Raw genomic sequence first — 57,671 nt, forward strand, 5'->3', positions numbered from 1 at the left:
CGCGTAGCTGTTCCGCCATCCACGCGGCGTTGTCGTGATCTTCCTGCAGACGGGTAACGTTATTTCGCAGAGCGTACAGACCGGCGGCGGCCAGAATGCCAGCCTGACGCATCCCGCCGCCGACCATTTTACGCCAGCGAATGGCGCGTCGGATGTACGCTTCGCTGCCCAGCAGCAGAGAACCGACCGGCGCGCCGAGCCCTTTTGACAGGCAGATGGTGAACGAATCACAGTATTGCGCGATATCGCGCAGCTCGCAGCCGTACGCTACAACGGCGTTGAAGATACGCGCGCCATCGACGTGTAGCGCCAGATTACGCTGGCGGGTGAACGCCCAGGCCTCTTGCAGATAGCCCCGCGGCAACACCTTACCGTTGTGCGTATTCTCCAGACTTAACAGGCGGGTGGGGGCGAAATGGATATCGTCGGGCTTAATTTTGGCCGCGACTTTATCCAGCGGTAGCGAACCGTCCGCCGCGGCATCGATCGGCTGTGGCTGAATACTGCCCAGCACCGCTGCGCCGCCGGCTTCATACAGATAGTTATGCGCGCCCTGGCCGACGATGTACTCTTCGCCGCGCTGGCAGTGGCTAAGCAGGCCAACGAGGTTGGCCTGGGTGCCGGTAGGCAGAAACAGCGCCGCCTCTTTACCAGCGAGCTCAGCGGCATAGCGCTGGAGTTCATTGACGGTTGGGTCGTCGCCATACACATCGTCCCCGACCGGGGCGGCCATCATGGCCTCCATCATGGCGCGCCCGGGGCGAGTTACGGTATCACTGCGAAGATCTATCACGGCATATCCTTGTTCTGATTCAGGGTGATAGCATTGTTTTACCTGAGCCAGTTGGTTTTCGCCAGTTCGATCACTTCATCGCCGCGTCCGCTGATAATCGCCCGCAGCATATACAGGCTAAATCCTTTGGCCTGCTCCAGCTTAATTTGCGGCGGGATCGCCAGTTCTTCCTTGGCTACCACCACATCGACTAACACCGGGCCGTCGGTGCTAAAGGCCGTTTGCAGCGCCTCATCAACCTCCGAGGCTTTCTCGACGCGTATCCCTTTGATCCCGCAGGCTTCGGCAATGCGGGCGAAGTTGGTGTCGTGCAGCTCGGTACCGTCGGTCAGATAGCCGCCGGCTTTCATCTCCATCGCCACGAAGCCGAGAATGCTGTTATTAAAAATGACGATTTTCACCGGCAGCTTCATCTGCGCCAGCGATAAAAAATCCCCCATTAGCATGCTGAAACCGCCATCGCCGCACATCGCGATGACCTGGCGATTCGGCGCGGTCGCTTTGGCGCCAATAGCCTGCGGCATGGCGTTGGCCATCGAGCCGTGGTTAAACGAACCCAGCAGGCGGCGTTTGCCGTTCATTTTCAGATAGCGCGCCGCCCAGACGGTGGGGGTACCGACGTCGCAGGTAAAGATCGCGTCGTCGTCGGCAAAGCGGCTAATCTGCTGCGCCAGATACTGGGGATGGAGCGCTTTTTCGCTGGGTTTGGCGAGATCGTCAAGCCCTTTACGCGCTTCGCGATAATCCTCCAGCGCTTTATCGAGGAAGCGGCGATCGGTTTTCTCTTCCAGCAGCGGCAGCAGCGCTTTCAGGGTCGATTTGATATCGCCCACCAGCGCCATATCTACCTTACTGTGCGCGCCGATGCTACCGGGGTTGATGTCGATCTGGATAATTTTGGCGTCGGTGGGATAGAACGCGCGATAGGGGAACTGGGTGCCGAGCAGGATCAGCGTGTCGGCGTTCATCATGGTATGGAAACCGGAAGAGAAGCCGATAAGCCCGGTCATGCCAACATCGTAAGGATTGTCGTATTCGACGTGCTCTTTCCCGCGCAGGGCATGGACGATAGGGGCCTTAATTTTCGCCGCAAAATCCACCAGCTCCTGGTGCGCGCCGGCACAGCCGCTGCCGCACATCAGGGCAATATTACTCGAGTAGCGGATAAGCTGCGCCAGCTTGTGCAGCTCTTCGTCCGCCGGAGTGACCGTGGGAAGCGGGGCATGATACCAGTGGCTGCTGGCGCTTTCCGGAGCCGGTTTTAGCGCCACGTCGCCGGGCAGGACCACCACCGACACGCCGCGGTTAATCACCGCCTTACGCATGGCGATAGCCAGCACCTGCGGAATTTGCTCAGGAGTGGAGACCAGCTCGCAGTAGTGGCTACATTCGCGGAACAGCTCCTGCGGATGCGTTTCCTGGAAATAGCCGCTACCGATTTCGCTCGACGGAATATGGGCCGCAATGGCCAGCACCGGTACGTGGTTACGATGGCAATCAAACAGACCGTTAATCAGATGAAGGTTGCCAGGCCCGCAGGAACCGGCGCACACCGCCAGTTCGCCGGTGAGCTGTGCTTCCGCGCCGGCGGCAAAGGCGGCAACCTCTTCATGGCGGGTCGGCATCCATTCGATGGTACCCATGCGGTTTAAACTGTCGCTCAAGCCGTTGAGGGAATCCCCGGTCACTCCCCAAATACGTTTCACGCCCGCTTGTTCAAGCGTTTTTGCAATGTATGACGCCACGGTCTGTTTCATGGTTTTCCATCTCCTTTTTGTGATAACGCTATCAAGCTTAGATGAAACTGCAGGTTGTGTTGCCGATTGCCCCTTATTTTTCGCTGGTTTTATTGATGGAATATTGCGCATACTCTGGGAGCACACAGGGTGTAAAACAGGAAGAACATCAAATGGTTAAGGGATTGTTAAATACAGTAAATAAAACGCTATCGCATGAAGACGCCGGTAAACTCTTGTTACGACTTGCCGTTGGCGGCTTAATGTTATTTCACGGTCTGCATAAGCTAATCGACGGTGTGGATGGCATCAGCGGTATGCTGGTCGCGAAAGGGCTGCCGGGATTTATTGCCTACGGCGTGCTGGTGGGGGAAGTCGTCGCGCCTTGTTTGCTTATTCTTGGCGTATTGACGCGCCCGGCGGCGCTGGTGCTGGCGTTTACCATGGTGGTGGCCTGGCTGATGGTTGGGACAGGTAAGACATTCGAGCTGGATGCCGTCGGCGCATGGGCGATTGAAAGCCTGGTCTATTTCTTTATCGGCGCGCTGGCGATTGCGCTATTAGGGGCAGGGCGTTATTCGTTGGCCGGTCAGTCGGTCTGGCGGTAAAAAAGTGCCGGATGGCGGCATTAATGCCTTATCCGGCCTACGGTCCTGTAGCCCCGGTAAGCGGTAGCGCCACCGGGGATTTTGACCTCAGGCGAGAACCAGATCGCTCTGCGGGTGGCAGGAGCAGGCCAGCACGTAGCCGTCGGCGATTTCCGCATCGGTCAGCGTCATGGTGCTGGTTACGCTGTATTCGCCGGCAACCACTTTGGTTTTGCAGCAGCCACAGACGCCAGCGCGGCAGGCGACGGTCACCGGTACCTTATTGCTCTCCAGCGCGTCCAGCAACGTGGTGCCGACCGGCGCGTAGAACGTTTTCGCCGGCTGCAGCTTGGTAAATTTCAATCCGTCGGTAGCGGCTTCCGCCACCGGGGTAAAGAACTTCTCTTTAAAGAAACGCGTCACGCCAAGCGCCGTCACTTCTTGTTCCACCATCTCCATATAAGGCGCCGGGCCGCAGGTCATCACGGTACGGCTGGAGAGATCCGGCACGCTTTGCAACAGCTCGCGGGTGAGGCGCCCGGCGATAAAGCCCGGCGTCGCGTCGTGTTCCGCCACCAGCGTGACCGGGTATTGACGCCACTCTTCGGCGAAAATGACATCCTTCGGCGAACGCACGTTAAAGATAACCTGCACATCCGCCTGCGGGCGGTACTTCGCCAACCAGCGGCGCATCGACATAATAGGCGTCACGCCGCAGCCTGCGGCCAGCATCAGAAAACGATCGCTTGTTTTATCTTCGCAGGTAAACTCGCCCATCGCATCCGACAGCCAGATATAGTCGCCGCGTTTTACATCGCGGGTTAACCACTGTGAGCCTGCGCCATCGTCAATACGACGAACGGTCAGCGTAATGTACTCACTGACCCCCGGCGTTGAGGAGAGCGTGTAGGCGCGCAGCGTATCCGCCGAATGGCGCACGCTAACCAGCGCGTACTGCCCGGCGCGATAGGGATAGTAGTCGTGGCACAGCAACGAAATCGTCCATACGTCCGGCGTTTCCTGCTGAATATGATGAACCTGCATTCGCCACGGGCACTGTTGAGTTGGCATTGTCATGCGGTGACTCCTTATGCGCTCAGCAACTGCTGCATATCTTGTTCTACGGTAGTGACGGAACGCAGACCGAACTTCTCGTTGAGGACAGCCAGCAGGTCCGGCGTGAAGAAGCCAGGCGCGGTCGGGCCGGTGACGATGTTTTTCACCCCGAGCGACAGCAGCGTCAGCAGGATGACGATGGCTTTTTGTTCGAACCAGGAGAGCACCAACGACAGCGGCAGATCGTTTACGCCACAGCCCAGTTTTTCCGCCAGCGTTACTGCGAGAATAATCGCCGAGTAGGCATCGTTACACTGACCGGCGTCGACCAGACGCGGCAGGCCTTCGATATTGCCGAAATCCAGTTTGTTGAAGCGGTATTTACCGCATGCGAGAGTCAAAATCAGGCAGTCGTCCGGTACGCTGGTAGCGAAATCAGTGAAGTAGTTACGTTCGCCGCGCGCGCCGTCGCAGCCGCCGACGAGGAAGATGTGGCGCAGTTTTTCACGGCTGACCAGATCAATCAGCGTATCCGCCGCGCCTAGCAGCGTCTGGCGGCCGAAACCAACGGTGATCAGATGCGGGATTTCGCTATACGGGAAGCCGGCCATTTGCTGCGCCTGGGTGATAACCGGGGAGAAATCTTCGCCTTCCAGATGATTGACGCCCGGCCAGCCGACGATGCTGCGAGTCCAGATGCGGTCGTCGTAGGCGCCGACGGTTGGGTCGATGATGCAGTTCGAGGTCATCACGATGGGCCCCGGGAAGCGGGCGAATTCAACCTGCTGGTTTTGCCAACCACTGCCGTAGTTACCGATCAGATGTTTAAACTTACGCAGCTCCGGGTAACCGTGAGCCGGTAACATTTCACCGTGGGTATAGACGTTAACGCCGGTGCCTTCAGTCTGCTCTAACAGGTTATACAGATCTTTCAGATCGTGCCCGGAGATCAGGATGCACTTACCTTCGGTCGCTTTAACGTTGACCTGGGTCGGCGTCGGGTGGCCATATTTCGTGGTTTCACCGGCGTCGAGGATGCTCATCACTTTGAAGTTCATCTGGCCGATTTCCATCGAACATTCCAGCAGAGCGTTCATATCGGCAGGCCAGGTACCCAGCCACGCCATGATTTTATGGTACTGGGCGTAAATGTCGTTGTCGTACTGACCGAGCACGTGCGCGTGTTCCATATAGGCCGCGGCGCCTTTCAGGCCGTACAGGCACAGCAGGCGCAGGCCGAGGATATTCTCACCGATCGCGGCCTTGTCTTTATTTGGCGTATAGTCCGCCGCCTGACGTTGCAGCTCGCCCAGATCATCGCTAACCAACTGCAGAGCGGCTACCGGGCTGTCGACCGAGGCCTTGGCATCAATATTCAGGCATTGCGCTTTCAGCGCCTCGCGCATCGCGATGGCCTGACGGGCGTAGCCGACGATACGCGGCGAGTCGAAGTTCACGTTGGTTAGAGTAGAGAAGAACGCCCGCGGGGCGAAATTATCCACCTCATGATCGATGATGCCGTATTCACGTGCCTTAACGGCCCATGCGGATAGGCCCTGCAGCGAAGCAATCAGCAGATCCTGTAAATCGGAGGTTTCAGCGGTTTTACCGCACATACCCTGCGCGTAAGAACAGCCATTTCCTGCCGGCGTACGGATAGTTTGTTCACATTGCACACAAAACATGATCACACCTTTTAAAGTTATATTTTAGATACATGTTTAAGGTTATGCCTGTCGCCGTATGGAGAAAAGGTATTTCTGACACAACTTAAAGGGAGATTGATTTAGCGCAATTTTGGCGGTAGGGAGCCTACCGCCATAGGGGGATCAGGCTGAGAAGAACGCCATCAGCACCGGCACCAGCAGGCTGAGGATAAAACCGTGGACGATGGCTGCAGGCACGATTTCCACGCCGCCGGAGCGCTGTAGCACCGGCAGAGTAAAGTCCATCGAGGTTGCGCCGCACAGCCCAAGCGCGGTAGAGCGGCTGCGCATTACCATGCCGGGGATTAACATTATCGCCAGCAGTTCGCGGGCCAGATCGTTAAAGAATGTCGCGCTGCCAATGACCGGGCCGTAGGATTCGGTCATTAGAATTCCGGAAAGAGAGTACCAGCCGAAGCCGGATGCCATCGCCAGACCGGTTTTAATGGGCAGACCAAGAATAAGGGCATTAATCACTCCGCCAAATAATGAGCTGGCCGCGACCACCACCGCGACAATCATTCCGCGGCGATTAAGCACAATTTGGCGTAAAGTCATTCCATTATTACGTAGCTGAATACCGATGAGGAATAATAAGAAAATTAAAGTATATTCGCTGGCTTCAGTCGCATGCTGTAAAAAAGAGAGGCCGCTTAATCCCAGCAGGAAACCAATTAGCACTACGCCAAGCAGCTGTAGTGACTCGAGAGCCATCGCCAGGCGCGAGGGTAATTTTTCCGGACGATGCTTGACTCGCCACGGCATTTTTTTATCCAGCCATAGCAGTGCTGCAATATTGCACAGAATAATAACCACAATGCTGACCGCGGAGTAATGCAGTATTGATAACAGATTGCTGCTGAGATTATCGAGGAAGGCAAGGCTAATCCCCATGAAAAAGAGGATAACGTAAACAATCCAGCTAAGCAGCCGGGTAATCAGTTTCAGTGCGGAAGGGTGACGCAGAGGAATAAGGTAGCCGACAATCAACGGCAGCAGAATGATTAATAGTCCCGAAAACATGAACGGCAAGGTCCTTGCAAAATAAGAATAGCGCCACTGACACTACCCAATTCGCCAGGCCGAGTAAAGCTGTCGACAAAAAGAAAAAGCCCGGCGTCGCCGGGCTTCTTGCGAGGGTTAGTCGCGTTTTTCGAGCAGGGTGCGGTACAGCACGCCGCCGAGGATACCGCCGATGATTGGCATCACCCAGAACAACCACAGCTGTTGCAGCGCCCAGCCGCCCTGGAAGATAGCGACCGCGGTGCTACGCGCCGGGTTTACGGAGGTGTTGGTGACCGGAATGCTAATCAGGTGAATGAGGGTCAGCGCCAGGCCGATGGCGATCGGCGCAAAGCCCGCCGGGGCGTTTTTATCGGTCGCACCGTGAATAACCAGCAGGAATCCGCAGGTCAGCACGATTTCGATAACGATAGCGGACAGCATGGAGTAGCCACCCGGAGAGTGTTCGCCGAAACCGTTTGAAGCGAAGCCGCTCGCGGCAGCGTCGAAACCGGCTTTACCGCTGGCGACGACGTACAGCACTGCGGCGGCAATAATACCGCCGACAACCTGGGCGATAATATAACCAATGACGTCTTTAGCCGGGAAACGACCGCCAGCCCACAGGCCTAAAGTGACCGCTGGGTTAAAGTGCCCGCCGGAAATATGACCCACGGCAAAAGCCATGGTTAATACGGTTAAACCGAAGGCCAGGGCGACGCCGGCAAAACCAATTCCCAATTCCGGGAAAGCCGCTGCCAGCACTGCGCTGCCGCAGCCGCCGAATACAAGCCAGAATGTGCCAAAGCACTCTGCTGCTAATTTTCTGAACATAACCACCTCAAATAATAATGTAAACGAACACGTTATGACGTGCCGGTCTTTATTTATCGACGCAAAGGATGACGATAAAAATAAAGCGTCGCTATTCTAGGGACGAACGCCACCCTCGGACTAGTTAAATAAATTGATGTAATTTGATTTAGAGCAATGAGATGATTTTCCTTTCACCATGCATGATTTATGCAAGTGTAGAACACAACGCTGAAAAATAAACTACTACCGAAGATGAATTAATTTATTAATTATATGAAATCAAGAGCTGATACCTTACAAACTCATTTGCTTCTGAGTTCAATTGTCGGTGCGGGAAGCAGGGGGTGCCATGTTGTCTGCGCCTCGCTATACTACTGATTACTGAAGGAGAATGTGGGCCAGGCGGAGGGGATATGCATCTTGAGCGTGTAGAGATCGTCGGATTTCGCGGTATCAACCGTTTATCGTTGATGCTCGAGCAAAACAATGTGCTAATCGGCGAAAACGCATGGGGTAAATCCAGCCTGCTGGACGCTCTGACGCTGCTTTTATCGCCTGAGTTTGACCTGTACCATTTCGTACGCGATGACTTCTGGTTTCCCCCCGGCGATATTCAGGGGCGGGAGCATCATCTGCATATCATTTTAACTTTCCGCGAAAATGAACCCGGGCGCCATCGCGTGCGCCGTTTTCGACCGCTTAGCGATTGCTGGGTGCCCTGTGATGACGGCTATCAGCGCATTTTCTATCGCCTTGAGGGGGAGCTGGCGGACGACGGCAGCGTGATGACCCTGCGTAGTTTTATTAACTGCCAGGGAGAGGCGCTGGAGATGCAAGATATCGACGATCTGGCGCGCCATCTGGTGCGCTTAATGCCGGTATTGCGCCTGCGCGACGCCCGCTTTATGCGCCGAATTCACAACGGAACCGTGCCGCATTCGCCGCAAATTGAGATTACCGCCCGGCAGCTGGATTTTCTCTCCCGCGAACTGGTCAATCATCCGCAAAATCTCACCGATGGGCAAATCCGCGAAGGGCTGTCGGCGATGGTGCAACTGCTAGAACATTACTTCGCCGAGCAGAGCAGCGCGCAAAGCCGCAATCGCCTGATGCGCCGACGTTCTCATGATGAACAACGCAGCTGGCGCTATCTCGATATTATTAACCGAATGATTGATAAACCCGGCGGACGCAGTCATCGGGTGATCCTGCTTGGGTTGTTCTCCACTTTATTGCAGGCGAAAGGGACCGTCCGCCTCGATCGCGATGCGCGGCCGCTGCTGCTGATTGAAGATCCAGAAACGCGGTTGCATCCGATCATGCTTTCGGTCGCCTGGCATTTACTGAATCTCCTGCCGCTGCAGCGAGTCACTACAACCAATTCCGGCGAACTTTTGTCGTTGACGCCGGTCGAGCAGGTGTGTCGGCTGGTGCGTGAATCGTCCCGCGTTTCGGCGTGGCGGCTCGGTCCCGGTGGGATGAATGCGGAAGATAGCCGTCGCATTGCGTTTCACATTCGCTTCAACCGCGCGTCATCGCTGTTTGCCCGCTGCTGGTTGCTGGTGGAAGGCGAAACGGAAACCTGGGTTATCAACGAACTGGCGCGCCAGTGCGGGCATCATTTCGACGCTGAAGGGGTGAAGGTGATTGAATTCGCCCAATCCGGGCTCAAGCCGCTGATTAAATTTGCCCGCCGGATGGGGATTGAATGGCATGTGCTGGTTGACGGCGATGAGGCAGGAAAGAAGTACGCCGCTACGGTGCGCGGACTACTCAACAATGATAACGAACTGGAACGCGTACACTTAACCATGCTTCCGGCGATGGACATGGAACACTTTATGTATCGTCAGGGGTTCGATGATGTTTACCATCGGGTGGCGCAGATCCCGGATAATATGCCGATGAACATGCGCCGGGTGATCACCAAAGCCATTCACCGTTCATCGAAACCCGACCTGGCGATAGAGGTCGCGATGGAGGCTGGACGGCGGGGAATCGACGCCGTCCCGACGTTGCTGAAAAAGATGTTTTCCCGGGTGTTGTGGCTGGCGCGCGGGCGCGCTGATTAGCCCAGCAGCGAAAACCGTGCCATGTCTCGCCGCAAGACATCGCGGCAGCCCAACATCAATAAACATTAAGCATTGCTAAAATTCTGGCTTCTGTTCGCCGCCGCTTCCGTTAGAATCATCATCCGAGCTGCGGGGAATAGATCAGGAATTTTTTATGACATTGAATGGAAAACGCAGGAAAGTCTGGTGGCTGTTGGCGCTGGTGGTGGTTATTGCGGCCGTTTGGGGATGGCGCGTTCTGAACGCGCCGTTGCCGCAGTATCAAACGCTGGTGGCGCGTAAAGGCGATCTGCAGCAGAGCGTACTGGCGACGGGCAAGTTAGATGCGCTGCGTAAAGTCGACGTCGGCGCGCAGGTCAGCGGCCAGTTGAAGACGCTGCGCGTCAATATTGGCGATAAAGTACAGAAGGACCAGCTGCTGGGAGTTATCGACCCGGAGCAGGCTGAAAACCAGATTAAAGAAGTCGAAGCGACGCTCATGGAGCTGCGCGCTCAGTTAAAACAGGCGCAGGCCGAACGTAAGCTCGCGCAGGTAACCTTAGCGCGCCAGCAGCAGTTGGCGCAGCGCCAACTGGTCTCACGCCAGGATCTGGATACCGCCGCCACCGATGTGGCGGTGAAAGAGGCGCAAATCGGCACCATCGAGGCGCAGATTAAACGCAACCAGGCGACCCTCGACACCGCGAAAACCAACCTCGACTATACGCGTATCCTGGCGCCGATGTCCGGCGAAGTGACGCAAATCACTACCCTGCAGGGACAGACGGTGATTGCCGCTCAGCAGGCGCCAAACATCCTGACGCTGGCGGACCTCAGTACCATGCTGGTCAAAGCGCAGGTTTCGGAAGCGGACGTGATCCATCTTAAGCCGGGGCAAAAGGCCTGGTTTACGGTACTCGGCGACCCTCTGACCCGTTACGAAGGTACGCTGAAGGATATTCTGCAGACGCCGGAAAAGGTCAATGATGCCATATTTTATTATGCGCGGTTTGAAGTTCCCAACCCGCAGGGGATCCTGCGTCTTGAAATGACGGCGCAGGTGCATATCCAGCTGGCGGAAGTGAAAAACGTGATTACTATTCCGCTCAGCGCGCTGGGCGACGCCATCGGCGATAACCGCTACAACGTGCGCTTGCTGCGCAACGGGGAAGTGAAAGAGCGTGAAATCGTTATCGGTGCGCGTAACGATACCGATGTGGCGGTGGCGAAAGGGCTGGAAGAGGGTGATGAGGTCATTATCAGCGAAAGCACGCCCGGAGCGGCAAAATGACGGCGCTGCTCGAACTGCGTGATATTCGCCGCAGTTACCCCTCGGGCGACGGTGAAGTTGAAGTCCTAAAGGGCATCACCCTCAGTATTGCCGCCGGGGAAATGGTGGCGATCGTTGGGGCTTCAGGTTCCGGCAAATCAACGCTGATGAACATCCTTGGCTGCCTTGATAAACCCACCAGCGGTACCTATCAGGTTGCCGGGGTCGATGTGTCGCATCTGAGCGGCGATGAACTGGCCAGGCTACGCCGTGAGCACTTTGGCTTTATTTTCCAGCGTTACCATCTGTTATCGCACCTGACGGCGGCGCAAAACGTCGAGGTCCCTGCTATCTATGCCGGCAAAGAGCGCCGGATTCGCCTTGAACGGGCGCGGGATTTACTCACCCGATTAGGTTTGGGCGAGCGGGCGGAATACTTCCCGTCGCAGCTATCCGGCGGGCAGCAGCAGCGCGTGAGTATCGCCCGCGCCCTGATGAACGGCGGCGAGGTGATCCTTGCCGATGAACCGACCGGGGCGCTGGATAGCCACTCAGGTGAAGAGGTCATGGCCATCCTGCATCAGCTTAAGGCGCAAGGGCATACGGTGATTATCGTCACCCACGACCCGCAGGTCGCGGCGCAGGCGGAAAGAATCATCGAATTGCGCGACGGTGAAATTGTGCGTAACCCACCGCCGTCATCGCTGGAAAAAGGCGGCGTGCTTCGCGCCGAAGACCGCGCGGAGCCTACCATCTGGCGTCAGTTCAGCAGTGGTTTTCGTGAGGCGCTGGTGATGGCCTGGCGGGCGATGGCGGCGAATAAAATGCGCACGCTGTTAACTATGCTTGGCATCATTATTGGTATCGCTTCGGTCGTCTCTATCGTGGTCGTCGGCGATGCCGCGAAACAGTTGGTTTTAGCCGATATTCGCGCCATTGGCACCAATACCATCGATGTTTACCCCGGCAAAGATTTTGGCGATGACGATCCGCGTTATCAGCAGGCGTTAAAATATGACGATCTGCTGGCGATTCAAAAACAACCATGGGTGAGCTCCGCGACGCCGGCGGTATCGAAAAGCCTGCGCCTGCGCGCTAATAACATCGATGTGGCCGCCAGCGCCGAAGGCGTTGGCGCGCAATATTTCAACGTTTACGGCATGACGTTCAGCGAGGGAAATACGTTCAATGAGCTGCAGCTGAATAGCCGGGCGCAGGTGGTGGTGCTGGATAGCAATGCCCGTCGCCAGCTATTCCCCCACAAGGCGAAAGTGGTTGGCGAGGTGATTTTGGTCGGTAATATGCCGGCGACGATTGTCGGCGTGGCCGATGAGAAACAATCGATGTTCGGCAGCAGCAAAATCCTCCGCGTCTGGCTGCCCTATTCCACGATGGCCGGGCGGGTGATGGGGCAATCGTGGCTTAACTCGATAACCGTCCGCGTGCAGGAGGGCTACGATAGCGCCACCGCTGAGCAGCAGCTGGTGCGGTTGCTGGAGCTCCGCCATGGCAAAAAAGATGTTTTCACCTGGAATATGGACAGTGTCTTGAAAACGGCGGAAAGGACCACACATACTTTACAGCTGTTCCTGACCCTGGTGGCGGTGATCGCGCTGGTCGTCGGCGGAATTGGGGTGATGAATATCATGCTGGTGTCAGTCACGGAGCGCACCCGTGAAATCGGCATCAGAATGGCGGTTGGCGCCCGGGCCCGGGATGTTCTGCAGCAGTTTCTTATTGAAGCGGTGCTGGTTTGTCTGGTGGGCGGCGCCATCGGCGTGAGTTTGTCGTTGATGATCGCGTTCATTTTGCAACTGTTCTTACCCGGTTGGGAAATCGGTTTTTCGCCGCTGGCGCTGTTGACCGCATTTTTGTGTTCGACGTTAACCGGAGTGCTGTTTGGCTGGTTGCCGGCGCGTAATGCCGCGCGATTAGACCCGGTTGATGCGTTGGCGCGTGAGTAAGGAGATAAAAATGCCAGTCAGAAGGACTGGCATTTTATTAGCAGGATGTACACAATGAAGCAAAAGAGTTATGCAGCCGTTTCTGCTTCCACAGGAACAATCACGCTGGCGTGATTGCCTTTCGGCCCCTGGTGAACATCAAACCGAACGGATTGCCCGGCTTTTAGCGTTCTGTAACCATCCATCTGGATGGTGGAGTAATGGGCGAAAATGTCTTCGCCGCCGCCCTCAGGGCAAATAAAACCGAACCCTTTGGCATTGTTGAACCACTTAACAGTACCCATTTCCATACTTCGACATCCTTCGTAAATCTTTATAAGTAAGATGGAATGAACCGGTAGGGGAGTTACGAGTTGTACAATTGCTCGCCAACTCTCGCCAGTACAATTTAGAGAAATACGGAAATGCGTCAAGCAATTGACGAGGGTGGACGGTGAAAAATGCGTCAAAATTTGAAGCAGTTAACGCTATTGCTGGGGAATGTGACAGGCGTCGCGGATGGAAGCAATAGATGATAGTTATCTATGATCTATTGTAGATTTGTAACGTGCATAACCTCAGATCATCGACAGGCCGCGGCCTGTTGGCAACAGCAACCGATGACGAACATTGACGATGAGTAAGAGAGATTGGCTGGACTTCGATCAACTGGTAGAAGATGAAGTTCGTGATGCGCTTAAACCACCATCTATGTATAAAGTGATATTAGTCAATGATGACTACACTCCAATGGAGTTTGTTATTGACGTGTTACAAAAATTCTTTTCTTATGATGTAGAACGTGCAACGCAACTGATGCTCACGGTTCACTATGAAGGTAAGGCGATTTGCGGCGTTTTTACCGCCGAAGTTGCGGAAACCAAAGTCGCTATGGTGAACCAGTACGCCAAGGAGAACGAGCATCCATTGCTGTGTACGCTAGAGAAAGCCTGATTACAGGCATGAAAATTGGGGGAGGTGCCTATGCTCAATCAAGAACTGGAACTCAGTTTAAACATGGCTTTCGCCAGAGCGCGCGAGCACCGTCATGAATTTATGACCGTCGAGCACTTGTTGCTAGCTTTGCTCAGCAACCCCTCGGCACGCGAAGCGCTGGAAGCCTGTTCCGTGGACCTGGTCGCTTTGCGTCAGGAACTTGAAGCCTTCATCGAACAGACCACTCCCGTCCTTCCGGCTACGGAAGAAGAGCGAGACACCCAGCCGACGCTAAGTTTTCAGCGCGTGCTGCAGCGTGCGGTTTTTCACGTCCAATCCTCCGGTCGCAGCGAAGTCACCGGCGCCAACGTCCTGGTCGCGATTTTCAGCGAGCAGGAGTCGCAGGCCGCCTATCTGCTGCGTAAACATGAAGTCAGCCGCCTTGATGTGGTGAATTTCATCTCTCACGGCACGCGCAAAGACGAGCCCAGCCAGCCTTCGGAAAATAACGCGAGCCAGCCGGGTAACGAAGAGCAAGCAGGCGGGGAGGATCGTATGGAAAACTTCACCACCAATCTCAACCAGCTTGCGCGCGTGGGCGGCATCGATCCGCTGATCGGCCGTGATAAAGAGCTGGAGCGTGCTATTCAGGTATTGTGTCGCCGCCGTAAAAACAACCCGCTGCTGGTGGGTGAGTCCGGCGTCGGCAAGACCGCGATTGCGGAAGGGCTCGCCTGGCGTATCGTCCAGGGCGACGTACCGGAAGTGATGGCGGATTGCACCATTTACTCGCTGGATATCGGTTCGCTGCTGGCGGGCACCAAATATCGCGGCGATTTTGAAAAACGCTTTAAAGCGCTGCTGAAACAGCTTGAGCAGGATACCAATAGCATCCTGTTTATCGATGAGATCCATACTATCATCGGCGCAGGCGCGGCCTCCGGCGGTCAGGTTGATGCGGCTAACCTGATTAAACCGCTGCTTTCCGGCGGCAAGATCAGGGTGATTGGCTCCACGACCTACCAGGAGTTCAGCAACATTTTTGAAAAAGATCGCGCGCTGGCGCGTCGTTTCCAGAAAATCGACGTGACCGAGCCTTCTGTCGAAGAGACGGTGCAGATCATCAACGGCCTGAAACCGAAATACGAAGCGCACCACGATGTGCGTTATACCGCCAAAGCGGTTCGTGCGGCGGTCGAGCTGGCGGTGAAATACATCAACGATCGTCATCTGCCGGATAAGGCGATTGACGTGATCGACGAAGCGGGGGCGCGAGCGCGGCTGATGCCGGTCAGTAAGCGCAAGAAAACGGTCAATGTGGCGGATATCGAATCTGTGGTTGCGCGCATTGCGCGTATTCCGGAGAAGAGCGTCTCCCGCAGCGATCGCGATACGCTGAAAAACCTTGGCGACCGTCTGAAAATGTTGGTCTTCGGTCAGGATAAAGCGATTGAAGCGCTGACTGAAGCTATCAAGATGGCGCGTGCCGGGCTTGGACATGAGCATAAGCCGGTTGGGTCTTTCCTGTTTGCCGGGCCGACCGGGGTCGGGAAAACCGAAGTCACCGTGCAGCTGGCGAAAGCGCTGGGCATTGAGCTGCTGCGCTTTGATATGTCCGAGTATATGGAACGTCATACCGTTAGCCGCTTGATTGGCGCGCCTCCGGGATACGTTGGTTTCGATCAGGGCGGGCTGTTGACCGATGCGGTTATCAAACATCCGCACGCGGTGCTGCTGCTTGATGAGATCGAAAAAGCGCATCCGGATGTCTTCAATATCCTGCTGCAGGTAATGGATAACGGTACGCTGACCGATAACAACGGCCGTAAAGCGGACTTCCGCAACGTGGTGCTGGTGATGACCACCAACGCCGGGGTGCGTGAAACCGAGCGTAAATCGATTGGTCTTATCCAGCAGGATAACAGCACCGATGCGATGGAAGAGATCAAAAAGATCTTTACGCCGGAGTTCCGTAACCGTCTCGACAATATCATCTGGTTCGATCACCTCTCTACGACCGTGATCCATCAGGTGGTCGATAAGTTTATCGTCGAGCTGCAGGTACAGCTGGATCAGAAAGGCGTGTCGCTGGAAGTGAGCCAGGAAGCGCGTGACTGGCTGGCAGAGAAGGGATATGACCGGGCAATGGGCGCGCGTCCAATGGCGCGGGTGATTCAGGACAACCTGAAGAAACCGTTGGCGAATGAGCTGCTGTTTGGTTCGCTGGTGGACGGCGGCCAGGTCACCGTTGAGTTGGATAAAGCCAACAACGTGCTGACCTACGGCTTCCACAGCGCGCAAAAGCACAAACCGGAAGCGGCGCATTAAATAAATTCTGAATTGTTCAATGATAAAGACCGGGCTGGTGACAGCCCGGTCTTTTTTTATTAGCGTGGGACGGGACGGATAAAATCACAAGGATGAACCATGAAACCCGGCAAATTTTTGCTCTGCGCCTCGCTGGCGCTGTTCTCCATTGCCGCTCAGGCGCAATGTCCGGATATGACAGGAAGTTATCGGTTTAGCGGCGCTGAAAATCCCTTCTATCTGGTTAAGGCTGCCGGGGGGCCAACCTATAAGGCGTTTTTCCCCACCGGATCAGGTAAGTATGTGAGCACATACACCATTGATATCCCCGAGGAAAAACGGTTAGAGGAGCAAATCCCGCAATGTGCCTTGCTAATCAAAGGCGCTGGGATGTTGGTGAAAACGGAGAAGGGAAAGAAAATTACCACCACGAGTCAGTCGCAAAATTATATGACTGAGAAAACCATTACTACCGATTATGGTTTAATGGTTTATTCCGGCTTCGCTTCAGAGCTTATTGGTATCGACAAATTGAGCGCTCATGTGCCGAAAGAAGCGCTAAATAATACCCTGCCGATAGATAAAGAGATGACAGAGTAAATCAGCGCGGGAAGCGGAAATGAAAAGACCGGGCATGAGCCCGGCCTTCAGCATCTGACGCCTTAGCGGCGGAAACAATTAGCGACTACGGAAGACAATGCGGCCTTTGCTCAGGTCGTACGGGGTCAGCTCAACAGTCACTTTGTCGCCCGTCAGAATGCGGATGTAGTTTTTACGCATTTTACCGGAAATATGCGCAGTTACCACGTGACCGTTTTCCAGTTCTACGCGGAACATAGTGTTAGGCAACGTTTCAAGTACGGTGCCCTGCATTTCAATATTGTCTTCTTTGGCCATCTAGTCCTCTGGGGTATCACTACCGTAGTTTTGAACCGGCAAGATAATGCCGAAGTTCAGCAAGTATGTAAAGTTTTACGTATACCCAAAACAGTTCGCGTCGCAGGCTGGCGATAAATAATTGCGCGCAGCCAGCGCCTGTAGCTTAAAACATGACGGGTATAAATCGCCGAAGTAGTTTTGGCGCATTGCCCGGAATACACGCGGTGAAACCACATGACAGGCGCAAACGTAAAGGGCAGTGACAGAACGATGGGCGTTATCTGACTCTTATTATTCCCAAACGGCGGCGGGGCAACAGGCAGAAGCTACTCTACCGCGCAATTATACCACCACGCTAAGAAATGTGCTGAAAACATTTATCCATTACCGGTAAATAGCACCCTTGGTACCCAAAATCGCTCCGGTAAGCGGTAGGTGCGTAATACGGAAAGGTAATCGAGATAATCGCGGCGCGGGATTTCAATCGCCCCTAAAGAGGCGGTATGCGCGTTGAGAACCTGGCAGTCAATTAATCTGCCGCCATCCTGGGCAAAAGCCTGACAGAAGATCATCAGCGCGGTTTTGGAGGCATTTTCCGCCCGGCTAAACATCGATTCGCCGCAAAACAGCGCTCCCTGCGCCACGCCATACATGCCGCCGACAAGCGTGTCTTCATCCCATACCTCGATTGAATGAGCGTGACCAAGTTCATGTAACTGGTGATAGGCCTGCACGATGCTGGGGGTGATCCAGGTGCCTTCATCACGATGGCTGGCGCAGCCCTCGATAACCTGGCCGAAGGCGTGGTTGAGCGTCACCCGATAGGGAGAGCGCTGATGAAAACGTTTCATGCTGCGGCTAAAGTGGAATTGCTCCGGCCACAGCACGGCACGTGGGTCGGGCGACCACCATAAAATAGGGTCGCCGGGAGAAAACCATGGAAAAATACCGCGCTGATAGGCCATGAGCAGGCGAGCGGGGCTCAGATCGCCGCCCAGCGCCAGCAGGCCATTTGGTTCACGCAGGGCGCCTTCCGGGGAAGGGAAGGCGATAGAGTCACGAGAGAGCTGAACCAGACGCATTTTTGACCTCAATACGCACCAGCAATTGTTGACAATAATAGCTTACAGACGTTGCTTAAACTGGTAATAGCGGCCCTGTTTCGCCAGCAGCTCTGCGTGACTACCTTGCTCAATAATTTGTCCGTTGTCCATGACTATTATCTGATTAAACCGCGCCAGCCCACGCAGGCGGTGGGTGACCATCAGTACGGTTTTTTCGTGCATCACTTCGCTAAGTAAATCAAGGATCTGGCTTTCCGTTGTCGCATCCAGACCTTCGGTGGGCTCATCAAGCAGCATTAGCGGCGCATCGTGCAATAGCGCGCGGGCGATGGCCAGTCGACGTAGCTCGCCGCCGGAAAGCTGACGTCCGCCTTCACCAAGCCAGCTATTCAGACCGCTATCTTCCAGCAGTTTCTCCAGGCCGACGCGCTCCAGGATATTGGCAAGCTCGCCGTCGCTGGCCTGCGGCGCGGCAAGCAGCAGATTATCGCGCAGCGTCGCGCTGAAGAGATGTACCCGCTGCGGCACGACGCTCATCGCCTGGCGCAGGGTCGTTTCAGACAGTGCGCTAAGCGGCTGGCCATTTAGTTGAATCTGACCGTTGGCCGGATCCCAGGCGCGGGTCAATAGCTGTAGCAGAGTTGATTTACCGCAGCCGGTACGGCCAAGAATGGCGATATGCTCGCCTGCCGCGACCTGCAGCGAAATATCTTTCAGCGCCGGGGCCGATTGCTGCGGGTAGCTGAAGGTTACCTCATTCAGGGTAAGCGCTACCTGGGAGAAGCTTTGCGGTGTCTGCTGGCTGAACGTCACCTCGGGCTGCTGCTCGGTAATCTGCGTGATGCGGCGGGCGGACGCGATGACCTGGCCGAGATGCTGGAAGGCGCCGGTGACCGGCGCCAGCGCTTCAAATGCCGCCAAGGCGCAGAAAACGAAGAGAGCGATGAGCGCGCCCGGCTGGCTATTACCGCCAACGCCGTCAGATGCCATCCACAGCATGGCGATCACCGCGATGCCGCCAATCAACAGCATCAGCGCCTGCGACAGGGCGGTAAGCTCTGCCTGACGGCGCTGCGCTTCTTGCCAGCGCTGTTCCGTTTTTTCCATCTGTTCGCGGTAGCGATCGCTGGCATTAAAAAGCATCAACTCGGCCTGCCCCTGTAGCCAGGAGGTGAGTTGCTGGCGATATTGCCCGCGAAGCTGGGTGATATGCTCCCCGGTCGGCTTACCGGCACGGTAAAACAGCGGTGGCAGCAGGAGTAGCGTCGCCAGCATAATACCGCCAAGCGTGAGCGCCAGGGTGACATCGAGTACGCTTAAGCCGATGGTTACCACCAGAATGACCACCAGCGCGCCAACCAGCGGCGAAATCACGCGTAGATAGAGGTGATCCAGCGTGTCGACATCAGCCACGATGCGGTTGAGTAACTCGCCCTGGCGAAAACGCGCCAGCCCGGCGGGGGAGAGCGGCAGCAGTTTGCTAAACGTGGCGACGCGCAGGTGCTGCAATACCCGGAAAGTCGCGTCGTGGCTTACCAGACGCTCAAAATAGCGGCCTGCAGTACGAATAATCGCTGCGCCGCGAACGCCCGCGGCGGGCAGCATGTAGTTAAAACTGTAGATACCGGCGACGCCGACGACCGCCGAGGCGGAAAGGAACCAACCGGAAAGCGTTAACAGCCCGATACTTGCCAGCAGCGTAACGATAGCCAGCACCACGCCGAGGGTCAGCAGCCATTTGTGGCGTTTGTATAGCGCCAGATAGGGTAACAGTGCGCGCATTTAAATTTCCTCCTGGCGATGGGCTAACAGTGAGGCAAACGCGCCTCCAGCGGCAGAAAGCTGCGCATAGTCGCCTTGCTCGACAATCTGACCATCCTGCATTACCCAGATAGCATCCCACTCGGCGAGTCCTGCCAGTTGGTGGGTGACCATCAGGGTGGTCTGCTGGGTGGAGGCGTGAGACAGCGCCTGCATGACGCGCTGTTCGCTATGGGCGTCAAGGCTGGCCGCTGGTTCATCAAGCAGCAACAGACGGCACGGCACCAGCAGCGCGCGCGCTACGGCAATGCGCTGAGCCTGGCCGACAGAGAGGCCAGCAGCCTGATCGCCGACCGGGGTATTAATACCTTGTGGCAGTTGGGAGATAAACTCGCTGACCCAGGCCTTATCCAGAGCTAGCTGCAGTTGCGCTTCCGTGGCTTCTGGCCACGCCAGCAGCACGTTTTCACGCAGAGTGGCTGCGGGCAGCTGCGGGTTCTGACCGACCCAGCTAATTAGCCGACGCCAGCGTTCAGCATCGAGATCGCGCAACTCCACGCCGTTAACCTGTAGCGAACCTTCATAGGGAAGAAAGCCTGTCAGCGTATTCAGCAGCGAGCTTTTACCAGAGCCGCTCTGGCCAACCAGTACCACACGTTCTCCGGCGTTCAGGATAAAACTAAGCGGGCCTGCCAGCGTTTTGCCATCCGGTGATTTGACTATCAGATCGCGGGCTTCGAGGCGAATCAGTTCATGATCGCTTAGCGTTTTCTCGCCCCGTTCGGCCTGCGCCAGCGGAGTTTCCATAAAGGACTTCAGGCTATCCGCTGCGCCAATGGCCTGAGCCTTAGCATGGTAAAATGTGCCTAAATCACGCAGCGGCTGGAAAAACTCCGGCGCCAGTATCAGGGTTAAAAAACCTGACATCAGCGTGACGCCGACGCCGTAGTGGCCGAAGTCGAGCTCGCCGAGGTAGGAAAAACCGAAATAGACCGCCACCAGCGCGATAGAGAGCGAGGTAAAGAATTCCAGTACGCCGGAGGAGAGAAAAGCCAGACGCAGGACTTCCATCGTCCGCTGGCGGAAATCCTGCGACGCGTCGCGGATATTATTGATTTCCGCTTCGCCGCGGTTGAACAGGCGCAGTGTTTCCATGCCGCGTAGGCGGTCGAGGAAGTGGCCGCTAAGGCGACCGAGCGCAAGGAAATTGCGCCGGTTGGCATCGGCGGCGCCCATCCCGACCAGCGCCATAAAGAGCGGGATCAGCGGAGCGGTGCCGAGTAAAATTAGCGCGGCTGCCCAGTTGCTGGGGAAGATAGTGATAACAATCAGCAGCGGCACGCAGGCGGCCAGCGTCATCTGCGGCAGATAGCGCGCGTAGTAATCATGCATATCGTCGATTTGCTCGAGGATGAGCGTCGCCCAACTGCCGGCGGGTTTTCCCTGAATCCAGGCCGGGCCCGCCTGCTGAAGGCGGTCCAGCACCTGGCGGCGAATTTCATAACGGATATGCTGGCCGGCGTGGAAGCCGACGCGTTCGCGTAGCCATACCACCCAGGCGCGCAGGATCAGCACCAGCGCCAGCAAGGTAAATGGCAGCAGCAGCGCCGTCGCCGGGATATTTTCCATAATCATTCGGTGAAGGATACGCGCCAGGAACCACGCCTGAGCGACGATCAACAGACCGCTCACGACGCCCAGCAGGCGAGAAATCATCAACCAGCGACGGGAGATAATGCTTTTTTCTTTTAACCAGCGGGTTAACTCTTGTTGACGGGTTTTATTCATTGCGCGCTTAGCAGGTGTCGTTATGAGATTTTTGGGCACGGCAATGTTACAACGCGGCAAAAATAAAGGCGACTTTTCGTCGCCTTCTTTACCTTTGTTACTGACTTGTAAAGATTATTTGCAAGCGTCAGCTAAACCATCGAGGTAGCGTTCCGCGTCCAGCGCCGCCATGCAGCCGGTGCCGGCGGAGGTAATCGCCTGACGGTAGATATGGTCCATCACGTCGCCTGCCGCGAACACGCCGGGGATACTGGTTTGCGTGGCGTTACCGTGGATGCCGGACTGCACTTTGATATAACCGTTTTCCAGCGCTAACTGACCTTCAAAGATAGCGGTGTTCGGGCTGTGTCCAATGGCGACAAACAGACCGGCGACGTCCAGGGTTTCAACGTTGTCGCTATTTTTGGTATCGCGCAGACGCAGGCCGCTGACGCCCATCTGATCGCCGGTAACTTCTTCCAGGGTGCGATCGGTGTGCAGTACGATATTGCCGCTTTCCACTTTATCCATCAGGCGCTTGATCAGAATTTTTTCCGCACGGAAGGAGTCGCGACGGTGGATCAGATGCACTTCGGCCGCGATGTTGGACAGATACAGCGCTTCTTCAACCGCCGTGTTGCCGCCGCCGATGACCGCGACTTTCTGGTTACGATAGAAGAAACCGTCGCAGGTGGCGCAGGCAGAAACGCCGCGGCCTTTGAAAGCCTCTTCAGAAGGCAGACCCAGGTAACGGGCGGAAGCGCCGGTTGCGATAATCAGCGCGTCACAGGTGTACTCGCCGCTGTCGCCGACCAGGCGGAACGGACGGTTCTGCAGATCGACGCTGCTGATGTGATCGAAAATAATTTCAGTTTCGAACTTGGTGGCATGCTCGTGCATGCGTTCCATGAGCAGCGGACCGGTCAGATCGTTTGGGTCGCCTGGCCAGTTTTCCACTTCAGTGGTGGTGGTCAGCTGACCGCCTTTTTCCATGCCGGTGATCAGCACCGGCTGCAGGTTTGCGCGCGCAGCATAGACCGCCGCGGTATATCCTGCAGGTCCAGAACCTAGAATAAGCAGTTTACTGTGTTTGGCTGTGCCCATGAGATCCCCATATTTTATTGGCATACATTGGGCTGGATTGTAGGGAATTTGCGGGCGTAAAAAAAGAGCGTAGCGATTTTGTTAACGATATGTGCAATAGAACCCGCCGATGGATTGGCGATTTAACGAGCGGAAAATATAATTAATTCTACTGTTAGCGCCCTGATTATAAGATGAAAACATGAGATTCAGAGGGGGTTGATGATGAATATCTGGCATCTTGTACTAAAAATCGATGTTTTGCTTTGACAATCCCCTGTGCTTTTGCGAAAACATTCATGGAAGAAGAAAAGCAGTGTTTCGCGTGTGGCGAATGTTCATGCACGCAAATGCCATTTTTATCCGGGTCAGCGAAATCTACGCATGGTGTGGACAGACGCCATGCGTGATGTCGGTGACTGCCATCAGGCAACGGACTTCTCACGTACCCCTGGGTTACTCAACGTCGTACGGGTAATAACGGGATGGGCTCTGGCAGTGAAGGCGCAGAGTCAGAACAGGAGTAGGGAAGGAATACAGAGAGACAATAATAATGGTAGATAGCAAGAAACGCCCTGGCAAAGATCTCGACCGCATCGATCGTAACATTCTGAATGAACTGCAAAAAGACGGGCGTATTTCCAACGTCGAGCTTTCCAAACGGGTGGGACTTTCTCCGACGCCATGCCTTGAGCGCGTGCGTCGACTGGAAAGACAGGGTTTTATTCAGGGCTATACGGCGCTGCTCAACCCGCATTATCTGGATGCATCACTTCTGGTATTTGTTGAGATTACTCTGAATCGTGGTGCGCCGGATGTGTTTGAGCAATTTAACGCCGCAGTGCAAAAACTTGAAGAAATTCAAGAGTGTCATCTGGTATCCGGTGATTTTGACTATCTGTTGAAAACCCGCGTACCGGACATGTCAGCGTATCGTAAATTGCTGGGCGAAACCCTGCTGCGCCTGCCGGGCGTAAACGACACCCGTACCTACGTGGTTATGGAAGAAGTCAAGCAGAGTAATCGTCTGGTAATCAAGACGCGCTAACACGGAACAGGTGCAAAATCGACGTAGTTTGATTACACTCCTGTTAATCCATACAGCAACAGTGCCGGGGAGACCCGGCGCTGTTGTCCGTTTTAGCAGCAGGCAGGAAATTGCCTGATACCTGGAGAGCCTTTCTTGAGCCAGGAATACACCGAAGACAAAGAAGTCAAACTAACGAAGCTAAGCAGCGGGCGCCGCGTTCTTGAGGCGTTACTCATCCTTTGCTCTCTTTTTGCCATCTGGCTGATGGCGGCATTACTGAGCTTTAATCCATCCGATCCCAGTTGGTCACAGACCGCCTGGCATGAGCCTATCCATAATCTGGGCGGCATGCCCGGAGCGTGGCTGGCGGACACGCTATTTTTCATCTTTGGCGTAATGGCGTACACCATCCCCGTGATTATCATCGGCGGCTGCTGGTTTGCATGGCGTCATCAGGAAAATGACGAGTATGTCGACTACTTCGCCGTTTCGCTGCGCCTGATCGGCGCGCTGGCGCTCATTCTCACTTCCTGCGGTCTGGCGGCAATCAATGCCGACGATATCTGGTACTTTGCCTCCGGCGGCGTCATTGGCAGCCTGCTTAGCACCACCTTACAACCCTTGCTGCACAGCAGCGGCGGCACTATCGCCTTGCTTTGTATCTGGGCTGCAGGTTTAACGCTGTTTACCGGCTGGTCATGGGTCAGCATTGCCGAGAAACTCGGCGGCGCCATCCTTTCTATTTTGACCTTTGCCAGTAATCGTACCCGTCGGGACGATACCTGGGTTGATGAAGGCGAATATGAAGATGATGAATATGAAGATGATGAAGACGACGATAACGCGCAGCCGCGGGAATCGCGTCGCGCCCGCATCTTACGCAGCGCGTTAGCGCGTCGTAAGCGTCTGGCGGAAAAGTTCGCCAACCCGATGGGGCGTAAAACCGATGCCGCGCTGTTCTCCGGTAAACGTATGGATGATGCGGAAGCCGTACAATACAGCGCCAGCGGCGCGCCTGTCGCCGCTGATGATGTCCTGTTCTCAGGCGCCAGCGCCGCACGTCCTGGCGATTTAGACCCTTACGATCCGCTGCTGAATGGCCATACGGTGGCCGACCCAATCGGCGCCGCTTCCGCCGCTGCAGCTGTGCCGCAGGCATGGGCGGAGCAGGGGGCAGGGCAGGCATACCAACCGGAGGCTGCTCACCTGCAACCACCGGTGTATCAGCCTGAATACGCGCCGCAGCAGCCGCCGGTTTACCAGCCGGCAGCCGCGCATCCGCAACAGCCGGTGTATCAGCCTGAATACGCGCCGCAGCAGCCGCCGGTTTACCAGCCGGAAGCCGCGCATCCGCAACAGCCGGTGTACCAGCCTGAGTATGCGCCGCAGCAGCCGCCGGTTTACCAGCCGGAAGCCGCGCACCCGCAGCAGCCGGTGTATCAGCCTGAGTATGCGCCGCAGCAGCCGCCGGTTTATCAGCCGGAAGCCGCGCATCCACAGCAGCCGGCGTATCAGCCTCAGTATGCGCCGCAGCAGCCTGTGTATCAGCCTGAGTATGCGCCGCAGCAGCCGCCGGTTTACCAGCCGGAAGCCGCGCACCCACAGCAGCCGATATACCAGCCTGAACCGGCTGTTCAACAACCTGTTTATCATCAGGAACCGGCGCCAGCCGCTGAGCCTGAGACACCTCAGGAAGAAACTAAACGCCCGCCGATGTACTACTTCGAGGAAGTCGAAGAGAAGCGCGCGCGCGAACGCGAGTTGCTGGAGTCCTGGTATCAGCCAATCCCTGAACCAGCGAGCCCGGTGGCGACCAAACCGATAACCACTCCGACTGCTCCATCCATGCCATCAGTTGAGGCCGCCGCCGTGACAGCCGTCGCCGCTGGCGTTCATCAGGCCACGACTTCTGGAAGCGCAGCCGCGGCCGCCTCAGTGGCGTCAACCGTCGCTGACGCAGCGCCCGTTTTCAGCCCGGCATCCAGCGGCCCGCGGGTACAGGTAAAAGAGGGCATCGGTCCGAAATTGCCGCGTCCGAATCGCGTCCGCGTACCGACTCGTCGGGAACTGGCTTCCTATGGCATTAAGCTGCCGTCTCAGCGTATTGCTGAAGAGCGCGCGCGTCGGGCCGAGCTTGAACATCATTACGATAATGAACCGTTGAGCGACGAAGAAGCCGATGCGCTGGAACAGGACGAGCTGGCTCGTCAGTTTGCCGCAACCCAGCAACAGCGCTATGGCGAGTCCTATGAGTCAGAAAGCGATGAGCAGGACGAAGACGCTGCCGCTGAAGCGGAACTGGCGCGCCAGTTTGCCGCCACTCAGCAACAGCGCTATGCCAGCGAGCAGCCGCCGGGAGCTAATCCCTTCTCACCGGCGGACTATGAGTTCTCGCCGATGAAAACGCTGGTCAATGATGGTCCGAGCGAACCGCTGTTTACGCCGACGCCGGAAGTACAGCCCCAGCAACCGGCTCAGCATTATCAACAACCGGCAGCCGCGCCGCAGCAGGGTTATCAACCTGCGCAGCAGCCCGTACACCATCAGCCGGTAGCGCCGCAGCCGCAGGCTTATCAGACGGCTCAACAGCCAATGCAGCAGCAACAGCCGGTTGCGCCGCAGGGTTATCAGCCGCCCGCGCCGCAGCCGCAGGAGAGCCTTATTCATCCATTGCTGATGCGTAATGGCGACAGCCGTCCGCTACAAAGACCAACAACGCCGTTGCCGTCGCTAGATCTCCTGACGCCGCCGCCGAGCGAAGTTGAACCTGTCGATACCTTTGCGCTTGAGCAGATGGCGCGCCTGGTCGAAGCGCGCCTCGCCGATTTCCGCATTAAAGCGGATGTGGTGAACTACTCGCCGGGCCCGGTGATCACCCGTTTTGAGCTGAATCTTGCGCCGGGGGTGAAGGCCGCGCGTATCTCTAACCTGTCGCGCGACCTTGCGCGTTCGCTGTCGACCGTGGCGGTGCGCGTGGTAGAAGTCATTCCGGGTAAACCTTACGTTGGCCTGGAATTACCGAACAAAAAACGCCAGACCGTATACCTGCGCGAAGTGCTCGATTGTCCGAAATTCCGCGAGAACCCATCGCCGCTTACCGTGGTGCTGGGTAAAGATATCGCCGGCGATCCGGTGGTGGCCGATCTGGCGAAAATGCCGCATCTGCTGGTTGCCGGTACCACCGGTTCTGGTAAATCGGTTGGCGTGAACGCCATGATCCTCAGCATGCTCTACAAGGCGCAGCCGGAAGACGTGCGTTTCATCATGATCGACCCGAAAATGCTTGAGCTGTCGGTGTACGAAGGTATCCCGCATCTGCTGACGGAAGTGGTCACCGACATGAAAGACGCCGCTAATGCGCTGCGCTGGAGCGTCAATGAAATGGAGCGCCGTTATAAGCTGATGTCGGCGCTGGGCGTGCGTAATCTGGCGGGCTACAACGAGAAGATCGCTGAGGCCGCGCGCATGGGACGTCCGATCCCGGATCCGTACTGGAAACCGGGCGACAGCATGGATGCCGTACATCCGGTGCTGGAAAAACTGCCGTATATCGTGGTGCTGGTGGATGAATTCGCCGATCTGATGATGACCGTCGGTAAGAAGGTAGAAGAGCTGATTGCGCGTCTGGCGCAGAAAGCGCGCGCGGCGGGCATTCACCTGGTGCTGGCGACCCAGCGTCCGTCGGTTGACGTGATTACCGGTCTTATCAAGGCCAACATCCCGACGCGTATCGCCTTTACCGTATCAAGCAAGATTGACTCGCGCACCATCCTTGACCAGGGCGGCGCAGAATCGCTGCTGGGCATGGGTGATATGCTCTATTCCGGGCCAAACTCCACGATGCCGGTTCGTGTGCATGGCGCGTTTGTCCGTGACCAGGAAGTACACGCCGTGGTGCAGGACTGGAAAGCGCGCGGTCGTCCGCAGTATGTTGACGGCATTACCTCCGACAGCGAAAGCGAAGGCGGTAGTGGCGGCTTTGATGGCGGCGAAGAGCTGGATCCGCTGTTCGACCAGGCGGTCAACTTCGTGACCGAGAAACGCAAAGCCTCGATCTCCGGAGTACAGCGTCAGTTCCGCATCGGCTATAACCGCGCGGCGCGTATCATTGAGCAGATGGAAGCCCAGGGGATCGTCAGCGAGCAGGGCCATAATGGTAACCGTGAAGTCCTGGCGCCGCCGCCCTTCGAGTAAGTGCAAAGTTCGGTAAATAAGCGCAAAATCAGCCTGTTCTGCTATTCCGTTGCTATCAACGGCTCTACAGTAGAGACAGAACAGGCTCCCGCGTCGGGAGTGACGCACAATAAGGATCAACAATGAAGAAACTTGCCATCACCTGTGCATTATTGTCTGGCTTCGTGGTAAGCCAGGTTTGGGCAGACGCTGCCGGCGACTTAAAAAGCCGTCTGGATAAAGTCAGCAGCTTCCATGCCAGCTTCACTCAGAAAGTGACCGACGCAAGCGGTAATGCCGTGCAGGACGGGCAGGGCGATTTGTGGGTGAAACGCCCGAATCTGTTCAACTGGCATATGACCCAGCCGGATGAAAGCATTCTGGTGTCGGATGGGAAAACGCTGTGGTTCTACAACCCATTTGTCGAGCAGGCAACCGCGACCTGGCTGAAAAACGCGACCAGCAACACGCCGTTCATGCTGATCGCCCGCAACCAGTCAGCGGACTGGCAGCAATATAATATCAAGCAAAACGGCGATGATTTTGTGCTGACGCCAAAAAGCGGTAACGGCAATCTGAAGCAGTTCACAATCAATGTCGGTCGTGACGGTACTATCCATCAGTTCAGCGCCGTTGAGCAGGACGACCAGCGCAGCAGCTATCAGCTGAAGTCGCAGCAGAATGGCGCCGTCGATGCATCTAAGTTCACTTTTACGCCGCCGCAAGGGGTGACGGTGGACGATCAACGTAAGTAGAGGCGAATGTGAGCAACTTTTCGCTCGATTTTTCCGATAATGCATTTCAACCTCTGGCCGCCCGTATGCGGCCAGAAAATTTAGCGCAGTACATTGGCCAGCAGCACCTGCTGGCGCCGGGCAAACCGCTGCCGCGGGCGATTGAGGCCGGGCATCTGCACTCGATGATCCTGTGGGGGCCGCCGGGCACCGGTAAAACTACCCTTGCGGAAGTGATCGCCCGCTATGCTAATGCCGATGTTGAACGTATCTCGGCTGTCACCTCTGGCGTCAAAGAGATCCGCGAAGCTATCGAGCGCGCGCGGCAAAACCGCAACGCCGGCCGACGCACTATCCTGTTTGTTGATGAAGTGCATCGTTTCAATAAAAGTCAGCAGGACGCCTTTCTGCCGCACATCGAAGACGGCACTATTACTTTTATTGGCGCGACGACCGAAAATCCGTCATTTGAACTTAATTCCGCTTTGCTCTCCCGCGCTCGCGTCTATTTGCTCAAATCACTGACCACGGACGATATCGAGCAGGTGCTCAACCAGGCGATGAGCGACAAAGCGCGAGGTTACGGCGGGCAGGATATTGTCCTGCCGGATGAAACCCGCAAGGCGATTGCCGAACTGGTTAACGGCGACGCGCGCCGGGCGTTGAATACGCTGGAAATGATGGCCGATATGGCTGAAAACGATGATTCGGGCAAGCGAGTGCTGAAGGCAGAGTTGCTTACCGAAATTGCCGGCGAGCGTAGCGCGCGTTTTGATAATAAAGGCGACCGTTTTTACGATCTTATCTCCGCGCTACATAAGTCCGTGCGCGGAAGCGCGCCGGATGCGGCGCTGTACTGGTACGCACGGATCATTACCGCGGGCGGCGACCCGCTGTATGTTGCGCGCCGTTGTCTGGCTATCGCGTCTGAGGATGTCGGTAACGCCGATCCTCGCGCCATGCAGGTGGCCATTTCCGCGTGGGATTGTTTTACCCGCGTCGGGCCGGCGGAAGGCGAACGGGCTATCGCTCAGGCGATTGTTTATCTGGCCTGCGCGCCGAAGAGTAATGCTGTGTACACCGCCTTTAAGGCCGCGCTGGCCGACGCCCGCGATCGCCCTGATTACGACGTGCCGGTTCATTTACGCAATGCGCCGACCAAACTCATGAAAGAGATGGGCTATGGTCAGGAATACCGCTACGCGCACGATGAGCCTAACGCCTACGCCGCCGGCGAGCAGTATTTCCCGCAGGAAATGGCGCAAACGCGCTATTATCAGCCAACAAACAGGGGGCTCGAGGGCAAAATCGCTGAAAAGCTCGCCTGGCTTGCCGAACTGGATCAAAATAGCCAGATAAAACGCTACCGCTAATTGTGGCGTTGCGGTAAGGTTATTACCTATATTTCCGTGGCCGTAGTTTGCGGCCACTTTTCCTATTTAAATTCGATAAGCACAGGATAAGCATGCTCGATCCCAATCTGCTGCGTACCGAGCCAGACGCAGTCGCAGAAAAACTGGCACGCCGGGGCTTTAAGCTGGATGTAGATAAACTGCGCGCTCTTGAAGAGCGTCGTAAAGTTCTGCAGGTTCAAACCGAAAACCTGCAGGCGGAGCGTAACTCCCGATCGAAATCCATTGGCCAGGCGAAAGCGCGCGGGGAAGATATCGAGCCATTACGCCTGGAAGTGAACAAACTTGGCGAACAGCTGGATGCCGCAAAGTCCGAGCTGGAAACGCTGCTGGCGGAAATTCGCGATATCGCGCTGGCGATCCCGAATATTCCTCATGATGACGTGCCGGTTGGCCGCGACGAAAACGACAACGTTGAAGTCAGCCGCTGGGGTACGCCGCGCCAGTTCGATTTCGAGGTGCGCGACCACGTTACGCTGGGCGAAATGCATGGCGGGCTGGACTTCGCCGCCGCCGTTAAGCTGACCGGTTCCCGTTTCGTGGTGATGAAAGGCCAACTGGCCCGCCTGCACCGCGCACTGGCGCAGTTCATGCTGGATCTGCACACCGAACAGCACGGCTATAGCGAGAACTATGTTCCGTATCTGGTGAACCAGGACACGCTGTATGGTACTGGCCAGTTGCCGAAATTCGCCGGCGACCTGTTCCATACTCGTCCGCTGGAAGAAGAAGCCGATAGCAGCAACTACGCGTTGATTCCGACCGCCGAAGTGCCGCTGACTAACCTGGTCCGCGACGAAATCATCGACGAAGACGATCTGCCGATCAAAATGACCGCCCATACGCCGTGCTTCCGTTCTGAAGCGGGTTCCTATGGTCGTGATACTCGCGGTCTGATCCGTATGCACCAGTTCGACAAAGTTGAAATGGTGCAGATCGTACGTCCGGAAGACTCCATGGCGGCGCTGGAAGAGATGACCGGCCACGCTGAGAAGGTTCTGCAACTGCTGGGTCTGCCGTACCGTAAGGTAGCGCTGTGCACCGGCGATATGGGCTTCAGCGCCTGTAAAACCTATGACCTCGAAGTGTGGGTTCCGGCGCAGGATACCTATCGCGAAATTTCTTCCTGCTCCAACGTCTGGGATTTCCAGGCGCGTCGTATGCAGGCGCGTTGCCGCAGCAAGTCCGACAAAAAGACTCGTCTCGTTCATACTCTGAATGGTTCTGGTCTGGCGGTTGGCCGTACGCTGGTTGCGGTGATGGAAAACTATCAGCAGGCCGATGGCCGTATCGAGATCCCGGAAGTCCTGCGCCCGTATATGCGCGGCCTCGAATATATCGGTTAATCTTTTCTACTCTTTCCTTAAAAGCGCCTGCGGGCGCTTTTTTTATATCCTTATTGATACCGGGCAATAATCCATTCAGTGAATCCGGTGATACTCCCTTTGGATTAATACAGCATAAAAAGCCAATAAAATCCGATATATATGAAAATATATAACGATTGTCAGCTTATTGTGAGCAACCAAAGCGAGTATCTATGAAAATCAAAGCCCCCGATGCTTTACTGGCTGCCGAAGTTAGCCGACGTGGTTTAATGAAAACCACGGCGATAGGCGGCCTGGCGGTGGCCAGCAACGCATTGACCTTGCCCTTTACGCGTATTGCGCACGCCGCTGATACGTTGGCCCCGGAAAATGAGAAGGTCGTCTGGAGCGCCTGCACCGTAAACTGCGGAAGTCGTTGTCCGCTGCGTATGCACGTGGTTGACGGCGCGATTAAGTACGTAGAAACCGATAATACCGGTGACGATAACTACGACGGCCTGCATCAGGTCCGCGCCTGTCTGCGCGGCCGCTCTATGCGCCGCCGCGTCTATAACCCTGACCGGCTGAAATATCCGATGAAGCGCGTTGGCAAACGCGGTGAAGGAAAATTCGAACAAATTAGCTGGGAAGAGGCGTTCGATACTATCGCCAGCAATATGCAGCGCCTGATTAAAGATTATGGCAACGAATCTATCTATCTGAACTACGGAACCGGGACGCTCGGCGGGACTCTGACTCGTTCCTGGCCGCCGGGTAAAACCCTGATTGCTCGTCTGATGAACTGCTGCGGCGGCTATCTCAATCATTATGGCGACTATTCATCGGCGCAGATTGCGGCGGGGTTGAATTACACCTATGGCGGTTGGGCAGACGGTAACAGTCCGTCAGATATCGAAAACAGTCAGTTGGTGGTGCTGTTCGGCAATAACCCTGGCGAAACGCGAATGAGCGGCGGCGGGGTCACTTACTACCTTGAGCAGGCGCGGCAGAAATCCAACGCCCGCATGATCATTATCGATCCGCGCTATACCGACACCGGCGCCGGGCGTGAAGATGAATGGATCCCGATTCGTCCGGGAACCGACGCGGCGCTCATTTCAGCGCTGGCATGGGTGATGATTACTGAAAATCTGGTCGATCAACCCTTCCTCGATAAATACTGCGTCGGCTACGACGAGAAAACCTTACCTGCCGATGCGCCGGCTAATGGGCATTATAAAGCTTACATTCTTGGTCAGGGCTCCGACGGTATCGCTAAAACGCCGGAGTGGGCATCCACCATTACCGGGATCCCGCGTGAGCGCATTGTGAAGCTGGCCCGTGAGATTGCGACGGCGAAACCGGCGTATATCAGCCAGGGCTGGGGACCTCAGCGTCACGCCAACGGCGAAATCGCCACCCGCGCCATCTCTATGCTCGCCATTCTGACCGGCAACGTTGGCATCAATGGCGGTAATAGCGGCGCGCGTGAAGGTTCATATAGCCTGCCTTTCGAACGCATGCCGACGCTGGAAAACCCGGTAGAGACCAGCATCTCCATGTTTATGTGGACCGACGCGATTGAACGCGGTCCGGAAATGACCGCGCTGCGTGATGGCGTACGCGGCAAAGATAAGCTCGACGTGCCGATCAAAATGATCTGGAACTACGCTGGTAACTGCCTTATCAACCAACACTCTGAGATCAACCGCACCCACGAAATTCTGCAGGACGACAAGAAGTGCGAAATGATCGTGGTCATCGACTGCCACATGACGTCGTCTGCGAAATACGCCGATATTCTGCTACCGGACTGTACCGCCTCGGAGCAGATGGACTTCGCGCTGGATGCCTCCTGCGGCAATATGTCTTACGTCATCTTTGCCGACCAGGCTATTAAACCGCGTTTCGAATGCAAAACTATCTATGAGATGACCACCGAGTTGGCGAAACGTATGGGGGTGGCGGAGAAGTTTACTGAAGGGCGCACTCAGGAAGGCTGGATGCGCTATTTGTATGAGCAGTCGCGTAAAGCGATTCCCGAACTGCCGGATTTTGATACTTTCCGCCAGCAGGGCATCTTCAAGCAGCGTGACCCACAAGGCCATCATGTGGCGTATAAAGCCTTCCGTGACGATCCGCAGGCCAATCCGCTGACCACGCCATCGGGCAAAATCGAAATCTACTCCCAGGAGCTTGCCAAAATCGCCGCGACCTGGGAACTGCCTGAAGGCGATGTGATCGATCCGCTGCCGATCTACACCCCTGGTTTTGAGAACTACAACGATCCGTTGACCGCTAAATATCCGCTACAGCTGACGGGGTTCCACTATAAATCTCGCGTCCACTCAACGTATGGCAACGTTGATGTCCTGCAGGCCGCCTGCCGTCAGGAGATGTGGATTAACCCGATCGATGCGCAGAGGCGCGGCATCGCCAACGGCGATCGCATACGCATTTTCAACGACCGCGGTGAAGTGCATATCGAAGCGAAAGTGACGCCGCGAATGATGCCTGGCGTCGTCGCGCTGGGCGAGGGCGCCTGGTATAACCCGGATGCCTCACGCGTGGATCAGGCCGGCAGCATTAACGTGCTGACCACCCAACGACCGTCGCCGTTGGCGAAAGGCAACCCATCGCATACCAACCTCGTCCAGGTTGAAAAGCTGTAAGGAGTAACCGATGACAACTCAGTATGGATTTTTTATCGATTCCGCCCGTTGCACCGGTTGCAAAACCTGCGAGCTGGCCTGTAAAGACTACAAGAACCTGACGCCGGACGTCAGCTTCCGTCGTATCTACGAGTATGCCGGCGGCGACTGGCAGGAGGACAATGGCGTCTGGAATCAGAACGTTTTTGCCTACTACCTCTCTATCGCCTGTAACCACTGCGAAGACCCGGCGTGCACCAAGGTCTGCCCGAGCGGGGCAATGCACAAGCGCGAAGATGGTTTTGTGGTGGTTAATGAAGAGGTGTGCATTGGCTGTCGCTACTGCCATATGGCCTGCCCGTACGGCGCGCCGCAGTACAACGCCGCTAAAGGGCATATGACCAAATGCGATGGCTGTCACGAGCGTGTGGCACAAGGCAAAAAGCCGATTTGCGTCGAGTCCTGCCCGCTGCGGGCGCTGGACTTCGGGCCGATTGCCGAACTGCGTGAAAAGCACGGCCAACTGGCCGCCGTGGCGCCGCTGCCGTCAGCGCACTTCACCAGGCCGAGCATTGTGATAAAACCAAACGCCAACAGCCGTCCGTGCGGCGATACCACTGGCTATCTGGCCAATCCGAAGGAGGTCTAAAATGGGAAATGGATGGCATGAATGGCCGCTGATGATTTTCACGGTCTTCGGGCAGTGCGTCGCCGGGGGCTTTATCGTTCTCGCGCTGGCGTTGATGAAGGGCGAACTTTCGCGCGAGCGGCAGCAGCGGGTGGTAATGAGCATGTTCGGGCTGTGGGTGCTAATGGGGATCGGTTTTATTGCCTCCACCATGCACCTTGGTTCTCCAATGCGCGCGTTTAATTCGCTGAACCGCGTTGGCGCATCATCGTTAAGCAATGAAATCGCCAGCGGCGCGCTTTTCTTTGCCGTCGGCGGGATTGGCTGGCTGCTGGCGGTGGTAAACAAACTGCCGTCTGTGCTGCGCAATCTGTGGCTGGTCGTCACCATGATCCTCGGCGTCATCTTTGTCTGGATGATGATCCGCGTGTATAACACCATCGATACCGTACCCACCTGGTATACCATCTGGACGCCGCTCAACTTCTTCCTGACCGTGTTTATCGGCGGGCCGCTGTTGGGCTACCTGCTGCTGCGTGTCGCGGGTGTGGACGGTTGGGCAATGCGTTTATTGCCGGTGATTATGCTGGTGGCGTTGGTGATTAGCGTGACCGTCGCGTTGATTCAGGGCAGCGAGTTGGCGACGATCCATAGTTCGATTCAGCAGGCTTCGGCGCTGGTGCCGAATTACGGTTCCTTAATGGCATGGCGGACGGTCGCGTTAGTGCTGGCGTTGGTCTGCTGGATTGTACCGCAGCTTAAAGGTTATCAACCCGCATTGCCGCTGCTGGGGCTGGCATTTGTGCTGGTGCTGGTCGGCGAGATGGTTGGCCGCGGCGTATTCTATGGTCTACATATGACCGTCGGTATGGCTATCGCCAGTTAATAACGTGAAATCACGCCGGAAGCCTATTCCGGCGTGATGAAAAAATGCGGCTGATTGATGAAATTTTTCTACTGATATTTCCTTCCTGGTTTTCCAATAAATTAATAAAAACAATGGAATAATATAATGAATAATTCCATTGCCGCTGCGCTGGATAAAAAACTTCTATCGTTGCTCTGAAAACCGCGTCAGGCCTGAATTCTGGCGGATTGACAATGTTTACAGCAGTGGCATGATGCGCACGAAATCTGAACTTCCTCACGGTTAACACCCATGACCATCTACACTCGCCCAGTGCAAATGTTGCTCTGTGGCCTGCTTCTGTTGACGCTGGCAATCGCGGTTTTAAATACGCTTGTCCCGCTCTGGCTCGCCCATGAAAATATGCCAACCTGGCAGGTTGGGATGGTCGGCTCCTCTTATTTCACCGGTAACCTGGTGGGAACCTTATTTGCCGGTTGGGTCATTAAACGTCTGGGGTTTAATCGTAGCTATTACCTGGCGTCATTGATTTTTGCCGTCGGCTGCGTTGGCCTGGGTATTACACTCGGTTTCTGGACATGGCTGAGCTGGCGTTTTATCGCCGGCGTGGGCTGCGCGATGATCTGGGTGGTGGTGGAAAGCGCGCTGGTGTGCAGCGGTACTTCCCGCAGCCGCGGTAGGCTGCTGGCGGCGTACATGATGGTCTATTACGTCGGTACCGTGTTGGGTCAACTGATGGTAAGTAAATTACCGACCGATTTAATGAGCGTGTTGCCGTGGGTTACCGGCCTGGCGCTGGCGGCGATCCTGCCGCTGCTGTTTACGCGTATCATGAGCCAGGCCGACGAGCCGCATGAAACGGTACGTATCTGGCCGATGCTGAAGCTGCGTCAGGCTCGCCACGGTGTGAATGGCTGCATTATATCCGGTATTGTACTCGGTTCACTATACGGCCTGATGCCGCTGTGGCTGAACCACCAGGGCGTCAGCGATTCCGGTATTGGTTTCTGGATGGCGGTGATGGTCAGCGCCGGGATCCTTGGGCAGTGGCCGGTAGGGCGTTTGGCTGACCGCTATGGCCGCCTTCTGGTGTTGCGCGTTCAGGTCTTTGTGGTGATTCTGGGCTGTCTGGCGATGCTCAGCCAGGCGGCAATGGCGCCGGCGCTTTTTGTGCTCGGCGCATCCGGTTTTACTTTGTATCCGGTGGCGATGGCCTGGGCCTGTGAGAAGGTTGAACACCATCAACTGGTGGCGATGAACCAGGCGCTGCTGATGAGTTATACCATTGGCAGCCTGCTGGGACCGACCCTGACGGCAATGCTGATGCAGAACTTTTCTGATAACCTGCTGTTTATCATGATCGCCAGCGTATCGTTTATCTACCTGCTGACGCTGCTGCGCAAAGCCGGACATCACCCGACGCCGGTGGCACACGCCTGATACCCTCAGGGCATCGATGGGAGGGCCCCATCGATGCGTGCAATCGTGAATATAACAATATGGCTACTGTATTGGGTGTAACTTAGCTGGAACGCGATATTGCTTACCATCGTATTGTAGCGTCCATGTTTTTTGCGTCGGAATATCTTTCGACCTGCACTCGTTATTTTCGTCCAGCCAGGCCGTTGAGGCGACATTCTTTTCGCTGACTTTTATGTCGCTAAAGCCATGATGTTTTGTGGCGCCCATTGCCAGCGTGCGTATGATATTCGTAAATTCCTCGGCGCAGTTGCCATCCAATTCCCCGACGCTATATTTTAGCACTATGCCGTCCAGCACTACGCGAAGCTGGCCGCGATCGAGTGTATAAAGCCATAGCGCCTCTTCACTAATGGGATTAACGCGAGAACTTCCGGTTTTCTGTATGCGCAATCCAAACGCAGTTTGCTCTGGCGCTATCTTCCAGTGCGCGGTATCAATAGCAAGATCGCTAATATAGATCGCGTCATCGTTCATACGTTCGGGAAGATGTAAACGTTGCTTAACTTCAAGAGTTGCAGTATCAAGTACCAGCAGCTCGAGATCGGCATTATGGTTATGGTCGCGCTGTTCTGGCTCCATTAGCGGAACGGCGGCCAGCGTGAGCTCGGGATGAGCAGGCCAGATGCGACAAATAGCGCTAAAAGGCGAGCCATTTTGTGTTTTGATAAATTGCTCTGCCGGTGTGATGACCCCCTGCTCAGTCGGTTGAGCATCAGGCCATACCTGTTTAATGATGGCTTTGATATCACAGCTGCTGGCGGCAAAAATGCACTGCGATGCCAGTAAGAATATTGTTGAAACTAACAGGCGTATAGTCATCTTCCGGATGTCCATTTTCAATGCTTCCATGACGAACTAAGAAAAACGTCAGCTTATTTGGGCGACGTTAATCAAGTAGAGGGGCGAGCTTTTTCGGAATAGGGTAGTGTTTGCCATCAAAGTGCAATAACCATGTCTCTTTGCCGGTTTTTTCCATATCTTCGCAATCGTTCTCTTTGGAAATGGTTCTGGTGGTATGTTCGTTTCTTCCACTTACCCGGATATCGGCATAGCCGCCATTGCCGGATGAGGGAACCATGACCAGAGTACGTTCAATATGATCGAATTCCCCTGCGCACATGCCATCCCATTCGCCATGTGTTCTGTTAACGACAAGGCCATCAAGTACTTTATGAATCTGATTGTTATCATATGAATACAGCCACAACACCTCTTCTCTAAAAGGGGCTACTCTGGAGGGATTCCTCAGAGTAATGCGTAAACCAAAAGCGGTTTGCGTAGGCGTGATTTTCCAGCGGGCGGTATCAAGGGCAATACTATCAATACTAATCGTATCATCATTCATACGGTCGACGAGATGTAACCGCTGTTTCACCTCGAGAGTGGCGGAGTTGAGGACCAGAAGTTCAAGATCGCCAGTATGTTCGTAGTCAGTTTGTTCGTGAGACATCAGCGGAATGGCCGCCAGCGTGATCTCAGGATGAGCCGGCCAGACGCGGCAAATTGCGCTCTGCGGTGAATAACTATCGCTTTCACCGCGAATAATTATTGATTTACCTTGCGGCACGCCTTCTGGCCAGGCCTTTTTGACGATGGTATTGAGATCACACTCGCTAGCAGCAAAGACGCACTGGGCTGATAGCAGGGAAAGAGCGAAGATAAGTAAGCGCATAGATTCCTTTCTAATGCATTGTTAACTGTAATAATAATAACGGCTGCTTAATGGCAACCGTTATTATGGTATAGAGCCGTTAGTACATCACCTTATGACCATACTGCTCAAGGATACCCTTCACCCGCTCCATGGTCTCTTTCTTCGGCGGGTGTACGCCGTCAAGCTTGTACTCTTCGCCCATCGCTACCCATTTGTGTTTACCCAGCTCATGGTAGGGCAGGAGTTCGATTTTCTCGACGTTGCCCATATCGCGGGTAAATTCACCCAGGCGATGCGCGGAATCGTCATCATCGGACCAGCCGGGAACGACAACGTAGCGGATCCATACGTTAATCCCTTTCTTTGACAGATACTGCGCGAATTCCAGCGTACGATGGTTAGAAACGCCGACCAGGTTCTGGTGGATTTCATCGTTCATCTGTTTGAGATCAAGCATCACCAGATCGGTGACCTCCAATAGCTCGTCAATCACCGGATCGTAGCGGCGCACGAATCCGTTGGTATCGAGGCAAGTATGAATGCCTTCTTTTTTACAGGCGCGGAACCAGTCGCGGACAAATTCCGCCTGCAGGATCGCTTCGCCGCCGGATGCGGTGACGCCGCCGCCGGAGGCATTCATAAAGTGGCGATAGGTCACCACTTCTTTCATCAATTCTTCAACGGTGATTTCTTTACCGCCATGGGTATCCCAGGTGTCGCGGTTATGGCAGTAAAGGCAGCGCATCAGGCAGCCCTGGAAGAAGGTAATAAAGCGGATGCCTGGGCCATCGACGGTGCCACAGGATTCAAAGGAGTGAATACGACCAATAGTTGACATTGCGGTGATATCTCCGGGTTCGGCCCTCCAGGGCCTGTGATGCACAGCTCAAACCGGCTGTGTTAAGTCTGTTTTGACAGGTACCCAAAGTATAGATAACTGGCAAAGCAGGCTGGGGCAGGGAATCACTTGTTAAAAAGGCCCCACTGATGTGGGGCCTTTATTGTACGCTTTTTCAGTCAGACAGGGAATTACATGGTCTGAGTGAAGGTACGAGTAATAACGTCCTGCTGCTGTTCTTTAGTCAGGGAGTTAAAACGTACCGCGTAGCCAGATACGCGGATGGTCAGCTGCGGATATTTTTCCGGGTTTTCCATCGCGTCGAGCAGCATTTCGCGGTTCATGACGTTCACGTTCAGATGTTGACCACCTTCGATGGACGCTTCGTGGTGGAAGTAACCATCCATCAGACCGGCCAGGTTAGTCTTACGAACTTCGTCATCTTTACCCAGCGCGTTCGGTACGATAGAGAAGGTGTAAGAGATACCATCTTTAGCGTAAGCAAACGGCAGTTTAGCAACGGAAGTCAGAGAGGCAACAGCACCTTTCTGGTCACGGCCGTGCATCGGGTTAGCACCTGGTCCGAACGGCGCGCCAGCGCGACGACCGTCTGGGGTGTTACCGGTTTTCTTACCATACACGACGTTAGAGGTGATGGTCAGAACAGACTGAGTCGGGATAGCGTTGCGGTAGGTATGCAGTTTCTGAATTTTCTTCATGAAACGTTCAACCAGGTCAACGGCCATGTCATCGACGCGAGCATCGTTGTTACCAAACTGCGGGTATTCGCCTTCGATTTCGAAGTCAACAGCCAGACCGTCTTCGTCACGAATCGGTTTAACTTTCGCATATTTGATAGCAGACAGGGAGTCAGCAGCAACGGACAGACCTGCGATACCACACGCCATGGTGCGGATAACGTCACGGTCGTGCAGCGCCATCAGAGAGGCTTCGTAGCTGTACTTGTCGTGCATGTAATGAATGATGTTCAGCGCGGTGACATACTGTTTAGCCAGCCAGTCCATGAAGTGGTCCATGCGCTCCATGACTTCGTCATAGTTCAGCACGTCGCCTTTGATCGGCTCAGATTTCGGACCAACCTGCATTTTCAGTTTTTCATCAACGCCGCCGTTGATGGCATACAGCATGGTTTTCGCGAGGTTAGCGCGAGCGCCGAAGAACTGCATTTGCTTACCAACAACCATCGGGCTTACGCAGCATGCGATAGCGTAGTCGTCGTTGTTGAAGTCCGGACGCATCAGGTCATCGTTCTCGTACTGCAGAGAAGAGGTATCGATGGATACTTTAGCGGCGAATTTCTTGAAGCTCAGCGGCAGTTTTTCAGACCACAGGATGGTGATGTTCGGCTCCGGAGACGGCCCCATGGTGTACAGGGTGTTCAGGAAGCGGAAGCTGTTTTTGGTTACCAGCGTACGGCCGTCAACGCCCATACCACCGATAGATTCAGTTGCCCAAATCGGGTCGCCGGAGAACAGCTCATCATATTCCGGGGTACGCAGGAAGCGAACCATACGCAGTTTCATGACCAGGTGGTCAACCATTTCCTGCGCGTCTTGCTCGGTGATTTTACCCGCCTGCAGGTCACGTTCGATGTAGATATCCAGGAAGCTGGAAGTACGACCGAAGGACATTGCCGCGCCGTTCTGAGATTTAACGGCGGCCAGGTAACCGAAGTAGGTCCACTGGATAGCTTCCTGAGCGGTAGTCGCCGGACCAGAGATATCGCAGCCGTATTTCGCTGCCATTTCTTTGATCTGACCCAGAGCGCGATGCTGTTCAGCAATTTCTTCACGCAGACGGATGGTTGCTTCCAGATCTTCGCCGCTTTCCAGTTTCTCTTGCAGAGACTGGAACTGAGCGTATTTGTCTTTCATCAGGAAGTCGATACCGTACAGCGCAACGCGACGGTAGTCACCGATGATACGGCCACGGCCGTAAGCATCCGGCAGACCGGTCAGCACGCCGGATTTACGGCAGTTCAGGATGTCTTTGGTGTAAACATCAAATACGCCCTGGTTGTGAGTCTTACGGTACTCGGTGAAGATTTTTTTCAGCATCGGGTCCAGTTCGCGATTGTACGCTTTGCAGGAACCTTCAACCATTTTGATACCGCCGAACGGGATAATCGCACGTTTCAGCGGAGCTTCAGTTTGCAGACCAACGATTTTCTCGAGCGCTTTCTCGATGTAGCCCGCGTCGTGAGAAGTGATGGTGGATGCGAGGGAAGTGTCGAAATCAACAGGCGCGTGAGTGCGGTTTTCCTGTTTAACGCCTTCCATTACGCTGTCCCACAGCTTGGTGGTCGCATCAGTTGCGCCAGCCAGGAAGGATTCGTCACCTTCATATGGGGTGTAGTTTTTCTGGATAAAGTCACGTACGTTGACTTCGTTCTGCCAGTCACCTTTCGCAAAACCTTCCCAGGCTGTGGCTAACTTTTCATTAAGCTCGGACATGTAACACCTACCTTCTTAAGTGGATTTTTTATTTACTGCCTGAGACAACCATTAGTGATGATCGTCGCCACGCAGGTAAATGACCCAGTACGTCAACCCAACCAACAAACCACCGCCGATGATGTTTCCGATAGTGACTGGAATCAGGTTATCAGTGATAAAGTTCATAACGGTTAAGTGAGAAAAACTCTCCGGAGTTGAACCGATAGCGGTCCAGAATTCCGGGCTCGCAAAGTTGCGAATTACGATACCCATCGGGATCATAAACATATTCGCGATGCTGTGTTCAAAGCCGCTGGCGACAAACATCGCAACCGGCAACACCATGATCATCGCTTTGTCCATCAGGCTGCGGCCGGAGTAGCTCATCCAGACGGCCAGACATACCATCAGGTTAGCCAGGATACCCAGGCAGACGGCTTCAATAAACGTGTGGTGCATTTTGTGGTCTGCAGTTTGCAGAACATTTAAGCCCCAGCCGCCGTTGGCAGTCATATATTCGCCGGATAACCACATTAACAGTACAAACAGCAGCGCGCCGATCAGGTTTCCAACATAGACGTTAAGCCAGTTTTTTGCCAGCTGACCCCAGGTAATACGTCCGCTGGCTTTCGCCACGACGATCAGTACGGTCGAGGTGAAAAGGTCAGCACCGCAGATGACGCAAAGAATCAGACCTAGTGAGAAGCATACCCCGCCGATAAGTTTGGCAATCCCGAAAGGCATTGCGGCAGTACCGGTGGTCGCCGTGATATAAAACACAAAAGCGATGGAGATGAAGACACCTGCGGTAATCGCCAGATAAAACGTCTTCAGCGGATGTTTCGTCGCTTTATAGACACCTGCTTCTTCGGCGACTTTCGCCATCGCGGCAGGGAGTAAAAGATCAAAAGGGTTGTCAGCTTTCACACTAACTCTCTCTTTATATAAGTTGGCGGTGTGATACTAACAAAGCATTATAGAAGGGAATTTGATGTAGATCATATCCTACCGGAGTCATAGGCCCATTTTGCGTGTGGAATTAGCTTGTTATTGCCTTATGTTTTTGATTTTAAAAGAAAAACTAAATTTTAATATTTGCAAATAATGTTGAAAATTTCCATGGGTGACCATTGATTACGGTTAATTAAAATGGAGTATTTTTATTAAAATTAACAATCTAAATATCACCAAAGTTTGATTTTTACGTATATTTAACTTTGCTCCTACAAAATGGCGTGGTTTTGCCACAAATCATAAGAAAACGGAGCCGCTGGCGGCTCCGTACATTATTTTTTACCCCTAAAGGATTATTTGGCCCAGAAGGCCGCTTTGGCACGCTGTAGCTTTTCGTAGGCTTTCAGTAAAGACTGATGCGCCGGGAAAGCGCGCAGATCGTTATCGACCGCCTGAAGGCCATAGAACGGCGCTTCGCCGCTCAGAGCGGCGCTCGCGGCTTCCACCGCATCTGCGCCATACATACGGATGAAGGCATTCAGATACTGCAGCGGCTGGCGTTCTTCTTCCTGACTAAGCAGCAGCAGCGTTTGCAGGCAGCGATAATAGTTGGCGCGCTCAGGGCTGAAGATGGAGGCATTGAATTCCATGGTCCACTCCGTCCAAATCAGCGCCTGATCCAGATCGCCGCCGGCCAACGCCAGCATTGCTTTCAGTTCGCCGATGCGCAGGGTATACCAGCCGTTGTCTTTGCCGGTTGCCAGGCCTAACAGCTCGCGGACGCGTGTGAAATCATCAAGGCCTTCATCGTCCATCTGTTCAATGAGCGCCAGATAATCTTCTTTTTCCCACTCGCTACCCGGTAGGGAGAGAATGGTGTTACGCAGGTGCGCGCCCATGCTGTTATTGGCGAGCCACAGGTCTTCCGCTGGATAAATATCTGACATCCCCGGAACGATGATCCGGCAGGCGTAGACGCTTAGATGTTCGTAGTCGGCGATATAGACTTCTTTATCTTCAGCTTTGAAGATAGCCATCAGGGTGGCGAACTCTTCTTCAGTTGTGCCGGAGAAATTCCAGTCCACGAACGGATAGTCGGCATCCTGTTTAAACATATCCCAGGAGATCAGGCCGCTGGAATCAATGAAGTGAGTTTCCAGGTTGGCATGCTCGGCAACTTCTTCGTCATCAAAGGTCGGCGGGGTAAAGACGTCGAGGTCTTTCAGGCTGCGGCCCTGTAGTAGTTCGGTAACGGTACGCTCCAGCGCCACGCCGAAATCCGGATGGGCGCCGAAAGAGGCGAAGCAGGTACCGTTAGCCGGGTTAAACAGAACCACGCAGATAACCGGGTATTTACCACCAAGGGAGCCATCGTAGGCGAAGATCGGAAAACCTTCGGCTTCGAGTTTGGCGATAGATTCAACGACGCCCGGATAGCGCGCCATTACTTCAGCTGGGATCTCCGGCAGGCTGATGCTTTCTGCGATGATGCGGTTTTTAATATGACGCTCAAAGACTTCAGACAAGCCCTGCACGCGCGCTTCATTTGCGGTATTACCGGCTGACATGCCGTTGGAGACGTACAAGTTGCCGACGATGTTCATCGGAATATAGACGGTTTCGCCGTCTGATTGACGGGTAAACGGCAGGCCGCAAACGCCGCGCTCGTCGTTACCGGATTGCAGATCCACGAGCATGCTGGCGGTCAACTGATCGTCCGGATCGTAAAAGGCGCGCAGGCGGGCATCCAGCAGGCCTTCTGGTACTTCATCGTCCTCGGTCAGTGGAAACCACTTTTCGTTCGGATAATGAACGAATGGACCATTGGCGATGGTATCGCCTAACCAGAAATCCGCGAAGAAGTAGTTGGTAGACAGACGTTCGAAATATTCGCCCAGCGCGGAAGCCAGCGCCGCCTTTTTAGTTGCGCCTTTACCATTGGTAAAGCACAGCGCGCACTCTTTATCGCGAATGTGAACGGACCACACGTGTGGTACCGGGTTCAGCCACGAGGCCTCTTCGATATCAAATCCGAGGTCGAGCAGTTTCTGCTGGAAGCGAGCGATGGAATCTTCCAGGGCGGCATCTTTGCCGGGGATAAATGTCTGGGTCATAGCAATTCGTTTATTGTTGGCAGGATGGGCAATGATACGGGTTTTACCGGTAAGTGGCTATGTCGTTAGCCGCGGCAATGGATAAAAAGAGAAGAGCGGTAAATGGCATGCGGAGAAACTCCACATGCCATAGCAAGTTACAGGATAGGCGTACAAATGCTAACGATCATCGCGGCGCCGGCAAGACTGGTACCGACGATGCCTGCCGCCATCACTGCGAAGCCTGCGCCCAGCGTAAAGGGCCCGGTAATCGCGCCGATGACAATTGTCGGGATGCTGACCAGCAAACCAATTGCCGCCGGAATGGATAACAGGCCAAAGCCGCCGCTCACATCAGACATTTCGTTATAGGTTAATTCACGCATAAATATTCCTTTAAAAGTGATTAATACCAGTCTTCATCGGCTGGTTTAAAAATTTTAATGATCGGGGAATGCGGCGGTAAATGACCATGCTCTCGCGGAAACATAATTCATGAAGAATTAAGATAATATTCAAGTATTAAATGAGTTGACGGATTGCGCTATGGCGAGATCGTTACCTGTGAATGTAGTGGATAACTATTTATGCCGTGGATCCAAATCCGGAATGGGTGACGGAACGCAGGCTAAAAGCGATTCTCTTGCAGCAATTATGTCGGTTTAATGACGTCAAGCTGGTTGATTCTTTTGTGTGACGATGGCCTCGTTTATGGGCCGCTTAGTTTTACTCGTTGCGGTGTGTGTCACTGAATGATAAAACCGATAGCCACAGGAATAACTTATGCCCGCGACGGTTCGCGTGCAGACAATATAGCAACGTGGTGAGGGGAAATGGCTCAGGTCTATAACTTTAGTTCGGGCCCGGCAATGCTGCCGGCAGAAGTTCTCAAACTGGCGCAACAGGAGCTGTGCGACTGGCACGGTCTGGGGACGTCGGTAATGGAAATCAGCCACCGTGGTAAGGAGTTTATCCAGGTGGCTGAAACGGCAGAACAGGATTTCCGCGATCTGCTCAATATCCCTTCCAACTATAAAGTGTTGTTCTGTCATGGTGGCGGTCGCGGTCAGTTTGCCGGGATCCCGTTAAATCTGCTGGGTGATAAAACGACAGCAGATTATGTGGACGCCGGTTACTGGGCGGCAAGTGCGGTGAAAGAAGCGCAAAAATACTGCACGCCTAACGTTATCGATGCGAAAACCACCGTTGATGGCCTGCGGGCCGTTAAGCCGATGAGCGAATGGCAGTTGACGCCGGGCGCAGCCTATCTGCACTTCTGCCCAAATGAAACCATCGATGGTATCGCTATCCACGAAACGCCGAATTTTAACGAAGATGTCGTCGTCACCGCGGATTACTCCTCCAGTATTCTGTCCCATGAAATCGACGTCAGCCGCTATGGCGTGATTTACGCTGGCGCGCAGAAGAATATCGGCCCGGCAGGGTTGACGCTGGTTATCGTGCGTGAAGACCTGCTGGGTAAAGCCAGCATCGCCTGCCCATCGATTCTTGATTACACCGTGCTGAACGCCAATGATTCAATGTTCAACACGCCGCCGACCTTCGCCTGGTATCTGGCGGGGCTGGTATTCAAATGGCTGAAAGAGCAGGGCGGCGTGGCCGCGATGGATAAAATCAACCGTCAAAAAGCGGATCTGCTGTATGGCGTGATTGATAACAGCGATTTTTATCGTAACGATGTAGCCGCTGCCAACCGCTCGCGGATGAACGTGCCGTTCCAGCTGGCGGATAGCGCGCTGGATAAACTGTTCCTCGAAGAGTCTTTTGCGGCCGGTTTGCATGCGCTGAAGGGCCATCGCGTGGTAGGCGGTATGCGTGCTTCTATTTACAATGCGATGCCGCTGGCCGGCGTCAAGGCGCTCACCGACTTCATGCAGGACTTCGAACGTCGCCGCGGCTAATTGCTGAGCGCTTATTTTCATCCCCGCGGCTGGTCTGCGGGGTTTTTATTCTGTTTTTTGAGAGTTGAGTTCCATGGAATCCCTGACGTTACAACCCATTGCGCGCGTTGATGGCACCGTAAACCTGCCCGGGTCAAAAAGTGTTTCTAACCGCGCTTTGCTGCTGGCGGCATTAGCCCACGGCACCACCGTGCTGACCAATTTGCTGGACAGCGATGATGTTCGCCATATGCTTAATGCGCTTAACGCCCTGGGAGTTCACTACACCCTGTCCGCCGACCGCACTCGTTGTGAAGTCACCGGCAACGGCGGCCCGTTACAGGCCAGCGGCGCGCTGGAATTGTTCCTCGGGAATGCCGGTACGGCGATGCGCCCGCTGGCGGCGGCGTTGTGTCTCGGCCACAACGATATTGTGCTGACCGGCGAACCGCGGATGAAAGAGCGGCCGATAGGCCACCTGGTCGATGCGTTACGCCAGGGGGGCGCGCAGATTGAGTATCTGGAGCAGGAAAACTATCCGCCCCTGCGCCTGCGCGGTGGTTTCAACGGCGGCCAGGTAGAAGTCGATGGCAGCGTCTCCAGCCAGTTCCTTACCGCTTTACTGATGACTGCGCCGCTGGCGCCGCAGGACACGACGATTGCGATTAAAGGCGAGCTGGTATCTAAACCTTATATCGATATCACGCTGCACCTGATGAAAACCTTCGGCGTTGACGTTGAAAACCACAACTATCAGCGCTTTGTCGTGCGCGGCGGGCAACAGTATCAGTCGCCGGGCGATTACCTGGTGGAGGGCGATGCCTCTTCAGCCTCTTATTTCCTCGCTGCCGGCGCTATCAAGGGCGGGACGGTAAAAGTGACCGGTATTGGTCGCAATAGCGTACAAGGCGACATTCGCTTTGCCGACGTGCTGGAAAAAATGGGCGCGACGGTTGTCTGGGGCGACGATTTTATCGCCTGTACCCGCGGTGAGTTGAATGCCGTTGATATGGATATGAACCATATTCCGGATGCGGCCATGACCATTGCTACCGCGGCGTTGTTTGCGAAAGGCACCACGGTGCTGCGCAATATTTATAACTGGCGGGTGAAAGAGACCGACCGCCTGTTCGCGATGGCAACTGAACTGCGTAAAGTCGGCGCCGAAGTGGAAGAGGGCGAAGACTATATTCGCATTACGCCGCCTGCGACGCTGAAATTCGCTGAAATCGGCACCTACAACGATCACCGCATGGCGATGTGTTTCTCGCTGGTGGCATTGTCGGCGACGCCGGTCACTATCCTTGACCCAAAATGCACGGCGAAAACGTTCCCGGACTATTTCGAGCAGCTGGCGCGAATTAGTACCCTGGCGTAAATTCTGTCTCGTCCGATAAGGTAAAGCTTTGTCATCTTGCGGGCTGGTATTCTGCCAGCCCGCTATAATTGCGCAATTCTTCTACATTTAATTTCAACTATTCCGTAATTTGCACGCAAGGCTCACTTTCTGGCGCATTGATGCGTATAATGCGCGGCGTTTATATTCATGCGCCTTGCTAAAGGAGAAAAAGATGACGGCAAATGTTCCGGTAATCACCATTGATGGACCTGGCGGTGCGGGTAAGGGCACGTTGTGCAAGGCAATGGCGGAAGCGCTTGGCTGGCATCTGCTTGATTCCGGCGCCATCTATCGCGTTTTGGCGCTGGCGGCCTTACATCATCACGTTGACGTCGAGTCAGAAGAGGCGTTGGTTCCGCTGGCAGCCCATCTCGATGTACGTTTTATTTCTACTGACGGCAATCTGGAAGTGGTGCTGGAAGGTGAGGATGTCAGTGCGGAGATCCGTACCCAGGAAGTGGCCAATACCGCCTCAAAAGTCGCTGCCTTCCCGCGGGTACGCGAAGCGCTGCTGCGCCGTCAACGCGCCTTTCGCGAACTGCCTGGCCTGATTGCCGACGGCCGCGATATGGGCACCGTCGTTTTCCCCGATGCGCCGGTTAAAATTTTCCTCGATGCGTCGGCGGAAGAACGTGCGCAGCGCCGCCTGCTACAGTTGCAGGAAAAGGGTTTTAGTGTTAACTTTGAACGTCTTTTGTCCGAGATAAAAGAGCGTGACGATCGCGACCGTAATCGCGCCGTGGCGCCGCTTATCCCGGCCGCTGATGCTTTAGTTCTTGATTCCACCGAACTAAGCATTGAGCAAGTAATTGAAAAAGCGCTACAATATGCGCGCGAAAAACTGGCTGTCGCTTAGCCGTTAACCGGTAAAGCGTTGCGAGCCTCCGAATTATAGCAGTACCCCCGCAGCAACGGAGTGTTAGCGGGTATGTTAAACAACCCCATCCGGCACGGAGCCAGGTGGACGTTAAATATGAAACCTGAAGATTAAACATGACTGAATCTTTTGCTCAACTATTTGAAGAATCCTTAAAAGAAATCGAAACCCGCCCGGGTTCCATCGTTCGTGGTGTTGTTGTTGCTATCGACAAAGATATCGTACTGGTTGACGCTGGTCTGAAATCTGAGTCCGCCATCCCGGCTGAGCAGTTCAAAAACGCCCAGGGCGAGCTGGAAATCCAGGTTGGTGACGAAGTTGACGTTGCTCTGGATGCAGTAGAAGACGGCTTCGGTGAAACCCTGCTGTCCCGTGAGAAAGCTAAACGTCACGAAGCTTGGATCACGCTGGAAAAAGCTTACGAAGACGCTGAAACTGTAGTCGGTGTTATCAACGGCAAAGTTAAAGGTGGCTTCACTGTTGAGCTGAATGGTATTCGTGCGTTCCTGCCGGGCTCCCTGGTAGACGTTCGTCCGGTGCGCGACACGCTGCACCTGGAAGGCAAAGAGCTTGAATTCAAAGTCATCAAGCTGGACCAGAAACGTAACAACGTCGTTGTTTCTCGTCGTGCCGTTATCGAATCCGAAAACAGCGCAGAGCGCGATCAGCTGCTGGAAAACCTGCAGGAAGGCATGGAAGTCAAAGGTATCGTTAAGAACCTCACTGACTACGGTGCATTCGTTGATCTGGGCGGCGTTGACGGCCTGCTGCACATCACCGATATGGCCTGGAAACGCGTTAAGCATCCGAGCGAAATCGTAAACGTTGGCGACGAAATCACTGTTAAAGTGCTGAAGTTCGACCGCGAGCGTACCCGTGTATCTCTGGGCCTGAAACAGCTGGGCGAAGATCCGTGGGTAGCTATCGCTAAGCGTTATCCGGAAGGTACCAAACTGACCGGTCGCGTGACCAACCTGACCGACTACGGCTGCTTCGTTGAAATCGAAGAAGGCGTTGAAGGCCTGGTTCACGTTTCCGAAATGGATTGGACCAACAAAAACATCCACCCGTCCAAAGTTGTTAACGTTGGCGATGTAGTGGAAGTTATGGTTCTGGATATCGACGAAGAACGTCGTCGTATCTCCCTGGGTCTGAAGCAGTGCAAATCTAACCCATGGCAGCAGTTCGCGGAAACCCACAACAAGGGCGACCGTGTTGAAGGTAAAATCAAGTCTATCACTGACTTCGGTATCTTCATCGGCCTGGACGGCGGCATCGACGGCCTGGTTCACCTGTCTGACATCTCCTGGAACGTTGCAGGCGAAGAAGCAGTTCGTGAATACAAAAAAGGCGACGAAATCGCTGCAGTTGTACTGCAGGTTGACGCAGAACGTGAGCGTATCTCCCTGGGCGTTAAACAGCTGGCGGAAGATCCGTTCAACAACTACGTTGCTCTGAACAAGAAAGGCGCTATCGTAACCGGTAAAGTAACTGCAGTTGACGCTAAAGGCGCAACCGTAGAACTGGCTGACGGCGTTGAAGGTTACCTGCGTGCTTCTGAAGCATCCCGTGACCGCGTTGAAGATGCAACTCTGGTTCTGAGCGTTGGCGACGAAGTTGAAGCTAAATTCACCGGCGTTGATCGTAAAAACCGCGCAATCAGCCTGTCTGTTCGTGCGAAAGACGAAGCTGACGAGAAAGATGCAATCGCAACTGTTAACAAACAGGAAGATGCAAACTTCTCTAACAACGCAATGGCTGAAGCTTTCAAAGCAGCTAAAGGCGAGTAATCTTAGTTATTCAGGCCACAACGGTCTGAATAATGACGAGTTTACTTGACAGATTGCAGGATTCGTCCTGTAATCAAGCACAAAGGGCGGCTACGGCCGCCCTTGTTTAAGCTGTAAGCTAACTTTGCCTTGAAGGAAACCGGAGGAAAAATGACCAAGTCAGAATTGATAGAAAGACTTGCCAGCCAGCAATCTCATATCCCGGCGAAAGCGGTGGAAGATGCTGTTAAAGAAATGCTGGAACATATGGCCTCAACGCTTGCTCAAGGTGAGCGCATTGAAATCCGCGGTTTCGGCAGCTTCTCTCTGCACTATCGAGCACCTCGCACCGGGCGTAACCCGAAGACTGGCGATAAAGTGGAACTGGAAGGTAAGTACGTTCCGCACTTTAAGCCTGGGAAAGAACTACGCGACCGCGCCAACATTTACGAAGAGTAAGTTTTACCGCATCAGGCAAAGACTTACTTAATAAAAAAGCACCTGAGGGTGCTTTTTTTATGCCCGTTTTCCGTGTCCGCTCGCAAAATTTTTGTCATCTGAAAGCAAGAGACAATATTTCCCGGACAGCGCGACGCAACGCCATTCTTTTCAATATGACCACGGCGGCGAATTGTCTGACACTCCCCGATAACAGGGAGGAGTTATGCGATTACCACATCTGGCAGGCTGCGCCATAATCGGAATCTCGCCGCTGCTTTGGCTACCGGCCCTACCGAATATGTTAAGCGTTTGGTGTCTTATTGGCGCTGCGCTAATTATTGCCACGCTGCGCAAACCTTACACAACGTATGCCGCATTGACGTTGCTGTTGTTCGCGTGGGGAATATTACATGCCCGGCAAGCGCTGTGGCCCACTGAGCATATTCCCGGTCGCAGCCGGCAGGCCGTTATTGAGCTGGTAGGCGGTGATGGCCTGACGAGCTGGCAAGGTAAGATAATCCGTCTTGAGGGGCGGCGTTTATATCCCGCGGTTGGGATTACCCTCTACGGCGGCGAACTGCCTGAAGCAGGCTGCGTTGGGCAGCGCTGGCTGATGACCATCCGCGCCCGTCCGGTACATGGGCAGCTAAATGAGGGCGGCTTTGATAGCCAGCGTTACGCCCTTGCGCAGCATCGTCCGCTTAGCGGACGTTTTCTAAATGCCTCATCGCTTGATTCACGTTGTAGCTCCCGGGCCCGCTATCTGGCCTCGTTGAACCGCGCACTCGCTGAGTATCCATGGAGAACGGTGATGCTCGGGCTGGGAATGGGGGAGCGCCTCGCGGTGGCGGATGAGATAAAAAAGTTAATGCAGGAGACGGGAACGTCCCATTTAATGGCTATCTCCGGCCTGCATATTGCGCTGGGGGCGTCACTTGGTTGGTTGCTGGTTCGCGGAATACAGTTCTTTCTTCCGTGCCGCTGGATAGGTTGGCGGATACCGCTGCTTGTCGGGTTAAGTTGCGCGCTGTTTTACGCCTGGCTTACCGGCATGCAACCCCCGGCGCTTCGTACCTGTGCGGCCTTAACCGCAGGATGTCTGTTGCGGCTACAGGCCAGGCGCTGGTCGCCCTGGCAAATATTTTGCTGTTGTATTGCGGCAATACTGCTGGCCGATCCACTGGCGATGATTTCAGAAAGCCTGTGGTTATCGGTCTTTGCGGTTGCTGCGTTGATTTTCTGGTATCAGCTCGCGCCGCTTCGCCGGCACCGCTGTCATTCACCGTGGCGGCAGCTGCTGGCGCTAAGCCACCTGCAATGCGGCCTGATGTTACTGCTTGCGCCGCTGCAGATAGCTTTTTTTCATGGTATTAGCCTGACTTCATTGATAGCTAACCTGGTTGCCGTTCCGCTGGTGACATTTCTAATAGTCCCGCTGATTTTAGCGGCCATGCTACTGCATCTTAGCGGTCCGGCGTTGCTTGAAATGGCGTTATGGCAACTCGCCGATCGGTTGCTGGCAATATTATTCTGGTTCTTACGCCATTTGCCTGCGGGATGGGTATCGCTCGACGAACGCTGGTTGGCGGTCAGTTTACTGCCGTGGCTGGCGTTCCTGGTATGGCGTTTTCAGGCCTGGCGTCAGATGCCGTTACTCTGTATTAGCGGCGTGGCGCTCCTTAGTTGGCCCTTCTGGCGCGCCGCCTCACCGGACGAGTGGCGGGTGACGATGTTGGATGTCGGCCAAGGGCTGGCGGTGGTCATCGAGCGTCAGGGGGCGGCAATGCTCTACGATACAGGGCCTGCCTGGCCGGGAGGAGATAGCGGCCAGCAGCTTATCGTACCTTGGTTACGCTGGCGCGGCCTCCGCCCGGAAGGCGTAATATTGAGCCACGAGCATCTTGATCATCGCGGTGGCCTGAATGCGATTATTCAGGCGTGGCCAAATCTCGTGATTCGTAGTCCGCTTAAAGCGCGCGGGCATCTACCCTGTCGCAGAGGGGTAACCTGGCGCTGGCGAGGGCTCCGATTTCAGGCACTTTGGCCATTGCCTACGGGTGAACATAAAGGGAACAATGGTTCCTGTGTAGTTAGGGTCGATGACGGCAAGCGTAGCGTTTTACTTACCGGCGATATCGAAATCCCGGCCGAACAGCGGATGATAAGCCATTACTGGCAGCATCTTGTGTCTACACTTATTCAGGTCCCGCACCACGGCAGCAATACCTCATCTGGTCTGACGTTGCTGCAGAGGGTAGGAGGAGAGGCGGCTATCGCCTCGGCAGCGCGTTACAATGCATGGAAGATGCCTTCCAGTAAAGTCGAGCAGCGTTATCGTGAGCAAGGGTATCAGTGGTTTGATACACCGCACTCGGGGCAAATAACGATTGTTTTTTCTCCAGATGGTTGGCAAATCCATAGCTTACGAGATCAACTTTTACCTCGTTGGTATCATCAGTGGTTTGGCGGGGACGCGCAGAACGGGTAGAATATGCGGCTATTTCAACATAAGCTGGTTTATTGAATGCAGAACGATAAAGATCTCTCCACGTGGCAGACCTTCCGCCGACTTTGGCCGATGATAGCGCCGTTTAAAGCCGGGCTAATCGTAGCGGCCGTGGCGTTGGTGCTTAACGCGGCAAGTGATACCTTCATGTTATCGCTTCTTAAACCGTTATTGGATGATGGTTTTGGTAAAACGGATCGCTCAGTGCTGTTATGGATGCCGCTGGTGGTGATCGGTTTGATGGTGCTTCGCGGCATCAGTAGCTATATATCGAGCTACTGTATCTCCTGGGTTTCCGGCAAAGTGGTAATGACGATGCGTCGCCGCCTGTTCGGTCATATGATGGGCATGCCCGTCGCCTTCTTCGACAAACAGTCCACCGGGACGTTGCTGTCGCGTATCACCTACGACTCCGAACAGGTTGCTTCATCTTCCTCCAGCGCGTTGATAACCGTAGTGCGTGAAGGGGCCTCAATTATTGGCCTGTTCGCCATGATGTTCTATTACAGCTGGCAACTGTCGCTCATTCTTATCGTGCTGGCGCCTATCGTCTCAGTCGCGATTCGGGTGGTTTCGAAGCGTTTTCGTAATATCAGTAAGAATATGCAGAACACCATGGGGCAGGTGACCACCAGCGCGGAACAGATGCTCAAAGGGCATAAAGAAGTGCTGATGTTCGGCGGCCAGGCCGTTGAAACCAAGCGTTTTGACAAGGTCAGTAATAAGATGCGTCTGCAGGGGATGAAAATGGTCTCCGCGTCCTCCATTTCCGACCCGGTCATTCAGCTGATTGCCTCTCTGGCGCTGGCCTTTGTGCTCTACGCGGCGAGCTTCCCAAGCGTCATGGAAACCCTGACTGCCGGTACCATCACCGTGGTCTTTTCGTCGATGATCGCGCTGATGCGCCCGCTGAAATCCCTGACCAACGTCAACGCGCAGTTCCAGCGCGGTATGGCCGCATGTCAGACGCTTTTCTCCATTCTGGATTCCGAACAGGAGAAAGACGAAGGCACTCGCGTGATTGAGCGCGCCAAAGGTAACCTGGAGTTCCACAACGTCACCTTTAGCTATCCAGGCCGCGAAGTTGCCGCGCTGCGTAACATCAATTTGAGCATCCCGGAAGGGAAAACCGTTGCGCTGGTAGGGCGTTCAGGCTCAGGTAAATCCACCATTGCCAGCCTGATTACCCGGTTCTATGACGTCGACGAGGGGCAGATTCTGCTGGATGGCCACGATTTGCGCGAGTACAAACTGAGCTCCCTGCGCGATCAGGTGGCGCTGGTTTCGCAGAACGTGCACCTGTTCAATGACACCGTCGCCAATAACATCGCCTATGCGCGTACCGAAGAGTACACCCGCGAGCAAATTGAAGAAGCGGCGCGTATGGCCTATGCGATGGACTTTATCAACAAGATGGATAATGGACTGGACACGATTATCGGCGAGAATGGCGTGATGCTCTCCGGCGGTCAACGTCAGCGTATCGCTATTGCGCGCGCGCTGCTGCGCAACAGCCCTATCCTGATCCTCGATGAAGCCACCTCGGCGCTGGATACCGAGTCGGAACGTGCGATTCAGGCGGCGCTGGATGAACTGCAGAAAAACCGTACCTCGCTGGTTATCGCCCACCGTCTGTCGACTATCGAACAGGCTGACGAAATTGTGGTGGTAGAAGATGGTCGCATCGTTGAACGCGGCAGCCATCTTGATCTGCTGGAACATAAAGGCGTTTACGCGCAGCTACACAAGATGCAATTCGGTCAATGATAGCGCGCATCTGGTCCGGCGAATCGCCGCTATGGCGGCTATTGCTGCCGCTCTCCTGGCTGTATGGCCTGGTGAGCGCTTTCATTCGTCTTAGCTATAGGCTAGGGTGGAAAAAAGCCTGGCGCGCGCCGGTGCCGGTCGTCGTGGTCGGTAATCTGACCGCCGGCGGCAACGGTAAAACGCCGGTGGTAGTATGGCTGGTGGAGCAACTGCAGCAGCGAGGCATTCGCGTCGGCGTGGTGTCTCGCGGCTATGGCGGCAAAGCCGACCGCTACCCGCTGTTGCTGGATAATGTAACCAGCACCGCGCAGGCGGGGGATGAGCCGGTGTTAATTCATCAACGCACCGGCGCGCCGGTGGCGGTTGCTCCACTGCGTAGCGAGGCGGTAAAAGCCTTATTAGCCGCTCACGATTTGCAAATTATCGTCACCGATGATGGTCTACAGCACTACAAGCTGGCGCGGGATAAAGAAATCGTCGTGATAGACGGTGTACGCCGTTTTGGCAACGGTTGGTGGTTGCCGGCCGGGCCGATGCGCGAGCGCGCATCCCGCCTGAAAAGCGTCGATGCCGTTATCGTCAACGGCGGCGTCTCGCGCCCGGGGGAAATCCCGATGCAGTTGCGTCCCGGCATGGCGGTGAACCTGCTTACCGGCGAGCGTCGCGATGTTGCGACCCTCGACAACGTAGTGGCGATGGCCGGTATTGGCCATCCGCCGCGCTTTTTCGCGACGCTTGAAAGCTGCGGCGTACGGCCGGTGAAAACCGTAGCGCTGGCGGATCATCAGGCGCTGAGTCAAAGCGCAGTCGCCGCACTGGCAACCTCGGGACAGACGCTGTTGATGACCGAGAAAGACGCGGTGAAATGTCGTGAATTCGCCGCCGCTAACTGGTGGTATCTGCCGGTTGACGCCATAATGACCGATGATCGCGCACAGCGGTTGCTCGCGGACTTAGTGACGCTGGCGCAACGTTAACCTGCGTACTGGTTTTGCTCGCCGCTGTGCTTGAATCCCCTACGGAGAACCTGCATGTCGGTATTGCAACTGTCGCTAAAAGAAGCTCGCTATCTTCATCTCGCGGCGCAAGGGTTACTGAAAAAGCCCCGGCGTCGCGCACGCCAGACTGACATCCTTTCCACCATCCAGCAGATGTCGCTGCTGCAAATCGATACGATCAACGTGGTCGCCCGTAGCCCTTATCTGGTGCTGTTTAGCCGTCTTGGCAGCTATCCGCAGCACTGGCTGGATGATTCTCTGCGTAGCGGCGAACTGATGGAATACTGGGCTCATGAGGCCTGTTTTTTGCCGCGCAGCGATTTCGCCCTCGTACGCCATCGGATGTTGAATCCCGACAAGATGGGCTGGAAATACCATAAAGAGTGGATGCACGAACATGCCGCCAGCATAGAAGAGTTGCTGGCGCATATCGCGCAAAATGGCCCGGTTCGCTCGGCGGATTTTTCCCATCCGCGTAAAGGCGCCAGCGGCTGGTGGGAATGGAAACCGCATAAACGTCATCTTGAAGGGTTGTTCACCGCCGGCAAACTGATGGTCGTTGAGCGGCGTAACTTTCATCGCGTCTATGATTTAACACATCGGGCAATGCCGCACTGGGATGATGAGCGCGACGCGCTCTCCCGCCTGGAGGCCGAGTCCATTATGCTGCGCAACAGCGCGCGCAGCCTCGGCATTTTTCGCCCACAGTGGCTGGCCGATTATTATCGCCTACGCCAGCCTGCATTACCGGCGCTGCTGAAGGGCTGGCAGGATGAGGGGCTGGTGACGCCGGTCATAGTTGAGGAACTGGGTGAAATGTGGCTGCATCGCGATCTGCACGCTGTGCTGGAATCGGCACCCGGCGGGAAGTTAACCGCCAGCCACAGCGCCGTGCTCTCGCCGTTTGACCCGGTGGTGTGGGACCGTAAACGCGCCGAGCAGTTATTCAACTTCAGCTATCGGCTGGAATGCTATA

General features: G+C 55.0%; 44 protein-coding genes (2 of these 44 cut by a window edge). 25 read left to right on the forward strand and 19 right to left on the reverse strand.

Translation table 11 applies throughout. The features are described from left to right. Positions 1-793, reverse strand: partial view of a low-specificity L-threonine aldolase gene (ltaE, locus tag PGR29_RS09890; RefSeq protein WP_087859976.1) — the 5' portion only. The gene continues 209 nt to the left of window position 1, outside the view; the window shows 793 of its 1,002 coding nt (coding positions 1-793); its start codon is at positions 791-793; the stop codon falls past the left edge of the window. A gap of 38 nt (positions 794-831) precedes the next feature. Continuing rightward, complete coding sequence (poxB, locus tag PGR29_RS09895; RefSeq protein ID WP_213794656.1) at positions 832-2,550, reverse strand: ubiquinone-dependent pyruvate dehydrogenase; 1,719 nt, start codon at positions 2,548-2,550, stop codon at positions 832-834. Positions 2,551-2,702: 152 nt separating this feature from the next. Between poxB and PGR29_RS09900 the strand changes: the two genes are divergently transcribed. Continuing rightward, positions 2,703-3,137 (forward strand): DoxX family protein, encoded by a 435-nt coding sequence (locus PGR29_RS09900; RefSeq protein ID WP_087859974.1) that lies wholly within the window; start codon positions 2,703-2,705, stop codon positions 3,135-3,137. An 87-nt stretch (positions 3,138-3,224) separates the two neighbouring features. On the opposite strand, the gene hcr is transcribed toward PGR29_RS09900, so the two are convergent. The 4 genes from hcr to aqpZ all read right to left on the reverse strand — a co-directional run bounded on the left by hcr (position 3,225) and on the right by aqpZ (position 7,714). Continuing rightward, on the reverse strand, positions 3,225-4,193 hold the full coding sequence (gene hcr / locus PGR29_RS09905) for an NADH oxidoreductase (RefSeq protein ID WP_316424464.1): 969 nt from the start codon (positions 4,191-4,193) through the stop codon (positions 3,225-3,227). Between the two features lie 11 nt (positions 4,194-4,204). Next, positions 4,205-5,857 carry a hydroxylamine reductase gene (hcp, locus tag PGR29_RS09910; protein ID WP_316424465.1) on the reverse strand — a complete coding sequence of 551 codons (1,653 nt, stop codon included), beginning with the start codon at positions 5,855-5,857 and terminating at the stop codon, positions 4,205-4,207. A 144-nt stretch (positions 5,858-6,001) separates the two neighbouring features. Then, the gene (locus tag PGR29_RS09915; protein ID WP_047065549.1) at positions 6,002-6,901 is read right to left on the reverse strand and encodes a lysine exporter LysO family protein; all 900 of its coding nucleotides are present in this window, start codon (positions 6,899-6,901) and stop codon (positions 6,002-6,004) included. Positions 6,902-7,018: 117 nt separating this feature from the next. Further along, on the reverse strand, positions 7,019-7,714 hold the full coding sequence (gene aqpZ, locus PGR29_RS09920; protein WP_015367500.1) for an aquaporin Z: 696 nt from the start codon (positions 7,712-7,714) through the stop codon (positions 7,019-7,021). A 395-nt stretch (positions 7,715-8,109) separates the two neighbouring features. Between aqpZ and PGR29_RS09925 the strand changes: the two genes are divergently transcribed. The 3 genes from PGR29_RS09925 to macB all read left to right on the forward strand — a co-directional run bounded on the left by PGR29_RS09925 (position 8,110) and on the right by macB (position 12,981). Beyond that, entirely contained in the window at positions 8,110-9,768 is a 1,659-nt protein-coding gene (locus PGR29_RS09925) for an ATP-dependent endonuclease (RefSeq protein WP_087859969.1), read from the forward strand. Between the two features lie 154 nt (positions 9,769-9,922). Further along, positions 9,923-11,038, forward strand: coding sequence for a macrolide transporter subunit MacA (gene macA, locus PGR29_RS09930; protein WP_316424466.1), 1,116 nt, complete (start codon positions 9,923-9,925; stop codon positions 11,036-11,038). Further along, complete coding sequence (gene macB / locus PGR29_RS09935; RefSeq protein ID WP_213317966.1) at positions 11,035-12,981, forward strand: macrolide ABC transporter ATP-binding protein/permease MacB; 1,947 nt, start codon at positions 11,035-11,037, stop codon at positions 12,979-12,981. The genes macA and macB overlap by 4 nt, the downstream gene beginning before the upstream one ends. 68 nt (positions 12,982-13,049) lie before the next feature. Here the strand turns inward: macB and cspD are convergent, their stop codons facing one another. Beyond that, positions 13,050-13,271 carry a cold shock-like protein CspD gene (cspD, locus tag PGR29_RS09940; protein WP_015367495.1) on the reverse strand — a complete coding sequence of 74 codons (222 nt, stop codon included), beginning with the start codon at positions 13,269-13,271 and terminating at the stop codon, positions 13,050-13,052. Between the two features lie 325 nt (positions 13,272-13,596). On the opposite strand from cspD, the gene clpS reads away from it, so the two are divergent. The 3 genes from clpS to PGR29_RS09955 all read left to right on the forward strand — a co-directional run bounded on the left by clpS (position 13,597) and on the right by PGR29_RS09955 (position 16,803). Then, complete coding sequence (gene clpS, locus PGR29_RS09945; protein ID WP_015367494.1) at positions 13,597-13,914, forward strand: ATP-dependent Clp protease adapter ClpS; 318 nt, start codon at positions 13,597-13,599, stop codon at positions 13,912-13,914. 30 nt (positions 13,915-13,944) lie between these two features. Beyond that, positions 13,945-16,224, forward strand: coding sequence for an ATP-dependent Clp protease ATP-binding subunit ClpA (gene clpA / locus PGR29_RS09950; protein ID WP_015367493.1), 2,280 nt, complete (start codon positions 13,945-13,947; stop codon positions 16,222-16,224). Positions 16,225-16,323: 99 nt separating this feature from the next. Beyond that, positions 16,324-16,803, forward strand: a complete 480-nt coding sequence (locus PGR29_RS09955) for a hypothetical protein (protein ID WP_087859966.1) — start codon at positions 16,324-16,326, stop codon at positions 16,801-16,803. Between the two features lie 78 nt (positions 16,804-16,881). Here the strand turns inward: PGR29_RS09955 and infA are convergent, their stop codons facing one another. The 5 genes from infA to trxB all read right to left on the reverse strand — a co-directional run bounded on the left by infA (position 16,882) and on the right by trxB (position 22,778). Then, entirely contained in the window at positions 16,882-17,100 is a 219-nt protein-coding gene (infA, locus tag PGR29_RS09960) for a translation initiation factor IF-1 (protein WP_001040187.1), read from the reverse strand. A gap of 359 nt (positions 17,101-17,459) precedes the next feature. Next, positions 17,460-18,164: a leucyl/phenylalanyl-tRNA--protein transferase gene (gene aat / locus PGR29_RS09965; protein WP_271032258.1), complete on the reverse strand. Its 705-nt coding sequence runs from the start codon at positions 18,162-18,164 to the stop codon at positions 17,460-17,462. Between the two features lie 42 nt (positions 18,165-18,206). Next, positions 18,207-19,928: a heme ABC transporter ATP-binding protein/permease CydC gene (gene cydC, locus PGR29_RS09970; RefSeq protein ID WP_087859964.1), complete on the reverse strand. Its 1,722-nt coding sequence runs from the start codon at positions 19,926-19,928 to the stop codon at positions 18,207-18,209. Further along, the gene (cydD, locus tag PGR29_RS09975) at positions 19,929-21,695 is read right to left on the reverse strand and encodes a heme ABC transporter permease/ATP-binding protein CydD (protein WP_087859963.1); all 1,767 of its coding nucleotides are present in this window, start codon (positions 21,693-21,695) and stop codon (positions 19,929-19,931) included. Positions 21,696-21,809: 114 nt separating this feature from the next. Continuing rightward, complete coding sequence (gene trxB / locus PGR29_RS09980; protein ID WP_045374041.1) at positions 21,810-22,778, reverse strand: thioredoxin-disulfide reductase; 969 nt, start codon at positions 22,776-22,778, stop codon at positions 21,810-21,812. Between the two features lie 532 nt (positions 22,779-23,310). Between trxB and lrp the strand changes: the two genes are divergently transcribed. From lrp to PGR29_RS10025, 9 genes are all read left to right on the forward strand, one after another. After that, complete coding sequence (gene lrp, locus PGR29_RS09985; RefSeq protein ID WP_000228469.1) at positions 23,311-23,805, forward strand: leucine-responsive transcriptional regulator Lrp; 495 nt, start codon at positions 23,311-23,313, stop codon at positions 23,803-23,805. A gap of 135 nt (positions 23,806-23,940) precedes the next feature. Then, complete coding sequence (ftsK, locus tag PGR29_RS09990; RefSeq protein ID WP_316424467.1) at positions 23,941-27,981, forward strand: DNA translocase FtsK; 4,041 nt, start codon at positions 23,941-23,943, stop codon at positions 27,979-27,981. A gap of 122 nt (positions 27,982-28,103) precedes the next feature. Continuing rightward, positions 28,104-28,715, forward strand: a complete 612-nt coding sequence (gene lolA, locus PGR29_RS09995) for an outer membrane lipoprotein chaperone LolA (protein ID WP_015367486.1) — start codon at positions 28,104-28,106, stop codon at positions 28,713-28,715. Between the two features lie 8 nt (positions 28,716-28,723). Next, positions 28,724-30,067, forward strand: a complete 1,344-nt coding sequence (gene rarA / locus PGR29_RS10000) for a replication-associated recombination protein RarA (protein ID WP_113374875.1) — start codon at positions 28,724-28,726, stop codon at positions 30,065-30,067. Between the two features lie 92 nt (positions 30,068-30,159). Further along, positions 30,160-31,452 (forward strand): serine--tRNA ligase, encoded by a 1,293-nt coding sequence (gene serS, locus PGR29_RS10005; RefSeq protein ID WP_015704878.1) that lies wholly within the window; start codon positions 30,160-30,162, stop codon positions 31,450-31,452. Positions 31,453-31,646: 194 nt separating this feature from the next. Continuing rightward, positions 31,647-34,085, forward strand: coding sequence for a dimethylsulfoxide reductase subunit A (gene dmsA / locus PGR29_RS10010; RefSeq protein WP_316424468.1), 2,439 nt, complete (start codon positions 31,647-31,649; stop codon positions 34,083-34,085). Between the two features lie 10 nt (positions 34,086-34,095). Continuing rightward, entirely contained in the window at positions 34,096-34,713 is a 618-nt protein-coding gene (locus PGR29_RS10015; protein WP_015367482.1) for a DMSO/selenate family reductase complex B subunit, read from the forward strand. Position 34,714: 1 nt separating this feature from the next. Then, a complete protein-coding gene (locus PGR29_RS10020) occupies positions 34,715-35,578 on the forward strand; it encodes a dimethyl sulfoxide reductase anchor subunit family protein (protein WP_316424469.1) in 864 nt (287 codons plus the stop codon). Between the two features lie 273 nt (positions 35,579-35,851). Then, positions 35,852-37,000 carry an MFS transporter gene (locus PGR29_RS10025; RefSeq protein ID WP_045389472.1) on the forward strand — a complete coding sequence of 383 codons (1,149 nt, stop codon included), beginning with the start codon at positions 35,852-35,854 and terminating at the stop codon, positions 36,998-37,000. Between the two features lie 63 nt (positions 37,001-37,063). On the opposite strand, the gene PGR29_RS10030 is transcribed toward PGR29_RS10025, so the two are convergent. The 7 genes from PGR29_RS10030 to PGR29_RS10060 all read right to left on the reverse strand — a co-directional run bounded on the left by PGR29_RS10030 (position 37,064) and on the right by PGR29_RS10060 (position 45,423). Next, positions 37,064-37,861, reverse strand: coding sequence for a hypothetical protein (locus PGR29_RS10030; RefSeq protein ID WP_316424470.1), 798 nt, complete (start codon positions 37,859-37,861; stop codon positions 37,064-37,066). A 67-nt stretch (positions 37,862-37,928) separates the two neighbouring features. Further along, positions 37,929-38,714 (reverse strand): hypothetical protein, encoded by a 786-nt coding sequence (locus PGR29_RS10035; RefSeq protein ID WP_316424471.1) that lies wholly within the window; start codon positions 38,712-38,714, stop codon positions 37,929-37,931. Between the two features lie 79 nt (positions 38,715-38,793). Further along, a complete protein-coding gene (gene pflA / locus PGR29_RS10040; protein WP_015367479.1) occupies positions 38,794-39,534 on the reverse strand; it encodes a pyruvate formate lyase 1-activating protein in 741 nt (246 codons plus the stop codon). Positions 39,535-39,725: 191 nt separating this feature from the next. Next, the gene (gene pflB, locus PGR29_RS10045; protein WP_316424472.1) at positions 39,726-42,008 is read right to left on the reverse strand and encodes a formate C-acetyltransferase; all 2,283 of its coding nucleotides are present in this window, start codon (positions 42,006-42,008) and stop codon (positions 39,726-39,728) included. 51 nt (positions 42,009-42,059) lie between these two features. Beyond that, complete coding sequence (gene focA / locus PGR29_RS10050) at positions 42,060-42,917, reverse strand: formate transporter FocA (protein ID WP_015367477.1); 858 nt, start codon at positions 42,915-42,917, stop codon at positions 42,060-42,062. A gap of 380 nt (positions 42,918-43,297) precedes the next feature. After that, complete coding sequence (gene ycaO, locus PGR29_RS10055; RefSeq protein WP_316424473.1) at positions 43,298-45,058, reverse strand: 30S ribosomal protein S12 methylthiotransferase accessory factor YcaO; 1,761 nt, start codon at positions 45,056-45,058, stop codon at positions 43,298-43,300. 137 nt (positions 45,059-45,195) lie between these two features. After that, positions 45,196-45,423, reverse strand: coding sequence for a hypothetical protein (locus tag PGR29_RS10060; RefSeq protein WP_015367475.1), 228 nt, complete (start codon positions 45,421-45,423; stop codon positions 45,196-45,198). A gap of 447 nt (positions 45,424-45,870) precedes the next feature. On the opposite strand from PGR29_RS10060, the gene serC reads away from it, so the two are divergent. The 9 genes from serC to PGR29_RS10105 form a co-directional block, all read left to right on the forward strand. Next, the gene (serC, locus tag PGR29_RS10065; RefSeq protein WP_087858151.1) at positions 45,871-46,959 is read left to right on the forward strand and encodes a 3-phosphoserine/phosphohydroxythreonine transaminase; all 1,089 of its coding nucleotides are present in this window, start codon (positions 45,871-45,873) and stop codon (positions 46,957-46,959) included. A gap of 73 nt (positions 46,960-47,032) precedes the next feature. Continuing rightward, the gene (gene aroA, locus PGR29_RS10070; RefSeq protein WP_213317001.1) at positions 47,033-48,316 is read left to right on the forward strand and encodes a 3-phosphoshikimate 1-carboxyvinyltransferase; all 1,284 of its coding nucleotides are present in this window, start codon (positions 47,033-47,035) and stop codon (positions 48,314-48,316) included. A 193-nt stretch (positions 48,317-48,509) separates the two neighbouring features. After that, on the forward strand, positions 48,510-49,193 hold the full coding sequence (gene cmk / locus PGR29_RS10075) for a (d)CMP kinase (protein WP_045375636.1): 684 nt from the start codon (positions 48,510-48,512) through the stop codon (positions 49,191-49,193). Positions 49,194-49,330: 137 nt separating this feature from the next. After that, positions 49,331-51,004, forward strand: coding sequence for a 30S ribosomal protein S1 (rpsA, locus tag PGR29_RS10080; protein WP_015367470.1), 1,674 nt, complete (start codon positions 49,331-49,333; stop codon positions 51,002-51,004). A gap of 150 nt (positions 51,005-51,154) precedes the next feature. Continuing rightward, positions 51,155-51,442, forward strand: a complete 288-nt coding sequence (gene ihfB, locus PGR29_RS10085; RefSeq protein WP_004100704.1) for an integration host factor subunit beta — start codon at positions 51,155-51,157, stop codon at positions 51,440-51,442. Positions 51,443-51,647: 205 nt separating this feature from the next. Next, positions 51,648-53,912, forward strand: a complete 2,265-nt coding sequence (locus PGR29_RS10090; RefSeq protein ID WP_316424474.1) for a ComEC family protein — start codon at positions 51,648-51,650, stop codon at positions 53,910-53,912. 36 nt (positions 53,913-53,948) lie between these two features. Then, positions 53,949-55,697, forward strand: coding sequence for a lipid A ABC transporter ATP-binding protein/permease MsbA (gene msbA, locus PGR29_RS10095; protein ID WP_032707692.1), 1,749 nt, complete (start codon positions 53,949-53,951; stop codon positions 55,695-55,697). Then, positions 55,694-56,674: a tetraacyldisaccharide 4'-kinase gene (lpxK, locus tag PGR29_RS10100; protein ID WP_113374287.1), complete on the forward strand. Its 981-nt coding sequence runs from the start codon at positions 55,694-55,696 to the stop codon at positions 56,672-56,674. The genes msbA and lpxK overlap by 4 nt, the downstream gene beginning before the upstream one ends. 54 nt (positions 56,675-56,728) lie before the next feature. Further along, positions 56,729-57,671, forward strand: the 5' portion of a protein-coding gene (locus PGR29_RS10105; RefSeq protein WP_316424475.1) for a winged helix-turn-helix domain-containing protein. The gene runs 287 nt beyond the window's last position; only the first 943 of its 1,230 coding nucleotides appear in the window; it begins with the start codon at positions 56,729-56,731; its stop codon lies beyond the right edge, outside the window.

The organism is Klebsiella sp. 141203 (assembly GCF_032601985.1).
Classification (GTDB): Bacteria; Pseudomonadota; Gammaproteobacteria; order Enterobacterales; family Enterobacteriaceae; genus Klebsiella; species Klebsiella aerogenes.

What these genes read in the sequence shown, in the direction of transcription:
- poxB (WP_213794656.1), bottom strand. Translation starts at nt 2,550, where the DNA reads ATGAAACAGACCGTGGCGTCATACATTGCAAAAACGCTTGAACAAGCG.
- PGR29_RS09900 (WP_087859974.1), top strand. Translation starts at nt 2,703, where the DNA reads ATGGTTAAGGGATTGTTAAATACAGTAAATAAAACGCTATCGCATGAA.
- hcr (WP_316424464.1), bottom strand. Translation starts at nt 4,193, where the DNA reads ATGACAATGCCAACTCAACAGTGCCCGTGGCGAATGCAGGTTCATCAT.
- hcp (WP_316424465.1), bottom strand. Translation starts at nt 5,857, where the DNA reads ATGTTTTGTGTGCAATGTGAACAAACTATCCGTACGCCGGCAGGAAAT.
- PGR29_RS09915 (WP_047065549.1), bottom strand. Translation starts at nt 6,901, where the DNA reads ATGTTTTCGGGACTATTAATCATTCTGCTGCCGTTGATTGTCGGCTAC.
- aqpZ (WP_015367500.1), bottom strand. Translation starts at nt 7,714, where the DNA reads ATGTTCAGAAAATTAGCAGCAGAGTGCTTTGGCACATTCTGGCTTGTA.
- PGR29_RS09925 (WP_087859969.1), top strand. Translation starts at nt 8,110, where the DNA reads ATGCATCTTGAGCGTGTAGAGATCGTCGGATTTCGCGGTATCAACCGT.
- macA (WP_316424466.1), top strand. Translation starts at nt 9,923, where the DNA reads ATGACATTGAATGGAAAACGCAGGAAAGTCTGGTGGCTGTTGGCGCTG.
- macB (WP_213317966.1), top strand. Translation starts at nt 11,035, where the DNA reads ATGACGGCGCTGCTCGAACTGCGTGATATTCGCCGCAGTTACCCCTCG.
- cspD (WP_015367495.1), bottom strand. Translation starts at nt 13,271, where the DNA reads ATGGAAATGGGTACTGTTAAGTGGTTCAACAATGCCAAAGGGTTCGGT.
- clpS (WP_015367494.1), top strand. Translation starts at nt 13,597, where the DNA reads ATGAGTAAGAGAGATTGGCTGGACTTCGATCAACTGGTAGAAGATGAA.
- clpA (WP_015367493.1), top strand. Translation starts at nt 13,945, where the DNA reads ATGCTCAATCAAGAACTGGAACTCAGTTTAAACATGGCTTTCGCCAGA.
- PGR29_RS09955 (WP_087859966.1), top strand. Translation starts at nt 16,324, where the DNA reads ATGAAACCCGGCAAATTTTTGCTCTGCGCCTCGCTGGCGCTGTTCTCC.
- infA (WP_001040187.1), bottom strand. Translation starts at nt 17,100, where the DNA reads ATGGCCAAAGAAGACAATATTGAAATGCAGGGCACCGTACTTGAAACG.
- aat (WP_271032258.1), bottom strand. Translation starts at nt 18,164, where the DNA reads ATGCGTCTGGTTCAGCTCTCTCGTGACTCTATCGCCTTCCCTTCCCCG.
- cydC (WP_087859964.1), bottom strand. Translation starts at nt 19,928, where the DNA reads ATGCGCGCACTGTTACCCTATCTGGCGCTATACAAACGCCACAAATGG.
- cydD (WP_087859963.1), bottom strand. Translation starts at nt 21,695, where the DNA reads ATGAATAAAACCCGTCAACAAGAGTTAACCCGCTGGTTAAAAGAAAAA.
- trxB (WP_045374041.1), bottom strand. Translation starts at nt 22,778, where the DNA reads ATGGGCACAGCCAAACACAGTAAACTGCTTATTCTAGGTTCTGGACCT.
- lrp (WP_000228469.1), top strand. Translation starts at nt 23,311, where the DNA reads ATGGTAGATAGCAAGAAACGCCCTGGCAAAGATCTCGACCGCATCGAT.
- lolA (WP_015367486.1), top strand. Translation starts at nt 28,104, where the DNA reads ATGAAGAAACTTGCCATCACCTGTGCATTATTGTCTGGCTTCGTGGTA.
- serS (WP_015704878.1), top strand. Translation starts at nt 30,160, where the DNA reads ATGCTCGATCCCAATCTGCTGCGTACCGAGCCAGACGCAGTCGCAGAA.
- dmsA (WP_316424468.1), top strand. Translation starts at nt 31,647, where the DNA reads ATGAAAATCAAAGCCCCCGATGCTTTACTGGCTGCCGAAGTTAGCCGA.
- PGR29_RS10015 (WP_015367482.1), top strand. Translation starts at nt 34,096, where the DNA reads ATGACAACTCAGTATGGATTTTTTATCGATTCCGCCCGTTGCACCGGT.
- PGR29_RS10020 (WP_316424469.1), top strand. Translation starts at nt 34,715, where the DNA reads ATGGGAAATGGATGGCATGAATGGCCGCTGATGATTTTCACGGTCTTC.
- PGR29_RS10025 (WP_045389472.1), top strand. Translation starts at nt 35,852, where the DNA reads ATGACCATCTACACTCGCCCAGTGCAAATGTTGCTCTGTGGCCTGCTT.
- PGR29_RS10030 (WP_316424470.1), bottom strand. Translation starts at nt 37,861, where the DNA reads ATGACTATACGCCTGTTAGTTTCAACAATATTCTTACTGGCATCGCAG.
- PGR29_RS10035 (WP_316424471.1), bottom strand. Translation starts at nt 38,714, where the DNA reads ATGCGCTTACTTATCTTCGCTCTTTCCCTGCTATCAGCCCAGTGCGTC.
- pflA (WP_015367479.1), bottom strand. Translation starts at nt 39,534, where the DNA reads ATGTCAACTATTGGTCGTATTCACTCCTTTGAATCCTGTGGCACCGTC.
- pflB (WP_316424472.1), bottom strand. Translation starts at nt 42,008, where the DNA reads ATGTCCGAGCTTAATGAAAAGTTAGCCACAGCCTGGGAAGGTTTTGCG.
- ycaO (WP_316424473.1), bottom strand. Translation starts at nt 45,058, where the DNA reads ATGACCCAGACATTTATCCCCGGCAAAGATGCCGCCCTGGAAGATTCC.
- PGR29_RS10060 (WP_015367475.1), bottom strand. Translation starts at nt 45,423, where the DNA reads ATGCGTGAATTAACCTATAACGAAATGTCTGATGTGAGCGGCGGCTTT.
- serC (WP_087858151.1), top strand. Translation starts at nt 45,871, where the DNA reads ATGGCTCAGGTCTATAACTTTAGTTCGGGCCCGGCAATGCTGCCGGCA.
- aroA (WP_213317001.1), top strand. Translation starts at nt 47,033, where the DNA reads ATGGAATCCCTGACGTTACAACCCATTGCGCGCGTTGATGGCACCGTA.
- cmk (WP_045375636.1), top strand. Translation starts at nt 48,510, where the DNA reads ATGACGGCAAATGTTCCGGTAATCACCATTGATGGACCTGGCGGTGCG.
- rpsA (WP_015367470.1), top strand. Translation starts at nt 49,331, where the DNA reads ATGACTGAATCTTTTGCTCAACTATTTGAAGAATCCTTAAAAGAAATC.
- ihfB (WP_004100704.1), top strand. Translation starts at nt 51,155, where the DNA reads ATGACCAAGTCAGAATTGATAGAAAGACTTGCCAGCCAGCAATCTCAT.
- PGR29_RS10090 (WP_316424474.1), top strand. Translation starts at nt 51,648, where the DNA reads ATGCGATTACCACATCTGGCAGGCTGCGCCATAATCGGAATCTCGCCG.
- msbA (WP_032707692.1), top strand. Translation starts at nt 53,949, where the DNA reads ATGCAGAACGATAAAGATCTCTCCACGTGGCAGACCTTCCGCCGACTT.
- lpxK (WP_113374287.1), top strand. Translation starts at nt 55,694, where the DNA reads ATGATAGCGCGCATCTGGTCCGGCGAATCGCCGCTATGGCGGCTATTG.